Annotated in this window: 57 protein-coding genes and 4 pseudogenes (1 of these 61 running past the window's edge); 49 read left to right on the forward strand and 12 right to left on the reverse strand. The window is 40.7% G+C overall.

The annotated features are described in order from the left end of the window. Window positions 1-949: 949 nt before the first annotated feature. Together D1B31_RS20820 and D1B31_RS25250 are read left to right on the forward strand one after the other, a co-directional pair. Window positions 950-1,036 (forward strand): annotated as a pseudogene (locus tag D1B31_RS20820) (hypothetical protein); the annotation flags it as partial. Between the two features lie 105 nt (window positions 1,037-1,141). Beyond that, window positions 1,142-1,375: pseudogene (locus D1B31_RS25250) on the forward strand (transposase family protein); the annotation flags it as partial. Between the two features lie 66 nt (window positions 1,376-1,441). Here D1B31_RS25250 and D1B31_RS24950 read toward each other — a convergent pair. Continuing rightward, a complete protein-coding gene (locus tag D1B31_RS24950; RefSeq protein ID WP_240035371.1) occupies window positions 1,442-1,666 on the reverse strand; it encodes a hypothetical protein in 225 nt (74 codons plus the stop codon). Here D1B31_RS24950 and D1B31_RS25255 point away from each other — a divergent pair. The 11 genes and pseudogenes from D1B31_RS25255 to araB all read left to right on the forward strand — a co-directional run bounded on the left by D1B31_RS25255 (window position 1,665) and on the right by araB (window position 12,750). Next, window positions 1,665-1,925, forward strand: coding sequence for a transposase (locus D1B31_RS25255; RefSeq protein WP_420846139.1), 261 nt, complete (start codon window positions 1,665-1,667; stop codon window positions 1,923-1,925). The two genes, D1B31_RS24950 and D1B31_RS25255, sit on opposite strands and share 2 nt — an antisense overlap. Further along, a pseudogene (locus D1B31_RS20835) lies at window positions 1,865-2,293 on the forward strand (ATP-binding protein); the annotation flags it as partial. The gene D1B31_RS25255 and the pseudogene D1B31_RS20835, both read left to right, overlap by 61 nt. After that, window positions 2,290-3,486, forward strand: a complete 1,197-nt coding sequence (locus tag D1B31_RS20840) for a nucleotide sugar dehydrogenase (RefSeq protein WP_240035372.1) — start codon at window positions 2,290-2,292, stop codon at window positions 3,484-3,486. The pseudogene D1B31_RS20835 and the gene D1B31_RS20840, both read left to right, overlap by 4 nt. Window positions 3,487-3,521: 35 nt before the next feature. Beyond that, window positions 3,522-4,607, forward strand: a complete 1,086-nt coding sequence (wecB, locus tag D1B31_RS20845) for a non-hydrolyzing UDP-N-acetylglucosamine 2-epimerase (RefSeq protein WP_118924190.1) — start codon at window positions 3,522-3,524, stop codon at window positions 4,605-4,607. A gap of 264 nt (window positions 4,608-4,871) precedes the next feature. Further along, window positions 4,872-5,873: a LacI family DNA-binding transcriptional regulator gene (locus D1B31_RS20850; protein WP_240035376.1), complete on the forward strand. Its 1,002-nt coding sequence runs from the start codon at window positions 4,872-4,874 to the stop codon at window positions 5,871-5,873. A 124-nt stretch (window positions 5,874-5,997) separates the two neighbouring features. Then, window positions 5,998-7,170 carry a M24 family metallopeptidase gene (locus tag D1B31_RS20855; RefSeq protein ID WP_142922611.1) on the forward strand — a complete coding sequence of 391 codons (1,173 nt, stop codon included), beginning with the start codon at window positions 5,998-6,000 and terminating at the stop codon, window positions 7,168-7,170. Between the two features lie 26 nt (window positions 7,171-7,196). Further along, complete coding sequence (locus D1B31_RS20860) at window positions 7,197-8,144, forward strand: substrate-binding domain-containing protein (protein WP_118924091.1); 948 nt, start codon at window positions 7,197-7,199, stop codon at window positions 8,142-8,144. Between the two features lie 58 nt (window positions 8,145-8,202). Beyond that, entirely contained in the window at window positions 8,203-9,702 is a 1,500-nt protein-coding gene (locus tag D1B31_RS20865) for a sugar ABC transporter ATP-binding protein (RefSeq protein ID WP_204563049.1), read from the forward strand. An 82-nt stretch (window positions 9,703-9,784) separates the two neighbouring features. Continuing rightward, window positions 9,785-10,672 (forward strand): ABC transporter permease subunit, encoded by an 888-nt coding sequence (locus D1B31_RS20870; RefSeq protein WP_240035377.1) that lies wholly within the window; start codon window positions 9,785-9,787, stop codon window positions 10,670-10,672. Between the two features lie 11 nt (window positions 10,673-10,683). After that, a complete protein-coding gene (locus D1B31_RS20875; protein WP_158587636.1) occupies window positions 10,684-11,040 on the forward strand; it encodes a sensory rhodopsin transducer in 357 nt (118 codons plus the stop codon). Window positions 11,041-11,067: 27 nt separating this feature from the next. Continuing rightward, window positions 11,068-12,750, forward strand: coding sequence for a ribulokinase (araB, locus tag D1B31_RS20880; protein WP_118924097.1), 1,683 nt, complete (start codon window positions 11,068-11,070; stop codon window positions 12,748-12,750). A 205-nt stretch (window positions 12,751-12,955) separates the two neighbouring features. On the opposite strand, the gene D1B31_RS20885 is transcribed toward araB, so the two are convergent. The 3 genes from D1B31_RS20885 to D1B31_RS24480 form a co-directional block, all read right to left on the reverse strand. Continuing rightward, the gene (locus D1B31_RS20885) at window positions 12,956-13,195 is read right to left on the reverse strand and encodes a hypothetical protein (RefSeq protein WP_118924099.1); all 240 of its coding nucleotides are present in this window, start codon (window positions 13,193-13,195) and stop codon (window positions 12,956-12,958) included. Between the two features lie 78 nt (window positions 13,196-13,273). Then, on the reverse strand, window positions 13,274-13,489 hold the full coding sequence (locus D1B31_RS20890; RefSeq protein ID WP_118924101.1) for a helix-turn-helix domain-containing protein: 216 nt from the start codon (window positions 13,487-13,489) through the stop codon (window positions 13,274-13,276). A 385-nt stretch (window positions 13,490-13,874) separates the two neighbouring features. Continuing rightward, a complete protein-coding gene (locus D1B31_RS24480) occupies window positions 13,875-14,030 on the reverse strand; it encodes a hypothetical protein (RefSeq protein WP_158587637.1) in 156 nt (51 codons plus the stop codon). A gap of 194 nt (window positions 14,031-14,224) precedes the next feature. On the opposite strand from D1B31_RS24480, the gene D1B31_RS20895 reads away from it, so the two are divergent. The 11 genes from D1B31_RS20895 (at window position 14,225) to D1B31_RS20945 (ending at window position 26,009) form a co-directional block, all read left to right on the forward strand. Beyond that, window positions 14,225-15,196, forward strand: a complete 972-nt coding sequence (locus D1B31_RS20895; RefSeq protein WP_118924103.1) for a substrate-binding domain-containing protein — start codon at window positions 14,225-14,227, stop codon at window positions 15,194-15,196. Window positions 15,197-15,199: 3 nt separating this feature from the next. Continuing rightward, complete coding sequence (locus D1B31_RS20900) at window positions 15,200-16,639, forward strand: sensor histidine kinase (protein WP_118924105.1); 1,440 nt, start codon at window positions 15,200-15,202, stop codon at window positions 16,637-16,639. A gap of 1 nt (window position 16,640) precedes the next feature. Next, a complete protein-coding gene (locus D1B31_RS20905; RefSeq protein WP_118924107.1) occupies window positions 16,641-17,741 on the forward strand; it encodes a response regulator transcription factor in 1,101 nt (366 codons plus the stop codon). 96 nt (window positions 17,742-17,837) lie between these two features. Next, entirely contained in the window at window positions 17,838-18,923 is a 1,086-nt protein-coding gene (locus tag D1B31_RS20910) for a sugar ABC transporter substrate-binding protein (protein ID WP_118924109.1), read from the forward strand. Window positions 18,924-19,032: 109 nt separating this feature from the next. After that, the gene (locus tag D1B31_RS20915; protein ID WP_118924111.1) at window positions 19,033-22,704 is read left to right on the forward strand and encodes an FIMAH domain-containing protein; all 3,672 of its coding nucleotides are present in this window, start codon (window positions 19,033-19,035) and stop codon (window positions 22,702-22,704) included. A gap of 195 nt (window positions 22,705-22,899) precedes the next feature. Further along, window positions 22,900-23,166: an HPr family phosphocarrier protein gene (locus D1B31_RS20920; protein ID WP_118924113.1), complete on the forward strand. Its 267-nt coding sequence runs from the start codon at window positions 22,900-22,902 to the stop codon at window positions 23,164-23,166. 7 nt (window positions 23,167-23,173) lie between these two features. Next, window positions 23,174-23,497 carry a PTS lactose/cellobiose transporter subunit IIA gene (locus D1B31_RS20925; RefSeq protein WP_204563051.1) on the forward strand — a complete coding sequence of 108 codons (324 nt, stop codon included), beginning with the start codon at window positions 23,174-23,176 and terminating at the stop codon, window positions 23,495-23,497. Window position 23,498: 1 nt separating this feature from the next. Beyond that, window positions 23,499-23,816: a PTS sugar transporter subunit IIB gene (locus tag D1B31_RS20930; protein WP_118924115.1), complete on the forward strand. Its 318-nt coding sequence runs from the start codon at window positions 23,499-23,501 to the stop codon at window positions 23,814-23,816. A gap of 84 nt (window positions 23,817-23,900) precedes the next feature. After that, window positions 23,901-25,169 carry a PTS sugar transporter subunit IIC gene (locus D1B31_RS20935; protein WP_118924117.1) on the forward strand — a complete coding sequence of 423 codons (1,269 nt, stop codon included), beginning with the start codon at window positions 23,901-23,903 and terminating at the stop codon, window positions 25,167-25,169. A 67-nt stretch (window positions 25,170-25,236) separates the two neighbouring features. Beyond that, on the forward strand, window positions 25,237-25,782 hold the full coding sequence (locus D1B31_RS20940; RefSeq protein WP_118924119.1) for an RDD family protein: 546 nt from the start codon (window positions 25,237-25,239) through the stop codon (window positions 25,780-25,782). A 2-nt stretch (window positions 25,783-25,784) separates the two neighbouring features. Next, complete coding sequence (locus tag D1B31_RS20945) at window positions 25,785-26,009, forward strand: hypothetical protein (protein WP_118924121.1); 225 nt, start codon at window positions 25,785-25,787, stop codon at window positions 26,007-26,009. A 263-nt stretch (window positions 26,010-26,272) separates the two neighbouring features. Here D1B31_RS20945 and D1B31_RS20950 read toward each other — a convergent pair whose 3' ends face one another. Further along, the gene (locus D1B31_RS20950; protein ID WP_118924123.1) at window positions 26,273-26,512 is read right to left on the reverse strand and encodes a hypothetical protein; all 240 of its coding nucleotides are present in this window, start codon (window positions 26,510-26,512) and stop codon (window positions 26,273-26,275) included. Between the two features lie 797 nt (window positions 26,513-27,309). Between D1B31_RS20950 and udp the strand changes: the two genes are divergently transcribed. From udp to D1B31_RS20975, 5 genes are read left to right on the forward strand one after another with little or no spacing between them, the layout of a single operon-like run. Continuing rightward, window positions 27,310-28,047, forward strand: coding sequence for a uridine phosphorylase (udp, locus tag D1B31_RS20955; RefSeq protein ID WP_118924194.1), 738 nt, complete (start codon window positions 27,310-27,312; stop codon window positions 28,045-28,047). 13 nt (window positions 28,048-28,060) lie between these two features. Further along, window positions 28,061-28,897 carry an energy-coupling factor ABC transporter ATP-binding protein gene (locus tag D1B31_RS20960; RefSeq protein WP_118924125.1) on the forward strand — a complete coding sequence of 279 codons (837 nt, stop codon included), beginning with the start codon at window positions 28,061-28,063 and terminating at the stop codon, window positions 28,895-28,897. Window positions 28,898-28,917: 20 nt separating this feature from the next. Further along, the gene (locus D1B31_RS20965) at window positions 28,918-29,745 is read left to right on the forward strand and encodes an energy-coupling factor ABC transporter ATP-binding protein (RefSeq protein WP_118924127.1); all 828 of its coding nucleotides are present in this window, start codon (window positions 28,918-28,920) and stop codon (window positions 29,743-29,745) included. A gap of 12 nt (window positions 29,746-29,757) precedes the next feature. Continuing rightward, window positions 29,758-30,378: an ECF transporter S component gene (locus D1B31_RS20970; protein ID WP_118924129.1), complete on the forward strand. Its 621-nt coding sequence runs from the start codon at window positions 29,758-29,760 to the stop codon at window positions 30,376-30,378. 60 nt (window positions 30,379-30,438) lie between these two features. Beyond that, on the forward strand, window positions 30,439-31,209 hold the full coding sequence (locus tag D1B31_RS20975; protein ID WP_118924131.1) for an energy-coupling factor transporter transmembrane component T family protein: 771 nt from the start codon (window positions 30,439-30,441) through the stop codon (window positions 31,207-31,209). Window positions 31,210-31,308: 99 nt separating this feature from the next. Here the strand turns inward: D1B31_RS20975 and D1B31_RS20980 are convergent, their stop codons facing one another. The 4 genes from D1B31_RS20980 to D1B31_RS23920 form a co-directional block, all read right to left on the reverse strand. Then, window positions 31,309-32,574: an AAA family ATPase gene (locus tag D1B31_RS20980; protein ID WP_118924133.1), complete on the reverse strand. Its 1,266-nt coding sequence runs from the start codon at window positions 32,572-32,574 to the stop codon at window positions 31,309-31,311. Next, on the reverse strand, window positions 32,575-33,450 hold the full coding sequence (locus D1B31_RS20985) for a tetratricopeptide repeat protein (RefSeq protein ID WP_118924135.1): 876 nt from the start codon (window positions 33,448-33,450) through the stop codon (window positions 32,575-32,577). A 7-nt stretch (window positions 33,451-33,457) separates the two neighbouring features. Further along, complete coding sequence (locus tag D1B31_RS20990) at window positions 33,458-33,931, reverse strand: hypothetical protein (protein WP_118924137.1); 474 nt, start codon at window positions 33,929-33,931, stop codon at window positions 33,458-33,460. 199 nt (window positions 33,932-34,130) lie between these two features. Next, window positions 34,131-34,436: a hypothetical protein gene (locus D1B31_RS23920; RefSeq protein WP_142922612.1), complete on the reverse strand. Its 306-nt coding sequence runs from the start codon at window positions 34,434-34,436 to the stop codon at window positions 34,131-34,133. Between the two features lie 501 nt (window positions 34,437-34,937). Here D1B31_RS23920 and D1B31_RS20995 point away from each other — a divergent pair. The 8 genes and pseudogenes from D1B31_RS20995 to D1B31_RS21035 all read left to right on the forward strand — a co-directional run bounded on the left by D1B31_RS20995 (window position 34,938) and on the right by D1B31_RS21035 (window position 43,648). Then, complete coding sequence (locus D1B31_RS20995) at window positions 34,938-37,289, forward strand: glycoside hydrolase family 65 protein (RefSeq protein WP_118924139.1); 2,352 nt, start codon at window positions 34,938-34,940, stop codon at window positions 37,287-37,289. 25 nt (window positions 37,290-37,314) lie between these two features. After that, window positions 37,315-38,565 (forward strand): sugar ABC transporter substrate-binding protein, encoded by a 1,251-nt coding sequence (locus D1B31_RS21000; RefSeq protein ID WP_118924142.1) that lies wholly within the window; start codon window positions 37,315-37,317, stop codon window positions 38,563-38,565. 261 nt (window positions 38,566-38,826) lie between these two features. Beyond that, window positions 38,827-39,708: a carbohydrate ABC transporter permease gene (locus tag D1B31_RS21005; RefSeq protein WP_240035373.1), complete on the forward strand. Its 882-nt coding sequence runs from the start codon at window positions 38,827-38,829 to the stop codon at window positions 39,706-39,708. After that, the gene (locus D1B31_RS21010) at window positions 39,705-40,535 is read left to right on the forward strand and encodes a carbohydrate ABC transporter permease (protein ID WP_118924144.1); all 831 of its coding nucleotides are present in this window, start codon (window positions 39,705-39,707) and stop codon (window positions 40,533-40,535) included. Before D1B31_RS21005 ends, D1B31_RS21010 begins: the two co-directional genes overlap by 4 nt. A 255-nt stretch (window positions 40,536-40,790) precedes the next feature. Next, on the forward strand, window positions 40,791-41,471 hold the full coding sequence (gene pgmB / locus D1B31_RS21020; RefSeq protein ID WP_118924148.1) for a beta-phosphoglucomutase: 681 nt from the start codon (window positions 40,791-40,793) through the stop codon (window positions 41,469-41,471). An 11-nt stretch (window positions 41,472-41,482) separates the two neighbouring features. Further along, entirely contained in the window at window positions 41,483-42,553 is a 1,071-nt protein-coding gene (locus D1B31_RS21025) for a LacI family DNA-binding transcriptional regulator (RefSeq protein ID WP_240035374.1), read from the forward strand. 57 nt (window positions 42,554-42,610) lie between these two features. Then, a pseudogene (locus tag D1B31_RS21030) lies at window positions 42,611-42,739 on the forward strand (peptide-methionine (R)-S-oxide reductase); the annotation flags it as partial. 90 nt (window positions 42,740-42,829) lie between these two features. Next, complete coding sequence (locus tag D1B31_RS21035) at window positions 42,830-43,648, forward strand: purine-nucleoside phosphorylase (RefSeq protein WP_118924152.1); 819 nt, start codon at window positions 42,830-42,832, stop codon at window positions 43,646-43,648. 410 nt (window positions 43,649-44,058) lie between these two features. Here the strand turns inward: D1B31_RS21035 and D1B31_RS24485 are convergent, their stop codons facing one another. After that, complete coding sequence (locus tag D1B31_RS24485; RefSeq protein ID WP_158587639.1) at window positions 44,059-44,223, reverse strand: hypothetical protein; 165 nt, start codon at window positions 44,221-44,223, stop codon at window positions 44,059-44,061. Beyond that, on the reverse strand, window positions 44,214-44,363 hold the full coding sequence (locus D1B31_RS24490) for a hypothetical protein (protein ID WP_158587640.1): 150 nt from the start codon (window positions 44,361-44,363) through the stop codon (window positions 44,214-44,216). Before D1B31_RS24490 ends, D1B31_RS24485 begins: the two co-directional genes overlap by 10 nt. A gap of 64 nt (window positions 44,364-44,427) precedes the next feature. Between D1B31_RS24490 and D1B31_RS21040 the strand changes: the two genes are divergently transcribed. From D1B31_RS21040 to D1B31_RS21055, 4 genes are all read left to right on the forward strand, one after another. Next, on the forward strand, window positions 44,428-44,664 hold the full coding sequence (locus D1B31_RS21040; protein ID WP_158587641.1) for a DUF7686 domain-containing protein: 237 nt from the start codon (window positions 44,428-44,430) through the stop codon (window positions 44,662-44,664). A 685-nt stretch (window positions 44,665-45,349) separates the two neighbouring features. Further along, window positions 45,350-47,989: a M14 family zinc carboxypeptidase gene (locus D1B31_RS21045; RefSeq protein WP_118924156.1), complete on the forward strand. Its 2,640-nt coding sequence runs from the start codon at window positions 45,350-45,352 to the stop codon at window positions 47,987-47,989. Window positions 47,990-48,363: 374 nt separating this feature from the next. Then, window positions 48,364-49,050 (forward strand): conserved phage C-terminal domain-containing protein, encoded by a 687-nt coding sequence (locus D1B31_RS21050; RefSeq protein ID WP_118924200.1) that lies wholly within the window; start codon window positions 48,364-48,366, stop codon window positions 49,048-49,050. A 17-nt stretch (window positions 49,051-49,067) separates the two neighbouring features. Continuing rightward, window positions 49,068-49,319: a hypothetical protein gene (locus D1B31_RS21055; protein ID WP_118924158.1), complete on the forward strand. Its 252-nt coding sequence runs from the start codon at window positions 49,068-49,070 to the stop codon at window positions 49,317-49,319. A 556-nt stretch (window positions 49,320-49,875) separates the two neighbouring features. Here D1B31_RS21055 and D1B31_RS21060 read toward each other — a convergent pair. Further along, the gene (locus tag D1B31_RS21060; protein WP_118924160.1) at window positions 49,876-50,646 is read right to left on the reverse strand and encodes a DeoR/GlpR family DNA-binding transcription regulator; all 771 of its coding nucleotides are present in this window, start codon (window positions 50,644-50,646) and stop codon (window positions 49,876-49,878) included. Window positions 50,647-50,965: 319 nt separating this feature from the next. Here D1B31_RS21060 and D1B31_RS21065 point away from each other — a divergent pair, with 319 nt between their 5' ends. The 8 genes from D1B31_RS21065 to D1B31_RS21100 all read left to right on the forward strand — a co-directional run. Continuing rightward, entirely contained in the window at window positions 50,966-51,289 is a 324-nt protein-coding gene (locus tag D1B31_RS21065; RefSeq protein WP_118924162.1) for a DUF6616 family protein, read from the forward strand. Between the two features lie 190 nt (window positions 51,290-51,479). Next, window positions 51,480-51,989, forward strand: coding sequence for an ureidoglycolate lyase (locus D1B31_RS21070; protein WP_118924164.1), 510 nt, complete (start codon window positions 51,480-51,482; stop codon window positions 51,987-51,989). 22 nt (window positions 51,990-52,011) lie between these two features. After that, window positions 52,012-53,505: a sugar ABC transporter ATP-binding protein gene (locus D1B31_RS21075; RefSeq protein ID WP_118924166.1), complete on the forward strand. Its 1,494-nt coding sequence runs from the start codon at window positions 52,012-52,014 to the stop codon at window positions 53,503-53,505. Window positions 53,506-53,529: 24 nt separating this feature from the next. After that, window positions 53,530-54,468 (forward strand): ABC transporter permease, encoded by a 939-nt coding sequence (locus tag D1B31_RS21080; protein WP_118924168.1) that lies wholly within the window; start codon window positions 53,530-53,532, stop codon window positions 54,466-54,468. Between the two features lie 27 nt (window positions 54,469-54,495). Further along, a complete protein-coding gene (locus D1B31_RS21085; RefSeq protein WP_118924170.1) occupies window positions 54,496-55,473 on the forward strand; it encodes an ABC transporter substrate-binding protein in 978 nt (325 codons plus the stop codon). A gap of 66 nt (window positions 55,474-55,539) precedes the next feature. After that, window positions 55,540-56,457 carry a carbohydrate kinase family protein gene (locus tag D1B31_RS21090; protein WP_158587642.1) on the forward strand — a complete coding sequence of 306 codons (918 nt, stop codon included), beginning with the start codon at window positions 55,540-55,542 and terminating at the stop codon, window positions 56,455-56,457. 9 nt (window positions 56,458-56,466) lie between these two features. Beyond that, window positions 56,467-57,447, forward strand: coding sequence for an IF-2B domain-containing protein (locus D1B31_RS21095; protein ID WP_118924174.1), 981 nt, complete (start codon window positions 56,467-56,469; stop codon window positions 57,445-57,447). A gap of 4 nt (window positions 57,448-57,451) precedes the next feature. Then, window positions 57,452-57,671, forward strand: the 5' portion of a protein-coding gene (locus tag D1B31_RS21100) for a BtpA/SgcQ family protein (RefSeq protein ID WP_118924176.1). 608 nt of this gene lie beyond the right edge of the window; 220 of the gene's 828 nt are visible here — the first part of the coding sequence; the start codon lies at window positions 57,452-57,454; its stop codon lies off the right edge, out of view.

The following is a 57,671-nucleotide window of genomic DNA, read 5'->3' on the forward strand; positions in this document are numbered from 1 at the left end:
ACCTCACGTACGGTTTGATGAGGGGGAACAGGAAAAGGACTTGCCCACTTGTCTGGCTTAGTAAGGTGGAACACCCTGAAACCCGAGGACAAGAAGGGCAAAGTCTAATTCCTGTTTTCTACTCTACAATGGGATTGTCAGTCCCGATATTGACGGATATATAGTATTCTGGGAGATATCAGGAGAAAGGAATAAGAGGGTCCGTATAACTGGAACAATATTTATGCAGGTGTCGTACCGACAAAAAATTAGTTATTGTATATCTGTTGATACATGGTTTTTATTCGGGGATTATTTTGGTTTATCAAATTTGATCTTATCAGCACGTAAAATCAAATATTCATTGCCAAAACACGTTCTGGGAGAAATACAGATCTTTATATTAGAGATATCTCAAATGCAGAATTCACGCTTTAACGCATAAGGAAAACGTTAATGATATAAGAGAAAGGCAAACACTTCAATTATTTTAAAAGTGGATAAGAATTAGTTATTGGAGTCAAAATATTTGATCCGTTAGTTAAAACGAGAAAAGTAGACCATTAATTTATGAATTTCGAAAGCTTAATTAATGAAATTGAATTTCTAGTACTTATGATAGGACATAATTATATTTAAAATAATATGGGAATAGTAAAATCCAACACCTACTTGATACTGAAGTTGAGGTGCCTGTCACTCCCCGATTTTTCTTGTTTCACAGATTAGTTGTTCCCCAGTCTGTGTGAAAATTGGATGGAGTTAAAAGTTTAAGTATGAAGAGTTTTGAATTTGTTTTTGGATTTTGCTGAGAGGAGTACCTCTCAGCATTTTAACGTATATAGTGATCAAGAACAGAAAAGTTATCCGGAGAAAGAAGACGACCTACATGATAAATAATTGAAACAACCAAGAGTCATGCGGGGTGTGTTGGTGAATTTAAAGTTGGATGGAAGAGGAGATTATGTAAATGATAAATATAATTGGTTTAGGTTATATAGGGTTACCAACTGCATTAATGTTTGCAAAAAGTGGGGTAAGGGTAGTTGGAACAGACTATTGTAACTGCTAGACTAAGGTGGTTCTTACGTAAATATGGTGATAGCTTTATACACTGCTTTTCGGGTATAGCAATACTAAAACCCAAATGGCGGTGATATCAATGGTCAATTCTAGCATTGAGGAACTTTTCAAGTTTGACCAAAATGTTGAAGTCGTTCATACACTGATTGAGCCAGATGCACTGTATGCCGTGTTAAATGTAAACTCAAAATATGCCCAATGCCCAGAATGCAAGCATTTATCCCTTAGACATCACAGCCAATATGCCAGGAAAGTCGATGATCTTCCTGTTTCTGGCCACCCGGTTCATATAACCGTTTGTTTGCACAAATGGTTCTGTGATAACAAAGACTGTACAACAAAGGTTTTTACCGAACGTTTGAATTGGTTAAGCCCTTCCTCAAGAAAAACCGACAGGCTTGAAAAGCTGATTCGTCACGTTGGATTCTCCAATAACTGCATGGCAGCCGAAAAAATCTGCCGGAAAATGCGCATCTCTATAAGCCATGATGCCATTCTGTACCGAATAAAAAAAGAAGAACCAATTCAGCCCAAGGAGTGTCCCTTTCGTCGGCATTGATGATTTTGCTTTTAAGAAAAGAAAGCGGTACGGCACAATTTTCATTGACTTACAAACAGGTGCAATCCTTGATTTTTTGCCAAACCGGGACAAGGAGTCTGTAAGGAACTGGCTTATCAAGCATCCTGAAATCCAACTGATTACAAGGGATCGTGCACATGCATATAAAAGCGCGGTAGATGAAGCGTCACCTAAAATCAAGCAGGTTGGTGATCGGTGGCATATCCTTCAACATCTTTTCGACTCGGCCCCCCAGGTGTCGGGAAAACCCATATTGCGATTGGACTTGGCCTGGAAGCAATAAATAGTGGATACAAGGCATCTTTTTATACCATGGGTGAATTAATCAATATATTGAAAACACAGGAATATCTGCGTAAATCCCAACTTCAGCTTAAGGCTGTAAAAGAGGCTGATCTTGTCATCATAGATGATTTGATGTACATGGCCATGGACCAAAGGGAAGCCAATTTATTCTTCCATTTAATTAACGATCTATATGAACGAAGTTCAATTATTCTAACCTCCAATAAGGGGCCAGAACAATGGGGTGAACTCATGGGGGATAAAGGAATTGCTACAGCAATATTAGACCGGTTGCTTCATAGAGTTGAGGTTATCCATTTAAATGGTGAGAGCTATAGGATTAAAAATAGAAGTACAATATTTTGAGCAAAAAGTGTTCAATCTTAACGAGCAGAAACTGTTCAAAAGTACTTGACGGTTACAACTATAATGTTAATCTAATAAATTCTTTATCTGAAGGAAAGCTTACTTTTGATGAAGAAGGCTTAGAAGAATTATTTAAAGAAGCTGTAGCGAATGAAATTGAATTTACAACGGAGTATAAAAAGACTAATACCTATATTATTGCAGTTCCAACACCTTATCTAAAAGATAGTAAAAAGCTTGATCCTCAGTATGTTATCTCCGCAATAAATAGCGTGCTTAAGGTCTGTGAAAAAGGTGCAGTATTAATCATTGAATCAACAATTACACCGGGAACAATAGATAAATATATTCGCCCGGAAATAGAAAAAAGAGGTCATAAAATTGGTGAAGATATTCATTTGGTGCATGCACCAGAAAGAATTATACCTGGTAACCTAATTTATGAACTTGAACATAATTCACGTACTATTGGGGCAGACAGCTATGAATTGGGAAATAAGGTTAAAGGTCTATATTCACACTTTTGTAAAGGTGAAATCGTTGTAACCGATATCAGATCTGCAGAAATGTCTAAGGTTGTGGAAAATACCTATAGAGATATAAATATTGCATTTGCAAATGAATTAGCTAAAATCTGTCGGTCTGATAACATGGATGTATATGAAATTATTAAAATTGCGAATAAACATCCAAGGGTAAATATATTACAGCCTGGCCCAGGTGTTGGAGGCCATTGTATATCGGTTGATCCATGGTTTCTAGTTGGGGATTACCCAGGTTTAACAAATCTTATTTTAACAGCACGTAAAATAAATGATTCAATGCCGAGACACGTACTTGGTAGAATTAGAGATATTATGAGAGAACATGACATTAGGGATATTTCAAAAGTAGGGTTATACGGTTTAACATATAAGGATAACGTCGATGATACCAGAGAAAGTCCAACACTTCAATTACTAGAAAGAATGGATGAGCACTTAGCATTTGGAGTCAAAGTATTCGACCCGTTGGTTAAAACAAGAATAGTAGATCATCAATTTATGAATTTCGAAGACTTCATTAATGAAATTGAAATACTTGTCATAATGGCAGGACATGATCATATTAAAAACAATATGGAAATAATAAAAGATAAACTCATACTGGATACTAAGAATGTGTGTACTTTTGATGGTGTTTATAAATTATAGATAAATGTAGGTGGAGACAGTTGAAGAAAAAGGTGATGGTTGTCTTTGGAACGAGACCAGAGGCAATCAAAATGTGTCCTTTAGTTAATGAATTAAAAACAAGAGAGAATTTAGAAACTATAGTTTGTGTAACTGGACAACATAGAGAAATGTTAGATCAAGTCTTGGAAGCCTTTAATGTTGTTCCGGACTATGATTTATCAATTATGAAGTCAAAACAGACTCTATTTGATGTGACCATTAACATCCTAGAAAAAATGAAAGTAGTATTGGAAGAGGTAAAGCCAAATGTAGTATTAGTTCATGGTGACACTTCTACAACATTTGTTACGTCTTTAGCATGCTTTTATTTACAAATTCCAGTAGGACATGTGGAAGCGGGATTACGTACTTATAACATTTATTCTCCATATCCAGAGGAGTTTAATCGACAAGCTGTAGGAATAGTAGCAAAGTATAATTTTGCTCCAACGGAAATGTCCAAAGAAAACTTGTTAAAAGAGGGTAAAGTTCCAACATCTATTTATGTGACTGGTAATACAGCTATAGATGCACTTAATACTACAGTGCAAGATGATTATTCACATGAGCAGCTTGAATGGGCATCAGATAGTAGGCTTATTATGATTACCGCACATAGAAGAGAAAATCTTGGACAACCAATGAGAAATATGTTTAAAGCTATCAAACGAATTGTTGATGAGTATCCAGACATAAAGGCGATATACCCAATTCATATGAACCCGGTAGTTAGAGAGGCGGCTAACGAGATTTTAGGGGATTGTGATCGAATAAAAATTATTGAGCCTTTAGAAGTATTAGATTTCCATAATTTCCTTTCGAAATCGTATTTAATTCTTACAGATAGTGGCGGTATTCAAGAAGAAGCTCCAAGCTTAGGAAAGCCAGTCTTGGTTATGCGTGATACTACTGAGCGACCTGAAGGTATTAAAGCTGGTACACTTAAATTAGTAGGTACAGACGAAGAAACCATCTATAACAACTTTAAATTACTACTTGAAGATAAAGAAGAGTATGAAAAAATGAGTAAAGCAAGTAATCCATATGGTGATGGATTTGCAAGTAAAAGAATTGCTAATGTGTTAGAGGGGAAATTGTAATAAGCAAACCCTTTAGGTTAAGAGAAGTATATAGTTACTGATTGGTGTTTGCAGTATAGGATAACTAATTTGGGGAGTAGAACCGAGAGGTTCTACTCACTTTTTTTGGTAACCGGATTCAGAATATTCTTGAGAGTATTAGATGAAGCGAAAAAAATTTATTAATTAATCAGAAAATTATTTACATTCGGAACCAATCATGATATTATTTCTGTAAACGTTTTCATATATTTTTGCAGTAGCCTGGAGTGAAGAGTATTGAAAGTGAAATTAAAAGATGTTGCAGAACATTTAAATATTTCGGTATCAACCGTTTCAAGAGTAGTAAACAATAAAGATTATGTAAAACCAGAATTACGCAAGAAGGTTTTGGAAGCGCTGGATCTATTTCAATATCGTCCAAACGAAATTGCAAGAAGTTTAAAGAGTAAAACTAGCAAAGTTATTGGTGTGGTTGTGCCCGATATTATGAATCAGTTTTTTGCCGCAATAATAAGAGGGGTAGAATCCATTGCACGAGAACATGGTTACTCGATTATTATTTGTAATAGCGATGAAAGATTGGATAAAGAGGCAGAATATCTACAATTACTAGTGCAAAAACAGATATCCGCACTGGTAATTGCTACAGTGAATGAAACGGCTCCTTTTTTGGAACAATTCAAGGCCTATAACATACCGACAGTATTTGTCGACAACCTGCCGAAAGCAGAGGGACAGTTTGATAGTGTAACGGTAGATAATGTAAGAGCCAGTTATGAATTGGTTCAGCATATAATAAATGCCGGACATAAAAAAATCGCACTTATCACCGGCCCGCTGAACCAAACATCTAGCAGTGAGCGATTTATCGGATGGGAAAAGGCGATGGTTGATGCAGGTAATCACATTAAAAAGGAATGGATAAAAGTAGGCACCTTTAAACAGAAGGATGGTTATGAATTCATGAAACAAATACTGAGACTGAAAGAGCTGCCTACTGCTGTTTTTGCTGCGAATAATATATTGGCTTACGGAGCAATAAGAGCCATTAAGGAACATGGTATAGATATTCCAACTGATATATCCCTTATTAGTTTTGATACCATTGACCCTACCGGTTTATTGGCACCGAGGATTACTTCAATGATTCAGCCGGCTGAGGAAATAGGGGTTATCGCCGGAGATTTAATCATTAGGAAACTGCAAAACCCAGAAATTAAGAGGGTAGAACGAGTTATCCTAGAACCTGAATTTGATAAGGGGGAATCCGTGCTTTCAAAGTAAGCGGTCTATACTATTTTTTTCTGCAAACGTTATCAGACAAAATTTCATAAATGAAAGGAGGCGATTTAAGGGAATCTGGAAATCTCATAGAATTAATAAACCAAATGTAAAGGAGTCGAGGATAGTGACAAATCGAATCAAGATTTCAGACAGTGAGTATAAAGAGCGATTAAAAAGGGCTGCAAAGCTAGTTGAACAAAAAGGTTTAGATGTTCTTTTAGTTAATTCAAATGAAGCTGATTTTTCAAATGCACGTTATTTTAGTGGCTATTGGCCAATTTTTGAAACGTCTGGGGTAGCCATTTCCGCTGACGGACAGGCAGCGCTATTAATTGGCCCCGAGAGCAAGGCATATGCAGAGGACGTAAGCAAGATTGAAAATATTTTTATGCTCAAAGAATATAGAGAGTCTGCGGATCCAGCATACCCAGAACTACAGACTAATACATATCGCGATGTGTTCCGCTCAATCGGATTAAAAGGTGATAAATTAAAGATTGGAATTGGCGGATACCTGGTCACAACTTTACCGATGCTAGATGGACTTCGACAGGAATATCCTGATGCCGAAATCGTCCGCGCCGATGACATTATGGTCGAACTACGGTCGATTAAATCAGAAAATGAAATCTTGTGTTTAAGGGAAAGTTTCAGGATTACGGAAATTGCAATGGATAATGTCATTAAAAATATTAGTCCAGGAATGACTGAGCTACAGCTAGTAGGTTTGGCTCAACAGGCCATTTATGAAAACGGTGCCGAATATGAAGGAATGCCCATGTATGTATTTAGTGGAAAATCTACCCGCCATGCGATTTCGAGACCGACCCACCGCCAGATAAGGGAAGGGGATATCATTCAACTTAATCTTTCTGCAAGAGTGGATGGATACTCCTGTGGTATCGGAACACCAGTAAGTTTAGGTAAGATGAGCACTTACCAAAAAGATATTGTGGAATTTGCCCTTGAAGCACATAACTGGACAAAAGCGCAACTTAAAGAAGGCGTTTTAGCCTCCGATATTGCACAAGGATATATCAACCTATTTAAGAGTAAAGGGAAATCTGAGAACTACTTATATGGTCCATGCCACGGTTTAGGAATGATTGAAGTAGAACCACCTTGGATGGAGACTACATCCGATTATCAATTAAGAAAGAATATGACATTCCAGATCGATACTTTTGTCTCAACTCCAGACTTTGGGGTTCGTTGGGAAACCGGTGCAGTCATTACTGAAAGCGGTTGCTCACTGCTGTCCAATCCGCTTAGCAAAATTCATGAGTTAATGTTTTAATTTATTTCATAATTAGGGGGCCGTTAATGATGAAAAAAAGGATCGTTCTAACTTGTTTGCTATTGGCCACATTATTAGTATCCTCGGCATGCTCGAATAGTACCGCCGGTAAAAAGAAAGATGACGGAAAAATAACTTTTGGGGTGACCTTTCAAACTTTACAGCATGAGTTTTTTGTTTCAATGAAAAAGGGACTTGAAGAAACCGCTAAAGAACATAATGTTGAAATTTTATTCTCAGATGCAAACTTTCAATTTGATAAACAACAATCGGCAATGGAAGATTTTTCATCACAAAAAGTAGACGCTATTCTCACTGTCCCTGTCAACTCGGAAGGAATAGCATCTTCAATAAAGTCTGCTAAATCAAAAGGGATTCCGGTAGTTACCTTGGATATTGGATCCAATGAAGAAGTAGAGGATTTATACATTGCCTCTGATAATTACTTGGGTGGAAAACTAGCAGCAGAATATTTAACAAAAACCTTAGGAATAACATCCGGGAATATATTCATAATGACTGCTCCGGAAGATCTTTCTATCCGTGAAAGAGTGGATGGGTTTAAAGAGGTACTTAAAGATTTTCCTAATATTAAAATTGCCACTGATCAGCATGGTGGGGTCTCTAGAGATAAGGCGCTTCAAATTACTGAAAACGTCCTACAATCCAATCCTAAGTTAGATATCATTTTTTCTTCAAACGATGAAATGACAATGGGTGCCCTCAAGGCAGTACAGGCAGCTAAAAAGGAGAAAGACATTACTATAATTGGTTATGATTTAAGTCAAGATATTGCTGAAGAAATTAAAAAAGGCTCAGCTATTAAAGCTGTAACTGCCCAGGACCCATACGCTATTGGCAAGGCTGCAATTGAGGATGCACTGAAATTAATTAACAAAGAAAAGCTCCCTAAAAAAATTGGAATTGATGTAAAAGTTGTTGATGCTAAAAACATTGATGAAGTAACCAATTAATAAGTGGCCCCTTTATTTAAAAGGGGCTTACTTATCTAGCTAATGGGAGAGTGAGAATATGAATGCAATTATAGAAATGAAAGCTATTTCCAAAACATTTCCTGGTGTAAAAGCACTGCAGGATGTGGATTTTGACCTATTACCAGGGGAAGTTCATGCATTGTTAGGAGAAAATGGAGCCGGAAAATCTACGTTGGTCAAAATTATTTCTGGCGTCTATCAAAAAGATCATGGGGAATTCGTTTACAAAGGTAAGAGTATACATTTCTCCTCCCCACTCGAAGCAAGGGAAGCCGGAATTTCAACTGTTTACCAAGAATTGAGCTTAATGGAACATATGGATATTGGCCGTAATATTTTCCTTGGCAGGGAGGGTCAAAACCGTATCTTAGGAATTTTAGATAAAAAGAGAATTTATAAAGATTCAATGCAATATTTAAAAAAAGTGAAATTAAATATTTCCCCTTACACGCTGGTTAAAAATCTAAGCATTGCCGAAAAACAATTGGTGGAAATTGCGAAGGCAATTTCATTTAATGCTGAAGTTATTATTTTTGATGAGCCTACTTCTTCCCTAAGCGAGGAAGAGGCAAATAACTTATTTATATTAATAGAAGAGTTAAAGAAATCTGGGATAGGAATTATTTACATTTCTCATAAAATGAGTGAGATCGCAAAAATTTCTGATAGAATAACAGTTTTTAGAGACGGGAAAAAAATAGCTACAAAATATACTAAAGAAATAACGATTGATGAAGTTCTTAAAATGATGGTCGGCCGGGAAATAAGTTTGATGGAGAAAAAGATTATCGAGAATACAAATGGTGAGCTCTTAAGGGTAAAAAACCTTAGCAAAAAAGATTCATTCCAAGATATTAGCTTCTATTTAAACAAGGGAGAAATACTTGGTTTTGCCGGTTTAGTCGGGGCAGGAAGAACCGAGGTTATGAGAGCAATCTACGGTGCTGACAAATTAGATTCAGGAGAAATAATGATTGACAATAAATTGGTACATATTAAAAATCCCCATCAGGCAATAGCCAAGGGAATAGTTTTGGTACCCGAAGACAGAAAAGGCCAAGGCTTATTTCTCAATTTAGGTGTCGATAAAAATATTACCATTTCTTCATTAAAGGATGTTAGCAGGTTTAAAGTTGTCAATAATAAGAAAAACCAAGATATCGCTAAAAAAACAGTTGAAAAAATGAATGTCAAAACACCAACTATTCACCAACAGATTTCGCTCTTAAGCGGGGGGAATCAGCAAAAGTGTATTTTGGGGAGATGCATATTATTAAACCCAAAGGTTCTAATCTTTGACGAACCTACAAGGGGGATTGATGTAGGAGCGAAATCGGAAATCTATAAACTGATGTTCGAGCTAGCTGAACAAGGAATTGGAATCATTGTTGTCTCCTCAGAACTTCCTGAGATAATGGCTGTGAGTGATAGGGTTGTGGTAATGCATGAAGGGAAAATCACAGGTGAGTTAAAAGAAGATCAAATAAATCAAGAAAATATCATTAACTATATGGTAGGGGTGACACATTATGTCTAATTTACAAAATACCCTAAATGTCCGTTCTAAATCGATTCCCCTAAATTTAGATAAAGAAAAAATCGGATTAATTGTGAGTCTAATGGCTCTATCTATTCTATTATCCATTCTGTCTCCTCATTTCTTGGAAACTTATAATCTAGGTAATATTGGTCGGCAAACTTCAATCAACCTAATAATTGCTATAGGTATGACTTATGTAATCATTTCAGGCGGAATCGATTTGAGTGTAGGTTCCATGCTTGCGGTGGTAAGTGTTGTTGTTGCAAGCCTGATGAAAAATCATGGACTGGACATATTTACTTCAATTCTGGTAGGCGTAGTTATTGGATCTTTTCTAGGCCTAATTAACGGACTAATTATAAGCAACATTAAGATTCCCCCTTTTATTGCAACGCTTGGCATGATGACGATTGCCAGAGGTATTGCGTTCGTTTATACGGATGCTTATCCGATTTCAGGCTTTTCTAGCAAATTTACCTTTTTAGGGCAGGGAAGCATTTTCGGAATTCCAGTGCCTATTATTATCACCATTATTGCTGTAGCTATTGGTATTTTTGTTTTAAATAATACGATTATAGGTAATCATATCTTTGGACTTGGCAACAATGAAGAAAGTGCGAGGTTAGCAGGGATCAATATTAAGAAGACCCAGTTGTTTATTTATACATTTTGTGGGTTTATGACTGCGATAAGCGCTGTTATTGTTACTTCACGTTTAGACTCTGGCCAGCCTAACATCGGGGTATCGTACGAGTTGGATGCTATTGCGGCAGTTGTTCTTGGTGGAACAAGCTTGTCTGGTGGCAAAGGCAGCATATTCGGAACTGTATTGGGAGCACTGATCATTGGGGTTCTAAACAACGGTATGAATCTATTAAGTGTTTCTCCATATTTCCAGCTTATTGTTAAAGGGCTAGTTATTTTATTGGCAGTTGGCTTAAACACCATAAGGGAAAGAAAGAATTAGAGGTGGTCATTGTGAATGGTAAAAAGCTTTGGTATTTTCCAGATTGCGACCTTCCGCCGGCTGGAGACAGTCAGCTAAAAGGACATGAATCAATTATTGTTTTGAATGATTCAGATTTTGATGCAACTTTGAATATGACATTATTTTTTACCGACCAGGATCCAGTCAGGGTAAATAATCTTATCGTTGAAAAGCAGCGTGTTAGATGTATACGTATGGATAATAAAACTGAGTTGCATGGGTTCGAGGTACCTTTAGAAATTCAATATGCACTTAAAGTAGAAAGTGACCAAAATGTCATTATTCAATATGGCAGATTAGACTCTCGTCAAACCAATTTAGCTTATTATACAACGTTGGGTTATTGAGAAAATACAAGAATTAAGGTGGATGATATGGCTAAGTACTCGCTTGGGATTGATTTCGGAACATTGTCGGGAAGGGCTGTGTTGTTCGAAGTAGAAACAGGAACGGAAGTTGCAACGGCAATCAAAGAGTATACTCATGGAGTAATGGATGAATTTTTGCCCGATGGGGTGAACAAATTAAGCGACAATTGGGCATTACAGCATCCAAATGATTATCTTGAAGTTTTAAAAACTGCTATTCCTGAAGTAATTCAAAAATCTAATATAAATCCTGATGATATTATAGGCCTAGGTATTGACTTTACTGCTTCTACTATAATGCCTATTGATAGCCATGGGACGCCTTTATGTATGTTGGAGGAGTTTTCATCAAATCCACATAGCTATGTAAAGCTTTGGAAACACCATGCTGCCCAAAATGAGGCAAATTTAATAAATGAAATAGCAGAATGTCGTGGTGAAAAGTTTTTAAAACGGTATGGAGGCAAAATATCTTCGGAATGGTTGATCCCAAAGATATGGGAAACACTTAAAGAGTCACCCGAAGTATATCATACAGCAGACCAATTCATTGAGGCTGGGGATTGGGTAATCTACCTACTAACGGGTGAATTTAAGCGAAGCAGTTGTTTTGCAGGTTATAAAGCAACGTGGCATAAAAGAGAAGGGTATCCCTCAAAGGATTTTTTTAAAGCCCTTGACCCTCGCCTGGAGAATGTTGTAGAAGAAAAGTTATCAAATAATATTAGTTCAATTGGCATGAAAGCTGGAGAAATAACAAAAGAATCAGCAGGTCTTACCGGCTTAAGGCCAGGAACCCCAGTAGCTATAGCAATAATTGATGCTCATGCAGCAGTCCCGGCAGCTGGAATTAGTGAACCAAACAAATTGCTAATGATTATGGGGACATCAACTTGTCATATATTACTTAATGAAAAGGAAGTTGATATCCCTGGAATTTGTGGAATAGTTGAGGATGGGATTATTCCTGGTTTTATGGCGTATGAGGCAGGACAATCATGCGTAGGTGATCATTTTGAATGGTTTATTCAAAACTGCATACCTACCGAATATGAACGAAAAGCTAGAGAAAAAAATGTTCATATTCATGAATTTTTAACGGAGATGGCATCAAAGATTAAACCAGGAGAAACAGGGCTGCTTGCCCTAGACTGGTGGAATGGGAATCGGTCTACACTAGTTGATGCAAATCTCTCAGGTGTCATACTGGGGATGAATTTACAGACCAGGCCCGAGGAAATTTATCGTTGTCTAATAGAAGCAACGGCATTTGGATCAAGGGTGATTGTAGAAAATTTCCGCGAACATGGAATTCCTATAGAGGAAATATATGCGTGCGGAGGGATTGCTGAAAAAAATCCACTAATGATGCAAATTTATGCGGATGTATTAAATATAGACATCAAAATAGCAGATTCTGCACAAACAGCAGCTCTTGGATCTGCTATTTTCGGCGCTGTTGCTGCAGGAGGGAGCCGTGGAGGATACGATACTATACGCGATGCATCTAAAGCGATGTCTAGGGTTAAAGATAAAGTGTATAGGCCAATACCCGAAAATGCAAACGTGTATAATGAGTTGTTTAAAGAATATGAGCGATTGTACAATTACTTCGGGCTTGAAAACAACATAATGAAAAAGTTGATTAGGATTAAGAATGAAAGAAGCCGGTGTTCCCCAAAAAAGTAGTGCTAAAAATCGTTTATGTAAGAAACTTTGCTTTAAGCTTTGATATGCTCCCCTATAGTAGCCGGAATTTTATTTTTTAATCGGTCTACCTATAGGGGAGAATATCATTTTGGCTTTGCGGGGTTTGAATTTATTTTGTACAGTATTGACGGGTAGAATGTTGGGATTTCCACCTGCCTTTATGGCAATAAGTATAGGGTATTTATTAATGAAGTGGTTTTTCTTTGTAGGATAGAAAGTTAAGGTTGTTGATTGCCAGTTGTATGGCTGTTTTTCTGCTTCTGGGGTCTGTACCAAAGGCAATGTGGTCTTTGTATGGAGGGGCGTCTTGGCAAATGGTGGCGATTGCTTCGTAGTGGGAAGGGTAGTGGAAGATTTCCAGTTCAACCTCATCACCTTGCTCATTTATGAATGTGGTCACTTCTCTGGATAGGTAATAAGCCATTCGTTTTTCCTCCAATCATACCTGAATCCGTGGATTAGTTTTGCAGAAGAGCTTGAAAACATTTTGTTATTTACCGTATCAATCTTCTTTGAAGTCTATTATTTCCCTAATGTCTGTAATTTGCAGTGCTTCGGCTATTTGTTCAATATGATGGAAGCTTATGCTTTTCCGTTTTCCGTTTGCGTGTTCGCTTAGAACGGCATGGCGGATGTCGGCTAATCTGGATAACTCCCGCAGGCTGATTTTGCGGGAGTCCAACAGTTCTTTAATTTTTACGTCTACTTTAGGCCCCATTGTTCTCCCTACATTCCCGCAAACTAGTTTATAAGGAAAACCTATCATATTAAAATCTCTGAAGTGGTACGCCTATGCGTACCGTTTGTTAAAAAGAATAGTTTAGGGCCAGTCACTTTCCGGTTTTTCTAGTTTCACAAAATAGGGGTGCCTGTCACTCCACGGTTAGCGCAATATTTTTTTCGGTTTTTTAGGGCAGGTAAACTGAACAAAGTTTAGTGTGAGCGATCGGTCATACATCTAATTTTTAGGTTTACTGGCCTAATATTGTCCTATAACACGTGGTAATTTCAGTATGTCGCTTTAAGGGGAAAAGGGCATCCGCTGTTTGGTCAGCGGATGCCCTTATCTTATTAATGAACCGACTCAACTGTGAGCCGCAATATCAGCTTTCTTTATATCCCTTTCGTCCTGCTATTTCAATTAAGTAATGGTCCCCTGACTCTTCAACAATAACTGTTTTCATTCCTTTGTTAATAGTACCCAATTGTACCCCTGTTCCCGGTGCACTTTGAATAACTGCATTCCGTGCGGTGGTCATGATTCTATTCCTTTGCTGACTAGCATAAACCGATTGGATAGAATGCCAGTTCCTATTGTTAATCAAACAATTCTGCCTGTTAGACAACCAAAGAGTTGATGCAATCATGTGAATATTCTGTGATATAAAAGGGTTTCCGACACACAAAGTAGAAATAATCATTGACACAATAAGTAAATTTTGAGGGGGGAACTATGAAAAAAAAGACAAGGATCGTGTTTGCATTATTATCAATTGGAGGAGTCGCAACTTTATTAATGATATCTTATTTTACCTTTAGGGTGGTTTCAGTTCATCCAAATATTTCTTACTATTCAAAACCAAACGAAAAGGATATTTATCGAATCATGTTTATATCAGGGGATTCTGGGAGCCCATTTTGGGATCAGATTAAAGAGGGTGCACAAAAAGTGGCGAATGATAATAAAGTGGCGATTGAATTTCAGGAAACATTTCAAACTGATATTTTTGGTTACTTAAAGAATATCGATAAAGCAATAGCTTCACGTGTAGATGGTATTATTGTTCAAGGTAAGGAGGATCCTGAATTTATCGAAATTGTGAATAAAGCATTGCAAAAGGGAATACCGGTTATTACCGTTTTTACTGATGCCCCTGATAGTCTGCGTAAAACTTATGTTGGTCCGAATCATTTTCAGGAAGGGATAATTATCGGGGAACACATTGCTTTGCAATTGGAGGGGAAGGGGAAAATTGGTATTATTTACGGTGGTCCACCAGTTGGGTATCTTTCACTACGGAGGCAAGGGGTAGAAAAAGCATTAGCCAAGTATCCTGATATCGAAATACTTGAAGCTTCTAAAGAACATTATGTTAATTCCAATAGTATAAAAGAAACGACTGAGCTCCTCAATCAATACCCGGATTGCAAAGTTCTTCTCGGTTTAACCGAAGAGGCAATGAGTGAAATTGTTCAAGTAATCAAAGGGAGGAGCAGACTTCAGCATTATTCAATCTATTCATTTGATCAAAACCCGGAGATCTCGGTATTTATTGAAAACGGAGTCGTTTCAGCGGCAATAGGGCAATTCCCCGAAGAAATGGGATCCAAAAGCACAACCCTTATGCTTCGATGGCTGGCAGGGATAGAATACCCGCTAGAGCAAAATTATTATACAAGCATACAATTGATTACTAACAGGTGAAATATGAAAACAATCCGAAACAAAATCATATTCTTGTTTGCCGTCATTTGGATCATCATTTCACTAGTTTGGTGTTTAATGATTTATTCCAACCAAAAAACAATTGAAAATTATAACGAAATTTTACAAAGGTATTTGCTTTTTAAAGAGATCTCACAATTTAGTCAGGATTCTATTAATGCCTTAAATCACTACTTTATCAATCCAGCAGAAGAGCCCCAAAATGAATTTTTGCATTTAAGTAATAAATTGAAAAAAAGGCAAGACAAGCTTAATAGTTTAAAAAATCAAAGCAATATGATCATGCTGATGAATTTTGATAACATGATTAAGAGCCAGTTGGAATCAATGGAACTTGCGTCTTCATTTTTCCAGAAGAAAAACGATGCAAAGGCAACTTTTCATTTTAATGAGGCCGTAAAAACGTCAACGTATATTACTGAAACGACACTTTTACTTATTAATGGTGAATTAAAAACATATGATCATTTTTACAGGGAAATTATCCAGCAAAGTAAACAATCATTAATGTTAAGCTTTTTGACATTAGCAACAACTTCAATCACAATATTTTTGATTTTCTTCAAGTTCTCAAACGATATAACCCGTCCTATTGTCCAGTTAACGAATGCCGCACGAGAGATTTCCAGCGGTAATTTTGAACAAATCATTGATATTCAAACAAAAGACGAAATTAATTTTCTTGCCAGCACCTTAAATCAGATGAGAGTCAACATTAAAAATCTGATTGGAGAAATTCAAAAAAAGGCAAAGGTCGAACGCGAATTGCAGGAGCATAAACTTCTTTTAAAAGAAAGTGAGTTAAAAACCTTGCAAAGTCAAATAAACCCTCACTTTTTATTTAATACGTTAAATATTTTAGCCAAAAAGGCCTTTTTGGAAAACGCCAAGGAAACCAGCAATTTAATTATCTCGGTGGCCGATTTGCTTCGATACAATATAAAAAGTATGGGTGATTCTACCACCATACAAAAAGAGATGAAAGGTTTAGAACACTATCTTATTATTCAACAAGCCCGGTTTGAGGAAAGAGTCCATTATACAATACATGTAGATGAGAATTGTCTTTTCTTTACGTTACCAAGCCTTACGTTACAGCCATTTGTCGAAAATGCCATTATCCATGCAATTGAACCTTTTGCGGAAGGGGGTAATATAGCAATACGAGTTCAAAAAGAGGATTTACATATCAATATAGAAATTGTGGACAACGGTCCGGGTATTCCAAATGATATTGTTCAATCAATCCTTAATGGATTTCCCAAAAATGAATATAAAGGTCAATCAACAGGTATCGGGATTCATAACGTCATCCGGCGCCTCCAGTTATTCTATGGGAAAAATGACATTGTTGAAATAAATAGTATTTCGAATCAAGGCACCCGGATTATTTTGCGATTGCCAATACAAGGGGGAGATTAAAGTGATAAATATTCTCATTGTTGATGATGAACGTGTAGAACGGACAGCCCTCATCCAAATTATAGAGCAGGGCATCGAAAATATTAAAATTGTCGGGGAAGCGGAAAATGGAAGGAGGGCTATTCAATTAGCTAAAAAGCTTCAGCCCGATCTCATTCTTATGGATATTCAAATGCCAGAGGCAGATGGATTAACTGCTATTAAAGAAATTAGTAAGAGGTATCCTGCTATTCAATATGTTATTGTTTCAGCATACGACACATTTGAATATGCAAGGCAGGCATTACGTTTGGGCGTAAAGGATTATTTGCTTAAGCCGAGTCGGATAGAAACGATTATTGAAACGGTTCAAAGTGTAATAAAACGAATTCGTTTGGAAAAAAATGAAAGGGATATGGTGGAACAGGAGGAATTAAAAATACAAAAACTGGTGGACTGCTACCATGAAGGCAATAGAGCGGCACTTGAAACAGAAAAGAACATTTTGTACCAATTACAACAAGGGAACGTGGAAGCAGTTCAAAATCTAATAATGTCGTTCATTGATTATTGCAGTGATTTCGGAAAAAGCATTTCAGAGACGCAGCAAAGACTCCTCAAATTTGTGTTATTAATATCGCAAGTTTTAAATGAAATAGGTGTTGAAATTGAAACCCCCTTTTTTTCTCTTCAAGCTACCAACTATCAGCAATTGAAAAAAGAAACCCAAATTGTATTAGAAAAAATCCTATATTCACTTACTTCAATGAATAATAAAATTTCTCCAAATATATTTCAAACATTGAAAAAATTTATTATTGAAAACTCCCATAAGGATCTTAATTTAGATATCGCAGCCGCTCATGTAAAACTAAGCCCCTATTATGTAAGTAAACTTTTTAAGGAGCAAAGCGGCACAAATTTTATTGATTTTTTAACGGAATGCCGAATTAAAAATGCAATGCGAATGCTGGGCGATCCAAATAAAAGTTTAAAAGAAATCACCTTTGAGGTAGGATTTCATGATCCAAGCTATTTCAGCAGAGTATTTAAAAGAAGCCAAGGAATTTCTCCCACGGAGTACAGGTCACGATGGTTTGCCAATCACCAAAAAGTCCAATAGATAACAATAAAGTCCAAGAGAAACAACTTTGAATGCGCTTTATTGCTGATAAGATATATTTGCAATATTTAAAATAATAGGAGCAGATAATAAGGAATGAGAGATAAATGGAGAAAAAAGATCGTACTGTATTTGTTTTTGATTTTTATATTTGCCCTTACGGCATGTACTACAAATAGTACAACAAAAGAAATTGACGGAGAGCCAAAAGTCAAAACAAAAACCAATAGAAATAAAGGAAAGAAAATTACAATAGGCTTCTCAATGGACACATTACGGGAAGAACGATGGCTTAGAGACCGTGACTATTTAGTTGCTAAAGGGGAGGAACTAGGAGCAGAGGTGTTTGTCGAGGCGGCTGAAGGAGATGATGCCTTACAAATTGCTCAAGCAGAAGCATTAATTAGTCAAGGTGTGGATGTTTTAATAGTCGTTCCTCATAATGCAGATGCGGCTGCTGCCATAGTTGAAAAAGCCCATGTAGCTGGAATCAAAGTGATAGCTTACGATCGTTTGATCACTAATTCCGATATTGATTTGTATATTTCATTTGACAGTATCCTAATCGGTGAACTGCAGGCTAAAACAGTAGTTGCACAGGCGCCAAAAGGAAAATATGTATTAATCGAAGGGGCTGATACCGACTATACTGCTCATTTATATAAGCAAGGGCAATTGAATGTACTGCAACCATTGATTGATCGAGGCGAAATAGAGATTGTTTATGAACAATGGACGGATGATTGGAATCCCGCTGTTGCTCTGGCTAACGTAGAAAGGGCTCTAAAAGTAAATAATAATCAGATTGATGCTATTATTGCGGCGAATGATGCTATTGCGGGTGTAGCCATCCAAGCATTAGAAAAACAGAATTTAGCGGGGAAAATACCGGTGAGTGGATTAGATGCCGAACTGGCCGGGTGCCAAAGGATAGTGGAAGGAACGCAATTAATGACCATTTATACCTCCATCAAAGATATGGCAGATACAGCGGCAGAAGCAGCGGTGAAAATAGCCAAAGGCGAAAAAATTACCACAAATTCTACAGAAAATAATGGAAAAATCAACGTCCCAACCATTTTGCTTGAACCCGTTGTGGTCACAAAAGAAACAATCGATGAGACTGTGATTGCTCAAGGGTTTCATAAAAAAGAAGACGTGTATAAAAGCGTCAAAGAATGATTTTAAAGGGGGTGACAAATGATTCCTTTAATGCTGAGCTTTTTATATAAAGCTAGTAGTTGTTAAAGTATTTGGGAGAAAATTGAAAAACCAAAAGGAGGCAAGAAAATTGCGTGTAAGCAGGTCATTTAAAAAGATACTTAGCATTTCGATGGCTCTTTTACTTTCAACCTCCGTTGTGGCTGCAGCAGGCACATCCAGTGAAACCAAAACGAACAATTCGAGCAGTTCCAATGTAAATTCATCCGTTTCCAACGATGAGTATTCATTAAAGAAGGCGATTCAGTATAACAATGTATATCAATTGCACAAAAACTGGCAAATTCAGTCGTCTGCCATTGCAACTGAAAATGGAACTTCAATCTCAAAGAGCGGTTATAAAACAGACGGATGGTTTAATACAACTGTTCCAAACACTGTAATGGGAGCCCTGATTGAAGCCGGGGATATTGAAGATCCATTTATTCACGACCGTATATCTCGTACCGATGAATCCAGATATAATGCTCCTTGGTGGTACCGCACTGAGTTTACTTTACCGGCAACGGAGCAAGGAAAGAAAATATTGGTAAATTTCCAAGGAATCGGCTACCAAGGCGACATTTGGGTGAACGGAACAAAGATTGCCGATAAATCAGAAATTATTGGGTCATTCAGAACCTACGAATTGGATATTTCCGATTATGTAACGGCTGATGGCAAAACAAAAAATACAATCGCAGTAGAAGTAACGAAATCTAACTTCGGGAAAGACTTTTCAATTTACTGGGTGGATTGGGTTCCAAGGCCGACAGATAACAATATGGGCTTATGGCGTGATGTGTTCATTACTACCTCAGATGTTGTAACGACCCGCAACCCTTTTGTAACCTCAAAGGTTGACCCGGACCTTTCAACTGCATCTCTAAATGCCTATGTAGACTTGACGAACTATTCGAATAGTCCGGTCTCGGGAACAGTGGAAGCAACAATTAAAGACCCTGCGGGCGCCGTTGTAACAACGCTTTCGCAGCCCGTAACATTGAGTGCGGGTGCAAAGGATCAGGAGATTGCTTTTACAGCCGATAAATTTAATGGACTGAAAATAAACAATCCTAAATTATGGTGGCCAATCGGGATGGGAGAGCCTAATCAGCACACGGTGGAATTCAAGTTTACTGCAAATAATAAGGTCACTGACCGCATTTCACAAAAATTTGGTATCCGAGAAGTTACTACCGAGATGAATGTTTCTCCATCGACAAAAACAAGTCCGCCGCTTAAGGATATGGTGCAGTTCTATGTGAATCACAAGCCTGTTCTAATAAAAGCTGGGGGATATTCTCCAACGGACCTATACTTACGCCGGGATATGGATACAAATATTGCGGTTGTCGAATATCTAAAAGATATGGGATTGAATGCGATCAGGGATGAAGGTATTTTCTTTGATGATCGCTTGATAGACCTTCTAGATGAAAACGGTCTTATGTATATGGGTGGATGGACTTGCTGCAGCAAATGGCAGGAACCCGCCGCATATAGCGATGCGGATTTGGATATTGCAAATGAATCGTTAATTTCTCAGCTTCGCGAATTACGAGTCCATCCAAGTATGATTGCTTGGATGAACGGTAGTGACAATCCTCCATCTTATGGCAGAAGTATACCTACAGGTGGTAGTTTAGAGCGCGGTAAAGAAGTAGAACAGTCATTTTTTGACATCGAGAATCGTTTGCACTGGGATGCCTATGGTGCGATTATCTCCAGCGGTTCTGCAAAAGTTGCTGAGTTAACTGGAACTGTGAGCGGAATGCACATGGATGCTTCCTATGATTATGCACCACCTGCCATGTGGTTTGAGGATATGGATCTAGGCGGTGCCTTCGGATTTACTTCTGAAGCTGGGCCAGGTCCTAGTATACCGGTTATTGAGACAATGAAGAAGATTCTCCCCGAACATGCATTATGGCCTTATAATGTCGGAGGCGATAATTATCAACAGTGGAACTTCCACAATGCCAGGGGCAGCTTTAGGGATCTTTCGAAGTTTAACTTAGCGATGGATAACCACTACGGCGAATCTAATAGTCTTGAAGAATATAATATCAAGGCTCAGGTTCAGCAATATGACTCACAGCGTGCTGTGTTTGAAGCACTAAATGCCAATAAATATACGAAGGCAACCGGTTGGGTGCAGTGGATGCTTAACAATGCATGGCCAGGCATGTTCTGGAACCTGTTTGATCATTATTTGAATCCGAACGGATCCTATTTTGGGGCGAAGAAAGGCAATGAGCCGCTCCATATTATGTTTGATTATGCGTCCAATGAAGTTAAGGTCCTTAACAGCACGAATAAGGATTACTCCGGGTTGAAAGCAAAGGTTCAAGTTTACAATATTGATAGCAAGAAAGTATATGACAAAGAGATTAAAAACCTTGCTGTGACTCCAGATGGAGCAAGTGCGGCTGTTGGCGGCGAACCTAAACAGGTTGGTTACCAAACGATTAATTTTAATGGCAAAATTGAAAAGGCTAATGGGATTACAGTGGTTGACAAAATAACAGAAGCTGACCTCCAAGTATCGCCTACTTATTTTATTCGACTAGAATTAAGAGACGCCAAAGATAATCTAGTAAGTATCAACTCCTATGCACAAACGACGAAAAAAGACTTAGTCAGATACCAGAATCATAGTTGGAACTTTACGCCACAGGATCAGTTTGCGGACTTCACTCAATTGCAGCAGCTTGGACAGGTGGAGCTGCAAATTGAAGGAAAACCGAAAACGATTAACACTGGCCATGAGCAAACCATTACTTATACGGTTAAAAACAAAGGTAATTCTATTGCCTACGCCGTTTTCGCTAAAATCAAGAAAGGTGTAAATGGCGAATTGGTTGCTCCGGTAAAAATGGAAGATAACTACTTTATGTTGTTGCCAGGAGAGAAGAGAACCCTCTCGGCGACATACAATTTGGCTGATTTGGGTAATGCAACGCCTGTAGTTGAGGTTAATAGCTATAACAACCTAACATCGAAGAATAAGCCGATGCCGACTACTGCAAATCTAGCTTTTGGAAAAACAGCAACAGCATCAACAACACAAGGTACCGCAAATACTCCAGACAAAGCATTAGACACCACGATGTATACAAAGTGGCAGAGCTCAACGAATGCCACCACAGGTGCGGACCCGCAATGGTTCATGGTTGATTTTGGTGGACCGACTAAATTTGATAGAACGATCATTAGATGGGATTATGCGAACTATGCACGGAACATGGTTCTAGAAGGGTCGGATGATGGAGTAAATTGGGAGCCAATCTACAACGGGACAAATCTCAATGGTTCTTCTGTAAGTGATTTACAATTTGACTCTGTGACAAAGAGGTATATGAGGATAACAATGTCAGGAAAACGCCCGGCAGGTCCGCAGATTGGTCCTGGAGGCACAGGTAATGGCGTAATTGGATTAGGAGCAACACCTGCTTCTACCAGCTTTAATATTGCTTCGTTCGAGGTATACTCCCAGCCGGTAAGTCTCAATACAATCCAGGAGAAACTGGAGAAATATATTGCGAAAAATGAAGTCCGTTCACCGTTGACCAATCAGCTAGGTAATAGTCTTGAGCAGGCCATCCATCATGAGGAGAACGGGCATCGTGATCAGGCGATAAATAGTCTTAACGATTTTCTAAAGCATATGAACAACGAAGCCCATAGAGATAAAATATCGGCCCAGGCTAAAGAAAAGCTGAAAGCGGATATAGAGGACCTATTAAAAGAGTGGAAATGATTTAACTAATTTCAATAAAACTGCTCTTTAATAATTATGCGATAAACGAGTCAAAGGGCAATCTTTTTATGATTGTCCTTTGATTTCTATCCTGGGTTCTTTATCGGTACCTACTCTAATAATATGGATTTGAGGGAGTATTCTGTGAGGGAAAACTATTAAGGCGCTTAATGAATTTTGCCAGGGGGCTGGAGTATGATTGTTGAACAATTTGAGGTATGCAACGAGTTGGGGCTTCACGCGAGGGTCGCGTCACGTATAGTCCGGGAGTTAAGCAAATTTGAAAGCAACGTGATCGTGAAAAAAGAAGGCAAAGACTTTAACCTTAAGAGCGTGCTTGGGGTCATGACGGTCAACGCGAAGAAAGGTGACGTTTTGACCATTGAGTTTTCCGGAAGCGACGAAGCTGCGGCCGTGGAAGCGGTCAGGGTTTTGTTCTTAAACAAATTTGGTGAAAAGTAGGTGAAGCATGATGGGTAATTTAGAAGTGGCGATGGGTCTCATTGCCGGAGCCGGCGATTCCCGAAGCTACTGCATGGAGGCGATAGACTTTGCGCGAGATGGGCAGTTTGAAGATGCAAGAGAAGCTGTGGAGAAAGCCGTGACCGCCATGGTAGAAACGCATGAGATTCAGACACAGCTTATCCGCGATGAAATCGAGGGAAAGGGCGAAGCTGTTTCCCTAATTATGGTACACGCTCAGGACCACCTGAATCTGGCGCTTGTAATGCGAGATGTTGCCGAGGAATTTATTAGACTTTATGAAAGAATAAAACATTTGGAAGAGGGATAACATGCTTACCATTTCTCTAATTTGCAATTTAGGTATGTCGACAAGCATACTTGTCAATAAAATGTCAGCATACGCAAAGGAAAAAAGTATAGAGATCGACGTAGATGCGATGCCGTTTGACAAGATGGGCGACAGGATCAACAAAACTGACATCTTGTTGATTGGGCCGCAAGTTCGGCATCTCTTAAAGAAAATCCAAGCAGAACACGGTGATAAGGTTCCTGTTATTCAGGTAATGAACATGTCTCATTATGCATTGGCAAAGGCAGACGAGATTTTTGAAGAGGCATATAGGGAATATATCCAAAAAACAAATTAGGGTCTCCTGAATAATTGGAAAATTCAATACAAACAGTGGTTTTTCTGCTATAAAAAATATCGTAATCATAGGGGGAAAGTAGTTATGGAAACAAAGAAACAATCGAAACTCACTACCTTTATGGAAGAAAAGTTTGTGCCCGTCGCGGCACAGATTGGAGGTCAAAGGCATTTGCTGGCTCTGCGTGACGGCATTGTCATGATAATGCCGCTGTTGATTTTAGGCGCTTTCGCTATGATAGTCATAGACTTCCCTATTCCTGCTTGGATAGCCCTTATGGAGTCTGCCGGTTGGAGCTGGGGCGGTAAAATCGACATCTTGATAAACGCAACGTTCGGCATCATGGCAATAATCGCCGCGTTTGGTGTCGCAAGCTCGTTGGCTGGCAGCTACAAAAAGAATGATGGCACCTCAATAGACGGTATCCCCGCGGGCATTCTCGCCATAGCATCATTCTTTGTTGTTACCCAAAGCGACGGCACGGGTTCTGAAAATCTTTTTGTTGCTATGGCTTTCGCTATACTTACTGCTGAAATCTATCGTCTGTTCGTCCAAAAAAACTGGATCATCAAGCTGCCAGACACCGTACCAACAGCAGTTTCAAGACAGTTCTCAGCACTGCTTCCGGGTCTGGCTATCCTTGGTATCTCGTGGCTTATCATTGCCGTGCCAATGTCGTATACAGGTTATAAAACTATATCTCATTGGCTGAATGAAGGTCTGTTCTCCTGGCTGACCAATTTTGGTCTTTCGTATCCGTTCATGATGTTTGGATCCTTTATCGAGCATTTGTTGTGGACATTCGGTCTGCACGGATCCGCAATTATAATATTCCCTTTCTTCGAGCCACTTTGGATCAGCGTTACCCATGTCGGAACGACTTCCATCATCACATGGCCATTCTATGAAAACAACGTATGGCTCGGCGGTTCGGGCGCTACATTGCCTGTGGTAATTTATATGTTGTTATTTGCTAAGTCAAAGCTACTCAAAGATGTCGGTAAGATTTCCATAGGACCTGGAATATTTAATATTAACGAGCCGGTCACGTTCGGTCTTCCTATCGTTTTGAACCCAATGCTTATGATACCGTTTATACTCTCCCCACTCGTGATCGTCACCATCATGTATGCAGGTACATCAATCGGGCTGTTCCCTATAATGGATAAGATCGTGCCATGGACGACCCCCATCTTTATTAGCGGTTTCCTTGCCGCCTCAGGTGATATTGGTAGCAGGTTAATGGCTGTGCTGGCTCAAGTCATATGTTTTTCCGCATCGTTCATTATCTATCTGCCTTTCATCCGCGCATGGGATAAAATCAACCTGAAACGTGAGGCAGGAGAAGCTTAATTTACTATAAAAGAAAAGGAAGAATCCTCTGCCCTTTTAGGGCAGGGGTTTTTGAGGAGACGGTGCTATGAATAAAAAGGATAATGGCAACAAGGCGGTAGAGTCTTTCAAACACAGCCGCCCCAAAAATTTCTTTCGAAACAGATTTTTCGCGCTTGTAATTGATTTTATTGTCATTATGCTCTTGTGCTGGATTGTGTTTGCCATATTTGGCATACCCGATTGGGAACACTACTTACAGACTCAGGAGGCGGTCAGGGGGTTATCCGCTTCAGATACGCTAGTCGTGGAGCGTATGAAGCTCTATCAAGAGTCTTTTCTAATAACATTAAGCATAGGGGTAGCCTACGAGGCTTTAATGCTGGTGTTTTTTGGGGTGACTATAGGTAAACTGGTATTCGGTATGCGCGTCGTCAATGTCAATACGGATAAGAATTTCTACGTAGGTAAGCTCATGCTAGCTATGCGCTCCGTGATTAAGGCTGCATCAATATACTTGCTTTCAGCTATACCGTTCTTGTTTATGTGTTTGACCACATTTGGCAATTCGGAAGGACGTTCCGGGTTTGATGGATTCGCTGGTACAAAAGTTATTAAAGTAAGGAGTAAATAACTATGAATATTGCGGTTAAGACCCCGCTGATGGCTGATAAGATAAAGGAACTATTGGACGGGAATACCTTTGACGGGGTAGACTTCACTTTTTTGGAAATGAAGGGCATGGAAATAATATTCAGCGTTACCGGAGACAGTGAACAGATCGCTGTTGCCGCGACCAAGAATGCAATTAAGGCCACGGATTATGGAAGAGGACTCTACTTTTCTATTATCGTGAAATAATGGGAGCTACATTAAAAACTATGTTGTTATAAAGTTGGACGGCCTTGAGAATTACATATCATTACTTTGACCGTACCCCTGCTGAGGGGGCTACTAAATCAACGGTTCCATAAATGGATCCGTTGATTTTTTTGCCACAAACTCCTATTAGGTTCCAAGCACCACCGGTTTTTACTTGTTTCACAGTCCTCAATTCGGTAGCTAAAAAAATGAAAGAATGGCGGGTTGGCAAATCCGCCTGGAAATTACGACAAGGTCAATTTTTAATGAAATGGCTTTTCTTTGTAGGATAGGAAGTTAAGATTGTTGATTGCCAGTTGTATGGCTGCTTTTTTGCTAAGGGGGTCTGTGCCAAAGGCGATGTGATCTTTAAATGGAGGGAAGTCTTGGCAAATGGTGGCGATTGCTTCGTAGTGGGTGGCGTAGTAGAAGATATCGAGTTCAACCTCATCTCCGTGTTCGTTTATGAAGGTGGTCACTTCTCTGGATAGGTAATCAGCCATTCGTTTTTCCTCATTTCATTGCTGGATGAATTTTTGCAGAAGCGCTAAAAAATTTGTCGGAATGGCATCAGCACGTAGTATAGTACGCATGAAGAGTGACATATAGAGAACTGAAAAAATCATAAAAGAGTAAGAAATTGAGATACGGGAGCAAGGAAGGCTGGTATGAGTTGTTGGCTAGGGTTTTAATTTTGCCAGGAGGGGGTGCTGCAGTTAGGCTGATCTGTCACTTCCCGTGATTCTTGGAAAGATTTCGAACCCTTTTTGCCATTTCAAGAGAGCGCACTTCTATATGAATTAATGATACTCACGGGAATGGATTCCTTCATACCCAATCATTTAGCGACGTAAAAAAATCTAAATGATTGGTTTTTTTATTTAGATTGAAAATGTGTTTTACAAGCCGTTCGAGTCAAATCGTCAGACTATTCCTATTGATTTATTTAATTTGAAGATTTATAATGTTCTTTAACAAATGATTACTAGTTATTGAACATTTGTTCAGATATTTAAAAAAGCAATTTGGGAAAAGGTGTTTTGGGTTTTAATAGAAATAGACTGGGAGAAGGTGAATAAAGTAGCTAAAATGTATTTTTAAATGAAGCCATGAGGAGATTCTTAAAAACTTAGTATTTCAGGCCTTTAGTAGTAAGGTCAAAAAAAGAACTTACATAGGATGACCCTGATAGAAGATAGAGCTTAATTTTGAAAGCGCTCTACTTTTTATAGGTCTTGTAGTTGGAGTCAATAGGACTTAAACATACAAATAAATAAATAAAGAAATCATAATGGAAGGAATGATAGAAGTGTTTTTAAACGCTAAAAATAATCAGTACCATGTAGATCTTAAAGAGGGTGACGTAGGAAAATACGTTTTTTTACCTGGAGATCCTGGAAGAGTAGAGCTTATTGCAAGTCTCTTTGATGAATCTTGGGCTGTCGCAGAGAATCGAGAATACAAAACCTATACAGGTACTATTGATGGCATTAAGGTCTCAGTGTGTTCAACAGGTATTGGATCGCCATCGGCAGCTATTGCTGTTGAAGAGCTGAGCAGGGTAGGGGCAGATACATTTATTCGAATTGGTACGGCAGGGCCCATGCAGGATTATATTAAAAAAGGTGATGTTGTCATTGGAACTTCAGCTATAAGAGATGAAGGGACAACAAGGCAATATATGCCACTTGAATTTCCAGCTGTAGCCGATATATCAGTAACAAATGCACTATGTGAAGCAGCGAAAAAGCTGAACAAGACGTACCATGCCGGCATTATTCAATCCAAGGATTCATTTTATGGAGAAGTAGAACCAGAAACAATGCCTCTTGCTGCTACTCTTAAGGAAAGATGGCAGTGTTGGGTAGCTGGGGGTGCACTAGCTTCTGAAATGGAAGCCGCCGCCATTTATGTCATTTCATCCATAAGAAAATTAAAGGCTGGTTGTATCTTGAACATGAAGGGTTCGATGGAAGAAACCATTAAAGTAGGTTTAGAAGCTATCAGAATTTTAGAAAAACAATCTAAAGAATCGTAAGGTGGTGTTGGTTTTGGGAAAACCGATCATAGAGTTTATGAATTTTTCATACTACTATCCTAATACTGAATTGCCAGCTTTAAAAAACATCACTGCCACTATTGAAGAGGAGGACTTTATTGGTCTGATTGGTCGTAACAAAGCTGGGAAATCCACTGCCTGTCTTTCGATGATCGGCATTACTCCACATATTATGGGAGGAGACTGGATTGGCGATATAAAAGTAAACGACAAAATTTTAAACGCCTCTACGGTGTCTGATTTAACAGATACCGTGGGGGTAGTATTCCAGGATGCAGAAAGTCAATTTACACAAGAAACGGTAGAAGATGAAATAGCATTTTCAATGTGCAATTTAGGTTATGACAGATCAACGATGATTCAAAGGGTTGAAGAGGTCGTAAAAAGTTGTAATTTAGGAGAGTTCCTTGGAAGATCGCCCTTCCAGCTTTCAGGTGGGCAGCAGCAAAGGTTGGCAGTAGCCTGTCTGCTGGCATTAAGGCCCCAGGTAATAATTCTTGATGAATCTACTTCCCAATTAGATCCTATTGGGAGGGATGAGATTTTTTCTCTGGTTTCGAAGCTGCACGAACAAGGCAGAACAGTCATTATGGTTGATCATAATATCGAAAAAATTGCTGAATATTGTAATAAGGTGATGGTGCTTTTTGATGGTGAGTTGAAAATGTTTGGCCCAACAAAAGAAATCTTACAGCAAAAAGAGTTGCTTGAAATGTACGATATCAGGTTGCCACAGGTCACTAGTGCAGCATATGGACTAAAGGATGAATTGGGTTACAAGACTTTGCCGGTAAAGCTTGATGAAGCAATTGAACTGTTTAGTAAATGATGTTAAGGAGGGAGGAGTGTATGAAACCAATATTAAACACCAATGGCCTCGTTCATGAATACAAAGGCGGGGTAGTCGCACTCAAAGGCATTGATTTAACGATTTATGATAATGACTTAATCAGTATTATAGGCCAAAATGGCAGCGGGAAGTCCACGTTAGTCAAACATTTTAATGGGTTACTAAAGCCGACTGAAGGCACTGTTACCATTGACGGTGAAAGTACAACAGGGAAAAGTGTGGGCTACCTTTCAAGAAAAGTAGGTTATGTGTTTCAAAACCCGAATCACCAATTTTTTTCGAAAACTGTAAAAGAAGAACTAATGGTTGGTCCAAAAAACTTTAAATTAAGCTCCGAAATGGCTAAAGAAAGAATCGATTATGTTGTGGATCTTTTACAAATAAACGATATTTTAAATGATCATCCTATGACTCTTGACTATACAAGTAAGAAAATCGTTTCTATTGCATCTGTCCTTACTTCTGCTCCGAAGATCGTGATTATGGATGAACCAACAGGTGGTCTTGATGAACCCGGAAGACAATTGTTAAGGAAAACGATAAAACTGCTTCATGAGCAAGGCCATACAGTCATTATCATATCCCACGATATGGATTTTGTAGCTGAGAACACTGAACGAGTGATCGTGATGGCAAAAGGCCAGATCCTAATAGATTCGAATTGTGAAGGCGCATTCCGGGAAAGTGAAGTTTTGGAAAAAGCATGGATTGAACCACCGCAAATTACTTTACTTGGTAAAGAGCTGGGTTTTGATAATGAGATTATTTTAAATGTACCGGATTTTGTCGCAAAATTTAAGAACCAAAAAGTTAATCATATTTTTTAGGGAGGGATTACTATGCAGCAGATAAGAAAAACGGCAACGATCAATTCAAAAACGAAAACAACGTATGGATTGATTCTCATTCCTATTGGTATCGCAATCAATATCATTGGTGGGATGATTGCAAAGCAATTAGGACTACCTATTTTCATGGATTCGATTGGTACGATTATTGTAGCGGCTATTATGGGTCCATTAATAGGTGGTTCAACCGGGTTGCTGACAAATATTGTGTTTGGGCTGATAAGAGGCGATGTATTAAGTATGGCATTCGGTTTAGCTAATATGTCTACAGGTTTAATTGTTGGGTTTATGGCTAAATACGGTAAATTTAAAAACTGGATTCATCTATCAATAGCAGCAGTCTTCATTACTATAGCCAATTCCCTCATTGCGGCGCCAATTGTAGTGATCTTATACGGAGGGGTTAGTGGCGCTGGAGTTGACCTCTTAGTTGCTGGTGTTCTTGCGGCAGGAAAGAATATCCTATCCTCTGCATTTCTAGCCAGGTTGCCGGTTAATCTCGTTGATAAAGGGATTGCAATAACAGTTGCCTTCTTAATCTTAACAAAGCTGCCAGATAACATGAAAAATCTAATTCCTAAAAGCAAGAAAAAAGCAGATATAGCTTCCTGAACATTTACTAGTTTCTGCCAAATAGTATAGTGCCAATACACTAAGTAAAGGTATGATTATATGTTAAAAATAAATGAAAAAGACACATTTATAAGCAGGCTATACCCTATGACAAAAATCTGGTTTGCCATAGGATTAACAATCGGGATCTTTGCATTTTCCAACTATTATGTTTCTGCTGTCATATTTATTATGGCCTTTGCGATTATTGTAAAGGATGGAATGTTAAAGGAGTTTAGAGTACTTATTATTGCAGCCATCATCTTGGGTATAAGTTTATTTATGATCCAGGGCATACTAAATCCAACAAATCAAACTGTCATTTGGAATGTCATTCCTGGAACGAACTTTACTTTTTATAAAGAAGGGCTAATCATAGCTTCGAATGTATACTCTCGGATCCTACCACTCGTAGCAGCGCTTTTTTTACTGGTTCGAACGCTAAATATCACCGAGCTGGGAGTTGCTTTAAATAAGTTAGGGGTTAGTCATAGGGCGAGTTTTGTACTAACTTCAACATTCCAAATCATTACTGTTTTAAAAAGGGAAATGCAGCACATTATTGACGCTCAAAAGACAAGAGGACTTGAAACAGAGGGAAATCTTTTTAATAGAATAAAAGCCTTTATACCAATTATGGTCCCGCTTATATCTAACTCCATCATGAAGGTTCAGAGCCAAGTGATTGCTTTAGAAAGTAAGGGATTCAATTTTAACATAAAGAAATCCTATTATAGAGACCCGGAAAAAACAAACTTTGATACAGTGATGGTTGTGGGAGCCATATTATTTGCTGTTAGTGGGGTAACGTATCGGCTGTTGGTTATTTGAGTTTTAGCTAAAAGGGGACGGTTCTCGGTTTGCCAAACGGCAAACCGAGAACCGTCCCTACTCTGCTCGCAGCCTAAAAGCCGGTTCCGTGACCGGCTTTTACAGATTTTCCTTTATATAAGCTGCAGCTTCATTGTACAAGCCGCCCTGGTTTCCATACTTAATGTAATTTTTGATGGTTGATAGCCATTCCAATGTTGTTGGTTTCGTTTGGTGGATGGCGTCCAACAAATCGTCCATTGTAATAGGTCTTTCATGGCCACCATCCATAATTTCGGCTAAAACCTGTTCAGATGCTAGTTCTACTATATTTTCAATATCAGCACCTGAATAAAGTGAGGTTCGGTCAGCAAGGATTTCATAGACAATCCCATTTTCGACCGGCCTGCCGCTGAGTTTTAATTGAAATATTATCTTTCGTGCTTCCCGATCCGGTGGTGGGACGAAGACGAGTTTATCAAATCTGCCTGGTCGCTTAAAGGCATCATCTACATCCCACGGCATATTGGTCGCCCCAATAACAAGTAATTTTTCGTTCGATGTTTCCACGCTTTGAAGTTCATTCAGCATCGTATCGACCAAAGGACGCATGACATCGGAACGCGATTTCGAGCGGCTGAAACCAAGTGCATCTAACTCATCGAAAAATACTACAGCAGGTGAGTTGCCACGAGCTGTTTCAAACGCATGATGAAGATTCTGCTCACTTACGCCAACAAAGGGATCAAGAATTTCTGAAATATGGATAGGATAGAAACTAGCATGGCATTCTCCGGCAGTAGCTTTGGCAATAAATGTTTTCCCGCAGCCTGGCGGACCGTATAAGAGAATTCCCCCACCAGCTTTTTTTCGAAACTTTGCAAAAAGCCCCGGGTTCATAAATGGTTTGATGATTTTCATTTCAATCGTTTTCTTTAAATCCTGGAGGCCGCCCACATCATCGAACGTAACCTTCTTCGGAATATGATTCTCAAGTAAAAACACATTGTCCTGTTTTCGTCCCTCAATAACCTTAAAGCCTTTTGTCCGTTTTTTTGCATCTGAAGCAGGCACTTCTTCATATGGGGTAGGACTGCTGGTGTCTGGCTCATTGGATTGAACCGAATCATCACTACGTTTTATGGGCTGGATGTGCTCAGCAGCAGGTTCATTGGGGTGAATCGACTCAACAATAAGATACTGTTTGAGAGAAGAAAGCACTGCTTTTTCCAGAGCTGAGTCTTCTCCCTTTAACGCTGTCGAAAAAGCTTGCAACGCTTTTGATAGCTGTCCGGTGTTCAAATATTCTTCTCCGAGCAAAAAATGAATCTGATAATTGTCTTCATCTCGTTCTAGAATCGACTGATAAATCTCTATTTTATCCATTTAAAGCCTGCCTTTCGCGAACCATTTATATAGCAAATGAGTTATCCAGGTGTAAATGGCGAACAAAATATAAAGCCCCGCAAAAATAAAGAGTTGGATGTACAGGTGAAGCGCATTCAGCAGCAGGCCGATGATGATAAACCCAAGCCAGACGACAGCTGGCCCTCCGATTTTTCCCATGAGACGATGAGGGGCAAAAAGAGGGTGGGACACAGTATCGTAATATTCCAGCAAAGCAAGAATATTCCGGTCCTCGGGATTGAGCAGAAAGGCTTGTCTGTAACATTCCCTCGCTTCCTTCAGATCCCCTTTTAACACATGGAACATCGCCATGTTTGTCAGGTTCTGCACCTCATCAGCCGACGTCTCCATAACATTTCGAATATATTCCTGCTGCATGTTCTTATCAGCTTTCGCAAAATAAAAATCCAGTAAAAGCTGATTCACTCTTTGACTGTATGGTTCTAGTTCTCTCGCTCGTTCAAGGAGCGCAAATGCTTTTTTATCATGGCCGGCTTCAAGCATTAAACTGCCGTAGGAAGCAATCAATTCTCCATCCAGCGGATCTTTTTCATATGCAGCCAAAAACGCTTCCTCGGCTTCAGTAAACCTTCCCTCATGCTGATAAGCAGAGCCAATAAAGTGATAGCCGGTGGTTTCATCATAACCAAATCGCAGTGCTTGCCGGCAGAGGTCCCTTGATTCCTGGAAGTGTCCCCTTGAAAATTCTACTACTGCCATTTGATAGAAGGCAGTGGCGTTTTGGGGATCTTGCCGAAGCCACTTTTCAATGAGAGGTGCTGCTGCCTCAAATCTGCCAATCGTGAAATAATGGGCGATTACTGCTTCATCATTATGGTTTTCCTGAATTGTCATATCATGATCAGTCCACGTTTCCAGTTAGCATAAAAGCCGCAACGATAATAGCCAGCTTAATCACAACTCCAATCAGAATCCACAGCAAAGCAGGCTTAAACAAGGGCTGGGTTTCTCCGTCAGTCAGCAAATGCTGCTGAAATGGCTTGTTCAACACAAATTTGTAAAGAAAAAACAAAAGAATGGAGAGAATTTGCATAGAAAAACGCGGCATCCTGTTTCCTTCAGCAAAAGCATCATTGGTGTACATATAAAACATGACCAAATTAACGATCTGCACCAGAACACTGATAGTAATTAGCAAATATATACGCAGCTTCGGTACATGCAGCCACTTCGCATTTCGGGTCCCAAGCACCATCATTGGGATAGGTCCACCGATGAAAGCGACAAGAAAGAAATGGTTGATATCATACGATTTTGTTTTGCTCCAGCCGTCTTTAAGAGAAGGCTGAAAAAGCTCATTAACAGATTTGGACATAAACCTCACCCTGAAAATACCATTTTTTGTTTCTATTTCTATCATCGCAAAAATAGAGGAACTGTCAAGCACATAAGTACCTGTACTTCCCGATTTTTTTGTTACTCGGGGGTGAGGCAGGGGACGGTTCTGGTGCCTCACTATGAATGTATCGCCCGATTCAGGAAGGAATCGCATGGGGTTGACTGTTTAGCGGACGCTAGTTGGGATGGCGGGAGCCTTCGGCATAATCTGTTATGAAGGGACACGAAAGATTTTTATTTTGCCAGAAGGCTGAAAGAACACTAGAAATAGGTAAATTTAATTGGAATAGAGTCGATGGGCGGAATTTATTGGGGTAATGGTTCTCCGATGGACCTGATGCCCCTTTAAATACCCAAATTGGCAAATGGCCCTTCTCTACCATCATCCCCCAGAAATTCAGCGCGGAACAAAGCTCGGAAGCTGCGGTTTTATCCAAAGGAGCTCCGTTATGTTTAGATTCATAGATCTTATTCCGATTCACAATTATCTCCGGGGTATCTTGAAATAAATGCAGACTTATTGATTGAACGGCTACTGGCAGGCCTGCTTTCGGTTAATAAATGCAGACTTATTGATTGAACGACTGCTGGCAAGTCTGCCTTCGGTTAATAAAGGTGGACTTATTGAGGGGGACTAAATGGGGAATGTTGGCAAACCAAGAACCGTCCCTTGTTTGCCGTCACAATTTCTTCACACTTGTATATACAAGTCGCTTCAAAAAGTTGACATTCTTAATTTCTGAAAATATACTTAACTTGTAAGCATCACTAAAACGTTTTCGTTCCGAAGAAACAAGTGACCAATGGATAGCTCTCCAAGGGTAAAATTGTTTTATGGACACAGTACAGGCCTTGCTGTTGTTTTTATTTTTTATGTGATAACTAAAACGTTTTAGTGAAAACGGTAACAAAACGTGCACATTGCATCTGGACCACTTTTTTTTGACATAGGTCTAAAACGTTTTCGGAAAGGGTTTTGCAACATGATGAATTATGACTTGGGTAAGGGAGAATACGAGAACTGGGTAGTCTCCGATGTAGGGTTTTCCCCGGATACTCTAGGGAAAAGCGAATCCATTATGTATTTGGGCAATGGGTACATGGGCTTGCGCTCATCCATGGAAGAACCTTATCTCGAGGAAACGAGGAACCTGTTTATTGCAGGGACCTTCAACAAGTTTGATGAGTATGAAGTGACCGAACTGCCAAATATCGCGGATGTAACGAGATTGGACATCCGGGTAGACGGCGAGCGCTTCAGCCTTGAATTCGGTGAAACTAAGGAGTATGTGAAGCAGCTTAATTTGAAAACTGCTGAACTATCGAGAAGCTTCATCTGGACTTCTCCAAAAGGAAAACAGCTTCGTTTCCAGTTTAGGAGATTTGTATCGCTCGAAAATCTTCATCTTATAGGTAAAAAGATTGAAATTGAAGCTTTGACAGATCCCGTTTCAATTGTTATCGATTCAGGTGTCAACGCACAAGTGACAAATTCGGGTTCACAGCATTTTCATGAAGGGGAAAAACGGATTTTTGACAAGAAGTTTATTCAGTCCATCCAGACGACAATACAATCAAAAATCGATGTTGTTGTAAACACAGCTCACAAACTTACCGTAAACGGCAATGAAGTGAAAAATAACCCACTGATGGTGATGGAACGCCGCAAGGTATGGCTTCAGTTTGAAGCCGAGCTCCAGCCGAACGATTGTCTTTCACTTGAAAAGCTGACCACGGTACATACGAGCCGTGACAAGGATCTCTTCGTCTCAAGGGACAACTATAGCCTTGAGAGCCTGCGGGAAGTGTCCCTTGCCAACTTGAAAGCTGCACATGCAAGAGGCTATGAATTTGAGTTTTTGGATAGCAAGGCCGCATGGGAAGAAAAAGTCTGGGGCAAGTACAATTTAACACTAAATAGTGAAGACTCCTACGACCTACTTGCTCTTAGGTTCGCACTCTATCATCTGACAGTCATGACGCCTGCCCATGATGAACGGATGGGAATTGCTGCAAAGGCGTTAAGTGGAGAGGGATACAAAGGGCATTCATTCTGGGACACAGAAGTGTTCATTCTTCCGTTCTTCATCTATTCGAACCCGGAAGTAGCAAAATCGCTTTTAAAATACCGCTATCATGGACTTGTCGGGGCAAGGCAGAAAGCACTTGAAAACGGCTATGAAGGTGCAATGTATCCTTGGGAAGCGGCATGGCCTACGGATGGAGAGGTAACGCCTATATGGGGTTCTGTTGATATCGTGACTGGTGAGCAAACGAAGATTTGGTCCGGTTTCATTGAGCAGCATATTACGGCAGATATCGCCTATGCTGTATGGCAATATTACAAAATTAGTCATGACCAGGATTTCATGGACAACTATGGCTATGAAATGATTTTTGATACAGCAAGATTCTGGGCGAGCCGGCTTGAATGGAACGATGATAAGCAGGAATACCATATCAACAATGTCATTGGGCCGGACGAGTATAAGGAACATGTCGACAATAATGCCTTTACAAATCATATGGCCCACTTCAATATCCAGTTGGCGATCAATTATTACGACGAACTGAAGGAAACCAATCCTGACATATTGGAAAGCCTGCAAGGCCGGTTAAACTTGGCCGATTCCTATCTCCTTTGGAAGGACAAGCTGGATAAGATTTACCTGCCACAGCCGAGGGAGAAAGACTTGGTCATTCCTCAGGATGACACTTATTTGAACAAGAAGATTATTAATCTTGAAAAATACAAAAACCAGACCAAGGTTGGAAGTATGTTCCTTGACTACAACCTTGAGCAAGTAAATGAAATCCAGGTAACTAAGCAGGCCGATATTATGATCCTGTTCCTGCTCCTTGAAAACAAGTTCAGCCAGGAAGTTAAGCAGGCCAACTTCAATTATTATGAGCCAAAGACGTTGCATGACTCATCATTGAGCCTGTCAACCCATGCGATTCTTGCTAATGACCTTGGCCATACAGACATGGCTTACTCCCTTTTCAGGAGGGCGGCGGAAATTGATCTTGGTCCGGCCATGCATACATCTGATGCAGGCGTCCATGCGGCATCAATTGGCGGCATTTGGAAATCCACCGTTTATGGATTCGGCGGAGTCAGGATGCTGGACGGTAAGCTTCGCATCAATCCGCGCCTGCCAAAGCATTGGACCGAGTTAAACTTTACAATTTACTGGCAAGGAAGCCCGCTTCATGTCGATATCAATAAAGATTCATTAAAGATTAAGTCCGAGCATGCTTCCGCTGTCGAGATAGAGGTTTTTGGCAAAAGCTACACATTTACCGGCGAAACAGAGATTGCCTATCGCCAATAAATAAAACATATATGGAGGGTTCTTTATGAAAAAGTTTGCTGCTTTCGCTCTTGCACTATCCCTGATGCTTGGACTTGCTGCCTGCAGTTCATCAGGTGAAAAGTCATCAAATTCCTCAAAAAAAGATGAAATTACGCTTGCAGTCTGGGGATCTTCACCAGCTGAAACAGATGCACTTGAATCAACGATTAAAAGCTTTGAAGAATCATCAGGCAAGGAAGTAAAGGTTGAAGTGATTCAGGATAACTTCCTTGATACGATCACATCAAGATTCGCAGCCAAAAATGCGCCAGATGTATTTTATATGGAAGCATATGCCGCTCCGCGCTTCATTAAATCAGGCGTTCTGACAGATATTTCAAATGATGTGAAAAACCAGGAAGATTTCTATACACCTCAACTTGATGCGTTCAAAGATGATGAGGGCAAATTGTACGCTGTACCTAAGGATTATTCAACACTTGCACTCTATGTAAATACAGATCTACTAACAAAAGCCGGTTTTAAAGTAGAAGACATTCCGTCTGATTGGGAAGGCCTTCTGGATTTTTCAAAACAAGTACAGGCTAAATTGGACAAAGGCCAGGCTGCCATGGTCGTCGACAACACATTGGCACGCCATTTGAGCGCCTTGCTTGCAACCGGTTTGAATCCTGTTAAGGATGATGGAAATGCAGACTTTACTTCCAACCCTGAAGCTCTGAAATACTTGCAATCCCTTGCCGATGGCCAAAAAGAAGGCTATCTTGCCCATCCGAAAAACGATTTGGGCGTAGACTGGGCAGGAGCTGCATTCGGAACGAACAAAACAGTCTTCATGATCGAAGGAAACTGGGTACTGAGTGCTCTTAAAGCGGACTACCAGGACGTTAAATATGAAGTTCTGCCAGCTCCGACAATCAACGGCAAAGAGCAGACGATGACCTTTACCGTTGGCTATGCGATTTCAAAAAATACAAAGAATAAAGAAGGCGCGGTTGAATTTATCAACTATATGACTGGCGACGGGCTGAAGCAATGGAGCGAAGGCTCTGGTACATTGCCTTCACGCGCATCTGTTGCCGATGAAATGAAGGTAACCGAAGATCCAGTCCTGAAGCCGCATGTTGATGGCGCCGAATACGGAACAGTCTGGTCTTCCGGCGTAACCCTGCCTGTCATCTCCCAGTCGTTTGACAACCAATTCCTTGCCGCCCTCAACGGCGACAAATCCGTCGAACAAGCAATGAAAGACGCAGAAAAAGAAGCAAACGCCGAGATTAAGAGACAGGAATAAGAAAAGCGGAAGCGCCTGTTCAGCGCCGTACAAACTGGAGGGGCTTCGACTGAGATAAAGGAATCACGAAGAGCGATAGCGTGTTCGTGCATGACTTATCGTAGGGAGGAGGCCTGAAGTTTGCTAGGCGCTAGGCGCTGGAGCTAGACAAGGAAAAGCGAAAGCGCCTGTTTAGCGCTTGCGCAACGAAATGAGACATTCGAAGGGGGCGGGGCCGTTTCCTGCCCCTTTCTACTTCTCTTGAAATAAGAGGTGAACGAAGTGGCCAAAAAGCGTCATCAAAATTTGCAGGGATACACATTCATGACACCTGCATTGCTTGCGATTTCGATCTTTACATTGATTCCGATTCTTTATGCGTTTTTTCTCATGTTCTTTAAAGTCGATATTTTGTCAGGTGCCAAGACGTTTATTGGACTCGATAACTTTAGAAAAATATTTGAGGACCCCAAATTCTGGGCCTCGTTCAAAAATACAGTCCGATATGTAGCATTCGTGGTTCCGATTCAAACTACCCTTGCTCTTATCCTCGCCGCCTTCCTGAATACGAAAGTGAAATTCAGCAGAGCCTTCTTGACGATTATGTTTATCCCTACTTTAACGTCGTCCGCGGCCATGACACTCATTTTTATGTGGCTTTTCAATAACAACGGTTTGATTGTAAACCTTATTGATGATCTTTTTGGAGTAAAAATGCATTTCATTACAAACCCAAGCCTTGCGCTGACAGTCATCATGATTATGAATATTTTCTCAACCATCCCGCATTTCATGATTGTCTTCCTGTCTGGTTTGCAGGACATCCCGGAAAGCTTATATGAAGCAGCTTCTTTAGACGGGGCTTCTTCTATCCAAAAATTCCGCCATGTCACCATTCCTCAAATCGCGCCTATTACGTTTTATGTTTTAACAATGGGAATTGTCGGCTGTTTCCAAATCTTTGACCAGGCGTTTATTTTGTCAAATGGAACAGGCGGGCCACAAAACTCCACGCTGACGTTCTCGCTTTATATTTATCAGCTGGCGTTCAATAGTAATGATATGGGCCGGGCAACTGCCTTGGCATTCGTATTGGGAACCATCATCTTCCTTGTAACTTACACTGTCAATAAAGTATTAAAAGCGGATGAGGTGAATGGATGATGGGAAAGAAAAATACTAGATTGAAAGCTATCGTGTACACACTGTTAATATTTTATTGCTTATTAACGTTAGTCCCATTTGCCTGGAGCATCTTGACTTCCTTTAAGACGACTGCAGAAATCGCTGGGGGCGGGACATTCCTCCCGCAGGAGTGGAGTACGAGCGGTTATCAAAAAGTGTTTGGTTCCAAGCTTCCAACGTGGGTCATGAATTCACTCGTTGTTGCGCTTATCACAACATTAATTAACCTTGTCGTCAATACAATGGCGGGATATGCGCTAGCGCGGATTGACTTTCGGGGACGCAAGCTTCTGTTCAGTTTCCTGCTTGCCTTGATCATGGTCCCTGCCCAGGTAACGATGATTCCGCTCTATATCGTCATTACGAATCTAGGGCTGATCGATACGCACTGGTCGATTATCTTCACGATGATGTTCAATATTGCCTATATCTTCATGATGAGGCAGTTCTTTATCAATTTCCCAAGGGATGTTGAAGAAGCTGCAACGATGGACGGGCTTTCGAAAATTGGGACATTTTTCAGGATTGTCCTGCCGAACGCGAAGGCCGCAGTCGCAACTCAGGCAGTGTTTGTTTTCATGGGCGTGTGGAATGAATTCATGAAGCCACTTCTGTTCATCTCCAGCCCTGATAAATATATGCTCACCCAGGGATTGAATGCTCTGGCAAAGACATTCAGAAACGCAACCGCCTGGGATGTCATCATGGCCGGCGCCATCGTGTCGATTATCCCAATTTTCATCATTTACATCGTATTGAACAAATACTTTATTACCACAAATGACCAGACCGCTGGGATAAAGTAAACTTCAATTATATAGGTTGAACTAGAAATTTTCTTTTCATGGTGAAGCTTTGTTGATTTACGCTCCAGGCACTTCGCTTTCCGCGGGGCGTCAGTGGAGCCTCCTCGGCGCCTTGGCGCCTGTGGGGTCTCCACCTTGCCGCCGCATCCCGCAGGAGTCTTCGTGCCTTCCGCTCCAATCAACCTGCTTCCTTGGCTATTTTGTGTAAAAATTAACTTCAACCTATATAGTAGAGAAAAAAATACTGAATAGAGGATGGGCGAAATGGTAAAAGCAGTTATTTTTGATCTGGATGGGGTTATTGTCGATACCGCGGAATGGCATTATTTTGCCTGGAAGGATCTGGCGAACAGCATCGGCATTGATTTTAGCCGGGAATTCAATGAAGAATTAAAAGGAATCAGCCGGATGGGGAGTCTGGAAAAAATCCTCGAGCATGGCGGGGTGGCGGGTAAGTACAGCGATGAGGAAAAAATTGAGCTTGCAACTGTGAAAAATACAAACTATGTCCAATTGCTCACACAAATGAAACCAGATGATATTTTGCCAGGAATAAGAGAGTTTCTGGAGCAGTTAAAAGATAACAACATCAAGATCGGCCTGGCTTCGGCAAGCAAAAATGCACCGGCCATCTTGGATTATCTGAAACTTACGGACTACTTCGAAACTGTCATCAATCCGGATGAAGTTGCCAAGGGAAAGCCAGCTCCCGACATTTTCCTGCGCGCGGCTGAAAATCTTTCCGTACCTCCTTCCGAATGTATTGGGATTGAGGACGCGACTGCGGGAATTCAGGCAATTAAGGAAGCTGGGATGTTTGCTGTTGGAGTCGGTACGAAGGAAGTCATGGTGGAAGCAGGGGCAGACCTTGTCCTGGAAAGCACAACCGAGCTTGATTTGAAATCCATAAAAAGGGAATTTTTGCAAAAAGAATAGATTGACACTGCATGTGTTATCCGATACTTTTAAAAAAAGTGTACATGAAAGAAGGGTTGATGTTGGCTACCATTAAAGATGTGGCAAGAGAAGCTGGGGTTTCGATCAGCATTGTTTCCAAAGCTTTCAACAACTACCCGGATGTGAGTGAAAAAACAAAGAAGCGAATCCTTGAAGTAGCAAAGCAATTGAATTATTCGCCCAACCTTGTTGCCAAGAATCTGTCTTCAAAAAAGACAAATACAATTGGGCTGATTTCGTCTGGTTTTCTTGACAGCGGTGTAAAGGATAGCAATAACTCCTTTCAGCTATTTAAGGGTGTTTATACAGCGGTCGAGCAAAATCAATATGACCTTGCCATTTACATGATTGATTCCCAAAAGCAGAAAAGTAAAAGTTATGCTGCGTTTTGCAAGGAACGGAATATTGGCGGCGCCATTCTTGTTGGAGTCCGGACCGATGATCCTTTCTTTCTCGAATTAATTGGTTCTGAATTTCCGTGTGTTCTGGTCGACGTGAAAATCGCGATGGACTGCGAATACATCGGCAGTGTATCAACCGATAACGTTGCTGCCACCAAGGAAATGGCGCGGCACTTACTTGAACGAAACCATAAGGATATCGTTGTTGTGACTGGAAAAGAAGAAACGTGGGTAAACACCGAACGCCTTGCCGGGGTAAGGGAAGCAATGAAGGAATTTGGACTGGTTTTACGTGAAGGAGATATCATACATGCAGATTTTACCGAAGAAAAGGCATATGAACTTACTGCTGGTTTTTTGAAAAACAGAAAGCCAACCGCCTTCCTGTGCTTCAGTGACCTGATGGCTCTTGGCGTCATAAAAGCTGTCAAGGAAGCGGGCCTTAGCATTCCTGAAGATGTGTCGGTAACTGGTTTCGATGGGCTGCTGATCAGTGAGTTCACTCAGCCGGCATTAACGACGATTGAGCAGGACTTCTTTGAAATGGGCAGGCAAGCGGCACTTATGCTGCAGCGCTTAATCAATGGCAACGCTGAAGAAACGAGCATCCAGATAGAGTATAGGTTTGTTGATAGGGATAGTGTGGGTGAACGTGAATAAGTTGGTGGGCGTTACCCTTAATGGGGGAGCGCCCTTTTTTTTGTGAAGGAGGCAGTGAATTTGTTTGATGACGGGCCAGGTCCTGACCATGCGCGTTACTGCATTAACTCGGCAGCGCTTCGCTTCGTGCCCAAGGATCAGTTTGAAGAGGAAAGTCACGGCGAGTTCAGGAAGTTGTTCGAATAGTTTTTTATTTAGAGGGCGGTGTTTGCCCTCTTTTTCATGTGCAGGTAATTGGGTATACTATAACAGTTGATAGAGTTAGGAGGAATGAACATGCATACTTTGCAAAAGATTAATGAAGCGAGAGATTCGATTTTTGAAAAAACAAACCATCGTCCGGAAATTGGCCTGATTCTTGGCTCCGGTCTTGGCGGGCTGGCAGATGAGATTGAGGACGCGGTACATATTCCATATAGTGAAATTCCGTATTTCGCCAAGTCTGAGGCAATCGGCCATGCGAATGAGCTTGTTGTTGGGAAGCTGAAGGGCAAGACGGTTGTCGCGATGAAAGGGCGTTTCCATTATTATGAAGGGTATTCGCTAAGTGAGGTAACGTTCCCGGTCCGCGTTTTGAAAGCGCTTGGAGTGGAGACGCTGCTGATTACGAATGCCTGCGGATCGGTGAATACGAATTATGCGCCTGGTGATTTGATGCTGATTACCGATCATCTTAACCTGGTCGGTTCGAATCCGCTGATTGGCCCGAATAACGATGAGCTCGGAACCCGCTTCCCGGATTTGACCCAAGCTTATAACCGCGAGCTGCGTGCGCTTGCCCATAAGGTTGCACAAGAGAAGGGTATGGAGCTTCGTGAAGGCGTGTATGCATGGTGGAGCGGCCCGATGTATGAAACCCCGGCTGAAATCCGGATGATGCGCACGCTTGGAGCCGATGCTGTCGGAATGTCTACGGTTCCGGAGGTTGTTGTTGCGGTTCACGGCGGCATGAAGGTGCTTGGCATTTCCTGCCTGACCAATATGGCTGCAGGCGTCCTTGACCAGCCGCTAAACCATGATGAAGTCATTGAAGTTGCCGGAAAGGTTCGCGCCAACTTTGTAGAACTTGTGAAAGGTGTTATTGAACAAGCTTAATATGGCTGAATGCCCGGACCCTTATATGGGGTTTCGGGCATTTTTTAGTTTAGTACCACCTGAAAAGACTGCGAAGGATTAGGGGAGGCCCGGCTATTTTGGAACAATGGGGCATGGGCCGATTTTGCCAATTGGAAAAGGTGACGGGGCCATAAAGGGGCTGTCACTGTACCAACTTGCAGCTTTGATTCCTTTCAGTTTTTTTACAGATTGGCTAAAAAGGGACAGTTCTGTTGCTTCACTTTGAATCGATCAGTGATTCGCGCGGGATTGAAGAGGTTTTTCGTTTAGATGTCTAGTATAAAAAAAGTTTTATTAAAGACGCTGCAAGGCGTCGAAGGGGTTTCCAGTACTTCATTTTTTGGGTGGAATAAGGCATTGGGCATTGGAACCGTCTGAGCGCTTCACATTTATCGCTCGTCATAGCCTATTAGTGACACTTCGTACTTCTTTTCAGCAAAGTTAACCATCGCATAAATCCTATTGGACTTGTTGCCTTTTTCATAGCCATAGAGGAATATTTCTGTCCCTTGTGTTCTGGAGGTGAATTCATAATCATTAATAATTACTTCCATCCCTTCTTCTCTTTAAAATATTCTTTGGCTACCACAGTTGAATTTTGGATAATTTCTTCCTTTTCCTCTTTGGACATCCGATTGCACCCCTGAAGAATCATTAAGGCACAGGGTAACAACATGAAAACCTTTCTAGCCATATTGACCTCCTGCTAAAAGGGACCGGAATTGCTCTCGGCCATCACTAGAATTTTCAATGAGCTCATGACAGAGGAGCTTGATGTCCATTTGGAGCAGCTTCCAGAATCTTTTGTTGTAAAAGATTTTCAAGGGGTTAGCCGGAAGTTTTATGTTGAGAGAGGAATACTGCCTAACGGAATTTTTCTGGAAGCGTTGAGTGATCTTAAATATCAAGAAGTTTCCCCAGAAAACAACAAATTATCTGAATCTTTACAAAAGTTAAACGATAATATATACTGTCCTTATCCTACTAAAGGTTAATCTAATATACAATAACTTTTATAGAATTTGGGTTTAGTTGTAGATAAATAGATTCAGGGTTAGCGTTATTGAGATGATTAATGAAAATTCATAGCATAAGGATACTAAATTTAGAAAACATAAACCATCCGGATTACCTCTTTTATATTCTTTCCATTCTAGCATTAGAGTTGTATTTTTCCTTTTCATCTTGTTAAAGACAAAGGTCAAATCTGGTTCTATTGCCTTTTTGCGTACTCTGTAGGCCGAACGATAAATAATCGAAGGAAGTTCCTTGGCGTTGATTAAACGGCAAGGAAATATTTATGTTCTGGGCACGTTTAAGTACATCTCCAGCTCTTGATTACCCACCATTAGATGTCACGTGGTGTTTCTTAATGATGATTCTGTATCAAATTTTGACCTCGGTATTTTTTTGCTTTGGATCTAGCATCCTCCTTATTGGTGGCCTCCCTTAAAGCTTATTCCATTAAGGGTCCCATATTTGTTGGCTTGGCAAGGCGTTCAGATGATCCGTTACACTGTCCCGATGTTGTTGGAATACGTCGCTCAGGGGGTGATAGTATTATGCGTTGCTCCTACATAAATAATGGAGCCATTAACCGCTAGGCGGAGGTAAATGAGGCTGAAAATGTCGATGCAGAGCGACAGGGTAAAAGAGTCACATTCATTCAGGAGGTGAAGTATGTTGAAGGCATCTAGTAAAAACACAAAGCTAAAAGTGTTTTTAACTTCTATACTGATTATTTGCTTGGCCTTCCCGACGGTGTTTGCTACTGCTAATGATTCTGCTGCAGAGCAAGTACCATTTGTTAAAACGCCGGGGACTTTTCCGATCGTTGAGGTAACGGTTACGGGATCGGAGGCGTTGGAAGCTTTGTTCGCCGATGAACTTGATCTTGACATCTTCGGATATGACTATGACGGCGACGAATTTACTGTGACAATTCAGATTCACAACGATGAGTTGGAGTATTTTGAAGCCAACAATATTTCCTATGAGGTTGTTGATGACGGGACATGGATATTTGAGAAACCATCATCCAAAGGCAGTAAGAGTGCGAAGAGCGTTATGAGTGCTAGTGCGGAAGGGCAGCCGATTCCGGGCCTTCCGGAAAGGGCAAACGCTAGCCCTACTGTGAATTCCCCTCTTCCTCTGCCGATCACCGCCACCATTGAACCTGATGCGGTGTTCGATCCGAAGGGCGTCTCGTTTAATGCACGGTGGGGCTTTCCGGACCGTCTCGGCTACCGGACGGTGACTGAGTTCTATGCTGAAATGAACTATCTGGCCGCGAAGTATCCGGAGCTTGTTAAACTGCATGAATATGGCGTTTCGTTTGAAGGGGTGCCCCTTCGCGCGCTGGAAATCAGCAATAACCCCGGTGGTAATGATGGAAGGCCCGCCACGGTGCATCAAGCCGGCAACCATGCTAGAGAATATAACACTAGTGAGCTTGCTATGAATCTGGGCTGGCATCTCATTACCAAGTACGGTGAACCGGGGCATGAGGAAGTAACAAAACTTCTCGACACGACCTCCGTCTGGATTTTGCCTATGACAAATCCTGACGGTGTCCATTGGGATATGCGCAATAGCCCGGGCTCCTGGCGCTACAATAGGAACAATTATGCGGGAACAAAACATAACCCGGATGGCACGATAATCGGAGGCGTTGACCTGAACAGAAACTATGCTTACGGTTGGGGCAGCATCAACGGTTCGCAAAGCGTTTTCGGGCAGGGGAACTTCCGCGGCGGGGCGCCTTTAAGCGAGCCTGAAATAATGGCCGTCAGCGAGGTTTTAAGATCTAATATGGTTGTCTCATCCCTCAGCGGGCACTCTTTCCCGAATGGGAATGGGCAGCTAGTCGTCTACCCTTGGGCCTTCGTCCTCAACACTTATAGCTATGATGATACCCGGGAGCTGCCTATTCAAATTACCGATACGGTTAGTGTTAAAGATTTAGGGCGCAGGCAGGGCAACTATAATCTTTATTCCGATGAATTCACGAACGGAATGTACGCCTACAGCGGTGAAAGCTTGGATTATAAGTTAGGCGCCTTAAGGACTTTGGGTTTCCTGTATGAGTTCGGCAGGACCCTTTTGCCGAAATACACCGGCGCGGACCAGTATTATGCCGTAGCGCCATATAAGGATCAATATTTCGATGAGCCAAGAGAATTCCTGCTGACTTATCCTACAGCGGCTAATGCGGCAGGAGCAGGCGCTCCCTCAGCCGACATCAGTGCCCCACCCGTCTTTTTGAATGCGCCGTATGACGGAGGTTATGGGAGGAGCCGCTTTACGACGGTCGAGCAAGTCAATGCGCTCGGCGCCGAGTTGAACGGTAAAATTCTGGTCACCACCAGAGCGAACGCAAACAATGATAATGCCGCGATAGCCATAGCCGCACAGAATCTCGGTGCGGTTGGTGTCATCATGGTTGATGAAAATGCTTTCCCGCATGGTTACGGATACCGCCATTATAATCCGAACCTCGGCAACGGCACGACGGCTGACGTCAATCGGCCCGCTGATGTAAGGATTCCGGTCGCGGGCACTTCCAAGCCGTATGTTAGGGAACTGAACGAGAGGATAGGTTCCGGCAAATTGACGATTAAAAGCACTACGACTAACCAGGAGTCCATGGTATGGACGTTTGAAAGAAATATCGGCGCCTTTATGGAGAATATGTCCTTTGCTGCAGAATTTTCTTCGCACATCAAAGGCAAGATTACTGACAAAGCAGGCCGGCTAGTCCCGGAAGCTACTCTTAAACTGGAGAAGGAAGTAGTCAGTCCGCTTATTGAAGGCAATACCGGCCTCAATGAGGAGGCAACGCGGGATCGTATAACTCAAAGCGGTGAATTTAGGCAACAGCAGACGGCTGTTTACGAAGTAAAAGGCGGTGTATACGACTGGTCGGTCACGCCTTCCAAGCAGTTAGACAATCCGCTGATACATGGAACGCCAATCGTTGACGAAGGATATACCATTACCGTCTCCGCCCCCGGCAAAAAAAGCGTCACAAAAGAAAATGTAAAAATTTCATCCTATCAGTCGAAAATTGAATTAGACTTCGAATTGCAGAGTTTGCCAAAAGAGACAGAAGTATCGGCTTTCGTAACGAAGCTCAAGGGCAATCAAAACGACCTTACGATAACCGTTACCGAACATTATACCGATGGCTATGTAAATGAAATTACAGAAACCATCAGGATTAACAACAACGCGGCGGGTACTTATGAAGTCGGCGATAACCAGGTCTATGTGGACACCAAGGGCGATACCCAGATCCGTGAGTGCTATGTAGTTGAATAAATTTAGCGCAAAGCATATGCGAAAGGTTTAGGTGCCTGGCACTCCCAGGGTTTTAGTTTGGCACAATGTGGCAAGAGCCGATTTTGCCAAAAGGAAAAGGTGATTGGGCCATAAAGGCACTGCTACTGTACCAATTTGGAACTTTGATTTCTTCCAGTTTGGGTTGGTGTTACCATAGAGTACTTCATAGATTACTACAGGATATATAATACCCGGTTGCTAACGCAGCCGGGTTTGTTTTTCGTTTTGACAAAAATCTTTCACAAATTGCCATGTCTTTTTTGCCGTTCCAACCCTATGTAGAGGGTGAGTGGATGAATCCAAAAAACTGGGATGGCGCATTGTTGCCCATTCTGAAAACGGAGGTTTTTTGCATGAGCAAATTGTTGATTCGGGAACGGCCGATTATGGTGACTCCGGCGCTGGCGGTGAAGATTGGCTTGAATGAGGCGATTGTGCTGCAGCAAATTCATTATTGGCTAACGAAGGAGCTGCATTTGATTGATGGCCGCAGCTGGATTTACAACACGTACAAGGAATGGAACGAGCAGCTGCCTTTCTGGTCGGAAAGTACGATTAAGCGCGTGTTTAAAACGCTCGAGGATCTGGGCTATGTCGTATCGGGCAATTTCAACAGGTCGAAAATGGACCAGACGAAGTGGTATACGATTGATTACGAGAAACTGAAGGAGCTGGATGAGGAGGAGTTTACTTTGGTGGATGTGGAGGACCTGAGCGAGCCTGAAGCACAGAAGAAAACCGAAGTTGTGGAGGAGGTTCCGGTTGCTGAGGTGGTGGAGTACTTGAATAAAAAGACGTATTCAACGTATAAGACCGGGACGGGAAAGACGCGGATACTGATCCGTGCCCGGTGGATGGAGGGATTTAGGCTGGCTGACTTCAAGAAAGTTATCGACAAAAAGGCAGATGAATGGTTGGAACACCCAAAATGGAGCCGCTACTTGCGTCCCGAAACACTATTTGGACCGAAGTTTGAATCGTACCTGAACCAAAAAACTGTGAGGAAGAGGGAAGAGGACTTCTATTTTGATGATGAGTGAGGCAGGGGACGGTTCTAGTGCCTCACTGTGAATGTATCATCCCATTCCGGAAGGAATCGGATGAATTGACGATTTACCGGATGCCCGCTGGGATGGCGGGAGCCTTCGGCATCCTTTGTTGTGAAGGGACACGAAAGGTTTTTATTTTGCAAGAGGGGGTGAATGGTTGGCAGAAGGTTGAAAGAAAACTAGAAATTAGTAAATTATATTTGGATAGAGTCCATGGGTATTCGGGTAAGCTTGGGGGATATGTAAGTTTGCCGAGCTGAGCAAGAAAGGTTTTTCTGAAGTTGTTGAGGTGCTCTGCAAAGGGGAAGGTATAGGTATGATTTTGACCTGTTCCATGTCGTAAACCTGTTACATTTTCTTGGTACAATTAAGCCGCCCTATATGCCCATATGCCCCATATGTATCCTTCGATTAACTTCAAAGCCAGCAAACTCATGCTTTCTCGTTTCGCGGATTGGTTTTCCGTAAGTGAGTAGAGGCTGGTTTTTATAGGAGTCAATCGGATGTTTTGCAATAAAAAGGCCCAATCAGCTGAGTGAGTTGGTTGGGCCTTAGTGCTTATTATTTGATAGGGCTATAAGTAAAGCTTTTGACCCTAGAAAAGAAGGAAATTGGGCACAGACTAGTAAGTGTAAACTATTATAATGAAAAAATATTAATATGGCCACAGAGGGAATCTTATAACTTATCTCGTATGATGGGGATTCTTTTGACGGTCATTGTGGAATAGGGTTTCTATGTCTTTGGTCTATCATTATTTTCCCGCGCTTGAGGTAATCCCGATTAATTCAATAATTTTGGTCCTCATTCAAACAATTATATTTCAGCTATTTTCACCTCAATACCTTTGTTTTTACAATGGTTAATAAAATCTAATGACATGTTGCTGTCGGTGATGACGATGTCGACTATAGAAATATCTCCAATTTTAATAAAATCAGAACCTCCCACCTTTGAACTGTCCACAAGAAGGACCTTCAATGATGAATTCTCTATAACCGTTCTTTTTAGAGATGCCTCCATAATACTGGAGGATGATAATGTCCCATTTACCGTAATGTTGGGGACGCTAATAAAGGAGATATCGAAATGCATTGAATTGACCATTTGTTCCGCAAACATACCAACACATGAATGGGTATTTTTGCGAAGTTCTCCTCCTAAACAAACGACTTGTATATTATTACGGGTATTTAGTTCCATCGCTGTAGAGATTGTGTCTGTGATTATAATAAAATTCCGATCATTTGTAATCTTCCTTGCCAAGCTATAACAAGTTGTGCTGGAATCAAGGAACACTTTCATCCCATCCTCTATTAATGGGATGGCTAATTCAGCAATTGCATCTTTTTCCCTTTGATTTTTATTAATCCTTAATTCGAACGGCTTTTCAGTCAGGATTCTGTCAGGAGGAAGTGTTGCACCTCCATAAGAACGTACGGCAAGGTTCTGTTTGAACAAATCGTTCAAATCTCTCCGAATGGTCATCTCGGTTACATTAAAAAGTCTTACAAGATTATTCACCTCGACCTTCCCGTTCTGATGTAATAATTTTAAAATTTCATTAATCCTTTCTTGCTTTAACATGATTCCACCTTCACAGTCTAAATATTTTCATTACTTCAAAAGTATACCTCTTTTTAAAATAAGTAAAGCAAAAGATGTTTGATTGTGTTAGTTTTTTATATTTTTGTTAACAATCAACAAACTTTTCTTCAATTATTTAATTTAAATTAATGATTTTATAAAATATTATAACAAAAGTCTAGGTTTAACCATTATAAATGATATTAAATTTTTTGAATATTTAATATTGACAGCGCTTTCTAGGAGGTATATAGTTTAGTTAATGTTAGAATAAAGTAACACAATAAAACAAAAGTAACAATTGAGGGGGAAGTATAGTATGAGTCAGGAGAGAGAAGTAGGGTTTGTTGCCTTCTGGAAGGCAACTGATAGTTGGTTTAATGCAACAGAACAAGAAAGAGCGGATTTCATGGATAAAATAGAAATCATTTTTAAAGAAGCAGAGGCAAAAGGTATAAAAAGATCCGGTATTTATGATTGCAGTTGGTCAAGTGAGTGGCGTTATTTTACTTTTTGGACAGCGCCAAATACATATGTGATCGAAGAGGTCATGGAGAAACTTCTCGATATCGGAGATATTAATCATTATAACATTCAGCATCACTATATCGGCAGAAAAATTAAAGGAGACATTATTCAATAACACCGATAGATCAAAGACAGTTTTTACAGGAAAAGCTAAGCAGAATAAGGGTATTTTTAAGTCGGAATATTTGTCAAATTAAAGCTGGAATATATAGAAATAAAGTACCTTTACCTATGACCATTTATTCTTAAAAACACACAAAGTTTTTTAGGCGAATATCAATTTAATTCTTGTGGGAGGATGAAAAGTGGCAACGATTAAAATTGAGCCATTAACAAGTAATGGGTTTGCGCCTTATGGAAGAGTGCTAGATTTCGACAGTTCAAACCCTACGAAAAGTGGAGAAGGGTGGACATGTTATTCGCCGGTTGATTTTCTTCAGCCGACTTCTCCAATGTTAGGAATTGGGATGGTTATATCAGAAAAATATCCAAAAGAAGTAACGGCATTGGAAAGGCATGTAAGCCGAGAGGAACTGCTGTGGGCTGCGAGAGAGGATTTAGTCATGTTCGTTGATATCCCATATAAATTAGGTAGTGAATCACAGAAACCCAATATATACACAACCAAAGCGTTTTTAATCAAGGCGGGTCAAGCTGTTATTATGCATAGAGGTACTTGGCATTCCCCGGCATTTGCATTAGAGGGCACAGCTACTTACTACTTTGCTATCGAGTTTACGAAGGACTTTATTGATCAGGATGAGCAGCCGTGGATACCTTTTAATGAAAATGAAGTTGCTGTATTAGTGGAATAGACCCTAAAGGAGATATTCATAAATGGTAAATAAAGTCGAGATGCATAATATTGAAAAATCCTTTCCTGGGGTAAAAGCTTTAACCAACATTTCTATGGAAATCAGGCCGGGTGAAGTTCTGGTTATATTAGGGGAGAATGGTGCAGGAAAATCCACACTTATGAAGATTTTGGCTGGTGTACAAAAGCCGGATAGTGGCCAAGTTTTTTTTAAGGGGCAAAATATCGAGATTAATAGTACGAAAGATGCTGAAAGATACGGCATTTATATGATTTACCAGGAGCTTAATTTAGTTCCCCACCTGTCTGTTGCTGAAAATATTTTTTTGGGTCGAGAGTTTAGTACGAAAACTGGATTCATCAAATGGAAACAAATGTATGAGGAAGCGGAAAATGTTTTGAAAAGGCTTAACCTCACTATCGATCCAAGAACCATTGTAGAAGATTTAAGCGTGGCCCAAAGCCAGATGGTGGAAATTGCCAGAGCTTTGAGTACAAATGCAGAAGTCCTCATTATGGATGAACCGACAGCCGCTATAACTAATCAGGAAACAGAGGAGCTATTTAGGCAAATTGAAAAGCTAAAGGCATCAGGCGTATCAATTCTTTATATTTCCCATAGGCTCCAGGAGGTAATGGAAATCAGTGATCGGGTTTTTGTAATGAGAGACGGTGCCCATGTTGGCACGCTTAATACAAATGAGACGGATACAAACGAACTTATCCGCTTAATGGTCGGCCGGGAAATAGGTGATCTTTACCCGAAGGTTAGATCAGATGTAGGCGAAGAAGTATTCAGGGTTGAACATCTTTCTATTCCAGGTGTTCTTCATGACATATCCTTTTCGGTCAGGGCTGGGGAAGTGCTAGGATTTGCCGGGTTGATGGGTGCAGGTAGAACGGAACTGATGGATGCTATTTTTGGCGGCAATAGAAGTATGACGGGAGATATTTACATAAACAATAAAAAAGTCACGATAAATTCCCCGGAAGATGCAGTAAAACATGGTATGGCCTATGTAACTGAGGATCGAAAAAAGACAGGGTTGATTTTAAGTTTTCCCATTGACCTGAATATTACATTGGCCTCCATAAGAAAGAGCACTAAATATAGCTTTATTGATCATCATAGGGAAGAGGAATTAGCCAAACAATCAATGGATGGTTTGAAGGTAAAGGCACCAAATCAAAATACGTTAGTGTCCACGTTGAGCGGCGGAAACCAGCAGAAAGTTGTTCTTGGAAAGTGGCTACAGACTAATTCCCAAATCATTATTTTGGACGAGCCGACCAGAGGAATCGATGTGAATTCCAAAAGGGAAATTTACCTTTTGATTAATGGCTTAACGAAAGCTGGTAAAGCGGTAATTATGGTCTCCTCGGACATTCCTGAGATTCTCGGTATGTCTGAGCGGGTTGCTGTTTTGTCGGAGGGGCATTTGACAGGTATTCTTCCAATTGAAGAGGCAAATCAAATTACTATAATGGAACTGGCCACACAAGATACTAGAATTTAAGTCTACGAGGGGATCTGGTTTGGAATGTTAAAAAAATATGGCCCATTAATCATTCTGGGCATTTTAATGATAATTCTTTCGTTTGCAAGTCCATACTTTTTGACGACCAATAACTTGACAACTGTGGCTATCCAGACAGCTGTTATCGGTGTCATAACCATTGGGCAACTCATGATTATTGTAACGGGGGGAATCGACCTTTCCCTAGGTTCGATTTTAGCGTTTTCATCTGTCATCGCAGCTATGATGTTAAAAAGCGGTACGCCTCTCATCGTATGTCTCATTGTGGCAATCCTGATAGGGGCAATTGCAGGGTATGTTAATGGAACGCTTGTAACAAAGTTTAAAATCCCTGCCTTTATCGCTACCTTGGGTACAGGTGAAATTTTGAGGGGTTCAGCTCTTATCATTACAAATGGCCTACCGGTATCGGGACTGCCAAAGTCGATTTCAGTTTTTGCAAATGGGAAGATCGGTTTTATTCCTGTTCCGATTTTCGTCTTTGCTTTACTGGCAATTATTTTTCAAGTGATGTTATCGAAGACGTTAATTGGAAGACATGTATATGCGTTAGGAAGTAACGTCGAAGCCACAAGGCTTGCAGGGATTAACGTAGGACAAAGGACAAGAATGGTTTATATGTTTGCGGGAATCCTGGCAGCAATCGCAGGTGTGCTGCTCCTGGGAAGGTTGACATCCGCACAGCCAACTGCAGCGATGGGATACGAACTTGACTCTATTGCCGCTTCGGTCATCGGTGGTGCCAGCTTCTTGGGTGGTGTCGGTACGGCATGGGGAGCCATCGTTGGTGCCTTCATCATCACGGTCTTGAAAAACGGCTTTACCTTGCTGCATGTCAATACATTCTTTCAGCAAGCCGCAACGGGATTTGTTTTAGTGTTTGCAGTTTATCTTGATATGATACAGCGTACAAAAAGAAGAGGTTCCAAGAAAAAAGTTTAACAGGCGGTATATGAGGAGGAGCAATTGATGAGAAAGTTTATAAATTTGTTTTTTGTAGTTGTTCTGATGATGGGGCTAGGTGCTTGTGCAGAAAAAGAAACTACTGGCGGCACAGGAAAAAAGTCAAAAGACAAGAAAACATTCGGGCTAGTGGTTATGTCCACCAATAGTGACTATTGGATTACAGTGAAAAATGGAGCGAAGGAAGCTGTCGATAAGATTGGTGGAGAATTGATTTTCACTGGCCCTGCAACCAATAGCGATATTCAGGAGCAAGTTTCCATCATGGAAAATCTCATTAATAGTAAGGTTGATGCCATATTATTGACCCCTCTTGATAGCGATGCGCTCGCGGAACCAGTCAATAAGGCTATGGATGCGGGAATTCCTGTTATTATTATTGACTCGATTGTGAATACCGATAATTACACAAGCTTTATTGCCACAGATAATGTTGCCGGGGGTGAGCAAGCGATGAAAATGCTGCTCGATTCCATTGGAGAAGAAGGAAAAGTAGCGATTATCAATGCTCTAGCCGGTATCCCTTCTAATGATAACAGGGGAATTGGGGCAGAAAAGTATGCCAAGAAATTCAAGAGTGTAAAATTGCTTCCACAACAACACTCGCTTGATCAGGCAGCTGCCTTAGAAAATACAGAAAATATCATTACAGCGAACCCTGATTTAAAAGGTATTTTTGCTACCTTTAACAGAGGTGCTTTAGGTGCAGCACAGGCTGTAGTTAATCGCGGTAAACAAGATGATATTAAGATTGTCGCTTATGATGCGGATCCAGATGAAATTCGCCTCCTTGAAGAAGGTGTCATTGATGCTCTTGTTGTGCAGCAACCGTATGAAATGGGGAGACTTGGCATTGAGTTTGCTGTGAAAGCAATGAATGGAGAAAAAGTTGAAAAAGAGGTTAACCCGGAAGTTATTGTTGCCACAAAAGAAAATATGGATGACCCCAAAGTCGAAAAAGTTCTTTTTCCTAATGGGAAATAGTGGAGCAAAAGAGGGTAAGGAAAGGAGGTCTGTCTTTTTCTAAAGCAGGAAGGGAGGAATTAGATTTTGGATATTATCGGAATTGGTGAATCGGGAGTGGACATTTTAGTTAAAGTTGATCGGATTCCTAGCCGGGGTGAGAAGAGTAGGGGCGAGGAAATTGGTAGATTCCCTGGAGGAATAATTGGGAATTTCTGCTCTGCGGTAGCCAATCATGGCATTGATTGCGGGATTGTATCTGTTGTGGGCGATGACGAGAATGGGGAAATCTCATTAAGTGACTATAAATCCCGCGGAATCGATGTTTCTAATATTGCAGTAAAAAAAGGAGGAAAAACATTTTACTGTATTGTCTTTATCGATAAGAGTGGAGAGAAGACCCTTACCGCGGTAGTAACCCCACTAATTAGCCCGGCAGTTGAAGACATAGACTTCGCTTATTTAAAACAAGCAAAATATGTCCATATGACATCAATGGATTATACCTTGTCAGAGCATGTTGTGCACAATCTCATAACAAGTGGCACTAAGATATCGATTGACTATGAAGCGCATGCGGAAAATGGCGGCTTCGATAATTGGAAGACTATCCTTAAGCATGTCAATACACTGTTCGTGAATGAAGGAGGGATGGCAAATTTATTCCCTGATGAGGATGTTGAAGCCGCAGCCACAAGATTATTAGGGCTAGGCATCGAGCAAGTTGTACTAACATGCGGAGCGGAAGGTGGGATAGTCTTTACGGAAGAGAAGACCGTCCGGTTTGCCGCCTATAAAGTTCGCGAAATCAAAGATACAACAGGTGCAGGCGATTGCTTTAACGCGGCATTCTTATCCGCACAATTAAAAGGGAAGTCTCTTGAAGAAGCAGTAAATTATGCTTCGGCTTCTTCGGCAATTGCTATTCAGTATGTCGGCGCCAGAACAGGATTGCCGACCGAGCAACAAGTAGAGGAGTTTTTAATTCAAAGAAAACAAGAATAGGAGAAAAAGATGCGAGAAAATGGCGTTGTACGGCAACTTTTGCCGGAAACGGTGAAGAATTTATTTGATGATATTGTTTATCAAAGGGTTTTAGGAGCAAGTAAGCATATTTTTATGATTGGCCAAATGATTGAAGCGATTGCAAAAGAAGGGAAAGAGAATGGTGCCCCCATTGACAAGGTAGTAGATGATATTTTAACAGTTTCGAAATTCTTTATCGAAACAAGAGGGGAAGCTAGCCAAGCAATCAGCAATGCAATCAACATGATGGTAAAAGATATTGCACTTGTTAAAAAAATGGATCTTGAAGATGGTATAAAGCAGATTATTTCTAAGAAAGACAGCTATGCAGCTCTTGCGAAGGAATCGCTAGATCTTGTGGTCAACTATAGTGTGAAAGCGGCTGAATCGATGGAAAAAATCATGGTATTTGATTATTCCAGTACAGTTGACCAATTTTTGAAAAAAATGAAAAGGGAAGACAGAGACTTGACCGTCGTGATTCCTGAAAGCAGGTCAATTGATGGAGGGCATGCATTTGTGAAAACATGCCTTGAAGTTGGGCACAAAGTTAAATTTATTCCTGATGCTGCAATAATGTATTTTCTAAAAGAATGCGATGGGGCTTTCATCGGGGCTGAAACCTTTTTCCCGGATGGGACGGTTTTTAATACAACCGGGTCGGATCTTGTTGGACTAGTATGTAGTGAGTTTAAGATTCCATTATATGTTCTCACTCCTTTAATCAAAGTTGATATTCGTCCAGTTTATGGCTACAAAAAGGTGCTTGTTGAGAATGATTTGAGTGAAAGATTGGCGTCTAACTGGAAAGAGGAAGAAAGAGGAAATGTCGATTTTATATGCCCCGAGTTACTGGGGGTTGACCCAAAGTACATAACGGCCGTGATTACGGAAAAGGGAATTATACCCGCTAGGCAATTATTTAACGTCAGTGTTGGATATTCCAAAGAGTTGAAAGGGGACGTCTAAGTTTATGGCAGATTTGTTTAACCCAACTTGTTTGGCACTATCTATGATTCAACCCGACCCGCTGCCGGGGAGTTACCGGCATACTAATAAAACAATAGATGAGATTGTCGTCCAATCGCTGAAAGAAACGGAAATGGTTTTGAAAAACGGATTTGATGGTGTCGTTTTGCAAAATATGAACGACATGCCAATTAAACAATTTTCATCGCCTGAAGCGATTGCTT

It is taken from the genome of Neobacillus notoginsengisoli (genome assembly GCF_003515685.1).
Taxonomy (GTDB): domain Bacteria; phylum Bacillota; class Bacilli; order Bacillales; family Cytobacillaceae; genus Bacillus_D; species Bacillus_D notoginsengisoli.

What these genes read in the sequence shown, in the direction of transcription:
- D1B31_RS24950 (WP_240035371.1), bottom strand. Translation starts at nt 1,666, where the DNA reads ATGAAAATTGTGCCGTACCGCTTTCTTTTCTTAAAAGCAAAATCATCA.
- wecB (WP_118924190.1), top strand. Translation starts at nt 3,522, where the DNA reads ATGGTTGTCTTTGGAACGAGACCAGAGGCAATCAAAATGTGTCCTTTA.
- D1B31_RS20860 (WP_118924091.1), top strand. Translation starts at nt 7,197, where the DNA reads ATGATGAAAAAAAGGATCGTTCTAACTTGTTTGCTATTGGCCACATTA.
- D1B31_RS20865 (WP_204563049.1), top strand. Translation starts at nt 8,203, where the DNA reads ATGAATGCAATTATAGAAATGAAAGCTATTTCCAAAACATTTCCTGGT.
- D1B31_RS20870 (WP_240035377.1), top strand. Translation starts at nt 9,785, where the DNA reads ATGGCTCTATCTATTCTATTATCCATTCTGTCTCCTCATTTCTTGGAA.
- araB (WP_118924097.1), top strand. Translation starts at nt 11,068, where the DNA reads ATGGCTAAGTACTCGCTTGGGATTGATTTCGGAACATTGTCGGGAAGG.
- D1B31_RS20885 (WP_118924099.1), bottom strand. Translation starts at nt 13,195, where the DNA reads ATGGCTTATTACCTATCCAGAGAAGTGACCACATTCATAAATGAGCAA.
- D1B31_RS20890 (WP_118924101.1), bottom strand. Translation starts at nt 13,489, where the DNA reads ATGGGGCCTAAAGTAGACGTAAAAATTAAAGAACTGTTGGACTCCCGC.
- D1B31_RS24480 (WP_158587637.1), bottom strand. Translation starts at nt 14,030, where the DNA reads ATGACCACCGCACGGAATGCAGTTATTCAAAGTGCACCGGGAACAGGG.
- D1B31_RS20895 (WP_118924103.1), top strand. Translation starts at nt 14,225, where the DNA reads ATGAAAAAAAAGACAAGGATCGTGTTTGCATTATTATCAATTGGAGGA.
- D1B31_RS20900 (WP_118924105.1), top strand. Translation starts at nt 15,200, where the DNA reads ATGAAAACAATCCGAAACAAAATCATATTCTTGTTTGCCGTCATTTGG.
- D1B31_RS20910 (WP_118924109.1), top strand. Translation starts at nt 17,838, where the DNA reads ATGAGAGATAAATGGAGAAAAAAGATCGTACTGTATTTGTTTTTGATT.
- D1B31_RS20920 (WP_118924113.1), top strand. Translation starts at nt 22,900, where the DNA reads ATGATTGTTGAACAATTTGAGGTATGCAACGAGTTGGGGCTTCACGCG.
- D1B31_RS20925 (WP_204563051.1), top strand. Translation starts at nt 23,174, where the DNA reads ATGATGGGTAATTTAGAAGTGGCGATGGGTCTCATTGCCGGAGCCGGC.
- D1B31_RS20930 (WP_118924115.1), top strand. Translation starts at nt 23,499, where the DNA reads ATGCTTACCATTTCTCTAATTTGCAATTTAGGTATGTCGACAAGCATA.
- D1B31_RS20935 (WP_118924117.1), top strand. Translation starts at nt 23,901, where the DNA reads ATGGAAACAAAGAAACAATCGAAACTCACTACCTTTATGGAAGAAAAG.
- D1B31_RS20940 (WP_118924119.1), top strand. Translation starts at nt 25,237, where the DNA reads ATGAATAAAAAGGATAATGGCAACAAGGCGGTAGAGTCTTTCAAACAC.
- D1B31_RS20945 (WP_118924121.1), top strand. Translation starts at nt 25,785, where the DNA reads ATGAATATTGCGGTTAAGACCCCGCTGATGGCTGATAAGATAAAGGAA.
- D1B31_RS20950 (WP_118924123.1), bottom strand. Translation starts at nt 26,512, where the DNA reads ATGGCTGATTACCTATCCAGAGAAGTGACCACCTTCATAAACGAACAC.
- udp (WP_118924194.1), top strand. Translation starts at nt 27,310, where the DNA reads ATGATAGAAGTGTTTTTAAACGCTAAAAATAATCAGTACCATGTAGAT.
- D1B31_RS20965 (WP_118924127.1), top strand. Translation starts at nt 28,918, where the DNA reads ATGAAACCAATATTAAACACCAATGGCCTCGTTCATGAATACAAAGGC.
- D1B31_RS20970 (WP_118924129.1), top strand. Translation starts at nt 29,758, where the DNA reads ATGCAGCAGATAAGAAAAACGGCAACGATCAATTCAAAAACGAAAACA.
- D1B31_RS20975 (WP_118924131.1), top strand. Translation starts at nt 30,439, where the DNA reads ATGTTAAAAATAAATGAAAAAGACACATTTATAAGCAGGCTATACCCT.
- D1B31_RS20980 (WP_118924133.1), bottom strand. Translation starts at nt 32,574, where the DNA reads ATGGATAAAATAGAGATTTATCAGTCGATTCTAGAACGAGATGAAGAC.
- D1B31_RS20985 (WP_118924135.1), bottom strand. Translation starts at nt 33,450, where the DNA reads ATGACAATTCAGGAAAACCATAATGATGAAGCAGTAATCGCCCATTAT.
- D1B31_RS20990 (WP_118924137.1), bottom strand. Translation starts at nt 33,931, where the DNA reads ATGTCCAAATCTGTTAATGAGCTTTTTCAGCCTTCTCTTAAAGACGGC.
- D1B31_RS20995 (WP_118924139.1), top strand. Translation starts at nt 34,938, where the DNA reads ATGATGAATTATGACTTGGGTAAGGGAGAATACGAGAACTGGGTAGTC.
- D1B31_RS21000 (WP_118924142.1), top strand. Translation starts at nt 37,315, where the DNA reads ATGAAAAAGTTTGCTGCTTTCGCTCTTGCACTATCCCTGATGCTTGGA.
- D1B31_RS21010 (WP_118924144.1), top strand. Translation starts at nt 39,705, where the DNA reads ATGATGGGAAAGAAAAATACTAGATTGAAAGCTATCGTGTACACACTG.
- pgmB (WP_118924148.1), top strand. Translation starts at nt 40,791, where the DNA reads ATGGGCGAAATGGTAAAAGCAGTTATTTTTGATCTGGATGGGGTTATT.
- D1B31_RS21025 (WP_240035374.1), top strand. Translation starts at nt 41,483, where the DNA reads ATGTGTTATCCGATACTTTTAAAAAAAGTGTACATGAAAGAAGGGTTG.
- D1B31_RS21035 (WP_118924152.1), top strand. Translation starts at nt 42,830, where the DNA reads ATGCATACTTTGCAAAAGATTAATGAAGCGAGAGATTCGATTTTTGAA.
- D1B31_RS24485 (WP_158587639.1), bottom strand. Translation starts at nt 44,223, where the DNA reads ATGGAAGTAATTATTAATGATTATGAATTCACCTCCAGAACACAAGGG.
- D1B31_RS24490 (WP_158587640.1), bottom strand. Translation starts at nt 44,363, where the DNA reads ATGGCTAGAAAGGTTTTCATGTTGTTACCCTGTGCCTTAATGATTCTT.
- D1B31_RS21040 (WP_158587641.1), top strand. Translation starts at nt 44,428, where the DNA reads ATGACAGAGGAGCTTGATGTCCATTTGGAGCAGCTTCCAGAATCTTTT.
- D1B31_RS21045 (WP_118924156.1), top strand. Translation starts at nt 45,350, where the DNA reads ATGTTGAAGGCATCTAGTAAAAACACAAAGCTAAAAGTGTTTTTAACT.
- D1B31_RS21050 (WP_118924200.1), top strand. Translation starts at nt 48,364, where the DNA reads ATGAGCAAATTGTTGATTCGGGAACGGCCGATTATGGTGACTCCGGCG.
- D1B31_RS21060 (WP_118924160.1), bottom strand. Translation starts at nt 50,646, where the DNA reads ATGTTAAAGCAAGAAAGGATTAATGAAATTTTAAAATTATTACATCAG.
- D1B31_RS21065 (WP_118924162.1), top strand. Translation starts at nt 50,966, where the DNA reads ATGAGTCAGGAGAGAGAAGTAGGGTTTGTTGCCTTCTGGAAGGCAACT.
- D1B31_RS21075 (WP_118924166.1), top strand. Translation starts at nt 52,012, where the DNA reads ATGGTAAATAAAGTCGAGATGCATAATATTGAAAAATCCTTTCCTGGG.
- D1B31_RS21080 (WP_118924168.1), top strand. Translation starts at nt 53,530, where the DNA reads ATGTTAAAAAAATATGGCCCATTAATCATTCTGGGCATTTTAATGATA.
- D1B31_RS21085 (WP_118924170.1), top strand. Translation starts at nt 54,496, where the DNA reads ATGAGAAAGTTTATAAATTTGTTTTTTGTAGTTGTTCTGATGATGGGG.
- D1B31_RS21095 (WP_118924174.1), top strand. Translation starts at nt 56,467, where the DNA reads ATGCGAGAAAATGGCGTTGTACGGCAACTTTTGCCGGAAACGGTGAAG.